The sequence below is a fragment of the Alcaligenes sp. YSL9 genome, from assembly GCF_030515105.1.
GTDB lineage: Bacteria > Pseudomonadota > Gammaproteobacteria > Burkholderiales > Burkholderiaceae_B > Alcaligenes > Alcaligenes phenolicus.
The window spans coordinates 622,732-680,402 of sequence record NZ_JALXJU010000001.1; the positions used below are offsets into that span (position 1 = coordinate 622,732).

Annotated in this window: 54 protein-coding genes and 1 pseudogene (2 of these 55 only partly in view); 47 read left to right on the forward strand and 8 right to left on the reverse strand. The window is 55.0% G+C overall.

Annotated features, from left to right (window positions below; translation table 11 throughout):
- The 4 genes from M2Q46_RS02915 to M2Q46_RS02930 form a co-directional block, all read right to left on the reverse strand.
- Positions 1-112, reverse strand: the start of a protein-coding gene (locus M2Q46_RS02915; RefSeq protein WP_035267713.1) for a sulfite exporter TauE/SafE family protein. Its footprint begins 593 nt before the window's first position; 112 of the gene's 705 nt are visible here — the first part of the coding sequence; its start codon is at positions 110-112; its stop codon lies off the left edge, out of view.
- Positions 109-1,527: an amidohydrolase family protein gene (locus M2Q46_RS02920; protein WP_035268685.1), complete on the reverse strand. Its 1,419-nt coding sequence runs from the start codon at positions 1,525-1,527 to the stop codon at positions 109-111. Before M2Q46_RS02920 ends, M2Q46_RS02915 begins: the two co-directional genes overlap by 4 nt.
- Positions 1,528-1,538: 11 nt before the next feature.
- Positions 1,539-2,876, reverse strand: coding sequence for a uracil-xanthine permease family protein (locus M2Q46_RS02925; protein ID WP_060185800.1), 1,338 nt, complete (start codon positions 2,874-2,876; stop codon positions 1,539-1,541).
- Positions 2,877-3,402: 526 nt separating this feature from the next.
- Positions 3,403-3,732: a DHCW motif cupin fold protein gene (locus M2Q46_RS02930; protein ID WP_026482692.1), complete on the reverse strand. Its 330-nt coding sequence runs from the start codon at positions 3,730-3,732 to the stop codon at positions 3,403-3,405.
- A 196-nt stretch (positions 3,733-3,928) separates the two neighbouring features.
- On the opposite strand from M2Q46_RS02930, the gene M2Q46_RS02935 reads away from it, so the two are divergent.
- The 7 genes from M2Q46_RS02935 (at position 3,929) to M2Q46_RS02965 (ending at position 8,745) form a co-directional block, all read left to right on the forward strand.
- A complete protein-coding gene (locus tag M2Q46_RS02935; RefSeq protein WP_060185798.1) occupies positions 3,929-4,723 on the forward strand; it encodes a hypothetical protein in 795 nt (264 codons plus the stop codon).
- Positions 4,724-4,869: 146 nt separating this feature from the next.
- Positions 4,870-5,475 (forward strand): hypothetical protein, encoded by a 606-nt coding sequence (locus M2Q46_RS02940; protein WP_060185797.1) that lies wholly within the window; start codon positions 4,870-4,872, stop codon positions 5,473-5,475.
- 223 nt (positions 5,476-5,698) lie between these two features.
- Positions 5,699-6,625 (forward strand): SPFH domain-containing protein, encoded by a 927-nt coding sequence (locus M2Q46_RS02945; RefSeq protein ID WP_009454414.1) that lies wholly within the window; start codon positions 5,699-5,701, stop codon positions 6,623-6,625.
- A gap of 14 nt (positions 6,626-6,639) precedes the next feature.
- On the forward strand, positions 6,640-7,092 hold the full coding sequence (locus tag M2Q46_RS02950; protein ID WP_302356748.1) for an NfeD family protein: 453 nt from the start codon (positions 6,640-6,642) through the stop codon (positions 7,090-7,092).
- Between the two features lie 23 nt (positions 7,093-7,115).
- Entirely contained in the window at positions 7,116-7,874 is a 759-nt protein-coding gene (locus tag M2Q46_RS02955; RefSeq protein WP_083053597.1) for a class I SAM-dependent methyltransferase, read from the forward strand.
- 73 nt (positions 7,875-7,947) lie between these two features.
- The gene (locus M2Q46_RS02960) at positions 7,948-8,460 is read left to right on the forward strand and encodes a WG repeat-containing protein (RefSeq protein WP_269528147.1); all 513 of its coding nucleotides are present in this window, start codon (positions 7,948-7,950) and stop codon (positions 8,458-8,460) included.
- Between the two features lie 45 nt (positions 8,461-8,505).
- Entirely contained in the window at positions 8,506-8,745 is a 240-nt protein-coding gene (locus tag M2Q46_RS02965) for a DUF333 domain-containing protein (protein WP_026482686.1), read from the forward strand.
- A 39-nt stretch (positions 8,746-8,784) separates the two neighbouring features.
- On the opposite strand, the gene M2Q46_RS02970 is transcribed toward M2Q46_RS02965, so the two are convergent.
- On the reverse strand, positions 8,785-9,078 hold the full coding sequence (locus M2Q46_RS02970; RefSeq protein WP_003800394.1) for a hypothetical protein: 294 nt from the start codon (positions 9,076-9,078) through the stop codon (positions 8,785-8,787).
- A gap of 258 nt (positions 9,079-9,336) precedes the next feature.
- Between M2Q46_RS02970 and M2Q46_RS02975 the strand changes: the two genes are divergently transcribed.
- The 20 genes from M2Q46_RS02975 to M2Q46_RS03070 all read left to right on the forward strand — a co-directional run bounded on the left by M2Q46_RS02975 (position 9,337) and on the right by M2Q46_RS03070 (position 28,852).
- Complete coding sequence (locus tag M2Q46_RS02975; RefSeq protein WP_266108521.1) at positions 9,337-10,275, forward strand: carbohydrate kinase family protein; 939 nt, start codon at positions 9,337-9,339, stop codon at positions 10,273-10,275.
- 804 nt (positions 10,276-11,079) lie between these two features.
- Positions 11,080-11,325: a DUF333 domain-containing protein gene (locus M2Q46_RS02980; RefSeq protein ID WP_060185794.1), complete on the forward strand. Its 246-nt coding sequence runs from the start codon at positions 11,080-11,082 to the stop codon at positions 11,323-11,325.
- 231 nt (positions 11,326-11,556) lie between these two features.
- Entirely contained in the window at positions 11,557-13,479 is a 1,923-nt protein-coding gene (gene thrS / locus M2Q46_RS02985) for a threonine--tRNA ligase (protein ID WP_009454405.1), read from the forward strand.
- 46 nt (positions 13,480-13,525) lie between these two features.
- Positions 13,526-14,050, forward strand: coding sequence for a translation initiation factor IF-3 (infC, locus tag M2Q46_RS02990; RefSeq protein ID WP_080584954.1), 525 nt, complete (start codon positions 13,526-13,528; stop codon positions 14,048-14,050).
- 128 nt (positions 14,051-14,178) lie between these two features.
- A complete protein-coding gene (gshB, locus tag M2Q46_RS02995) occupies positions 14,179-15,141 on the forward strand; it encodes a glutathione synthase (protein ID WP_060185793.1) in 963 nt (320 codons plus the stop codon).
- Positions 15,138-15,545 (forward strand): PTS sugar transporter subunit IIA, encoded by a 408-nt coding sequence (locus M2Q46_RS03000; RefSeq protein WP_009454402.1) that lies wholly within the window; start codon positions 15,138-15,140, stop codon positions 15,543-15,545. The genes gshB and M2Q46_RS03000 overlap by 4 nt, the downstream gene beginning before the upstream one ends.
- A gap of 35 nt (positions 15,546-15,580) precedes the next feature.
- Entirely contained in the window at positions 15,581-15,850 is a 270-nt protein-coding gene (locus M2Q46_RS03005) for an HPr family phosphocarrier protein (protein ID WP_003800381.1), read from the forward strand.
- A 60-nt stretch (positions 15,851-15,910) separates the two neighbouring features.
- The gene (gene ptsP / locus M2Q46_RS03010) at positions 15,911-17,623 is read left to right on the forward strand and encodes a phosphoenolpyruvate--protein phosphotransferase (RefSeq protein WP_170978612.1); all 1,713 of its coding nucleotides are present in this window, start codon (positions 15,911-15,913) and stop codon (positions 17,621-17,623) included.
- A 318-nt stretch (positions 17,624-17,941) separates the two neighbouring features.
- A complete protein-coding gene (locus M2Q46_RS03015) occupies positions 17,942-18,427 on the forward strand; it encodes a hypothetical protein (protein WP_026482678.1) in 486 nt (161 codons plus the stop codon).
- Between the two features lie 106 nt (positions 18,428-18,533).
- Positions 18,534-18,821 carry an accessory factor UbiK family protein gene (locus M2Q46_RS03020; RefSeq protein ID WP_009454398.1) on the forward strand — a complete coding sequence of 96 codons (288 nt, stop codon included), beginning with the start codon at positions 18,534-18,536 and terminating at the stop codon, positions 18,819-18,821.
- A gap of 87 nt (positions 18,822-18,908) precedes the next feature.
- The gene (locus M2Q46_RS03025) at positions 18,909-20,063 is read left to right on the forward strand and encodes a CynX/NimT family MFS transporter (RefSeq protein ID WP_266108686.1); all 1,155 of its coding nucleotides are present in this window, start codon (positions 18,909-18,911) and stop codon (positions 20,061-20,063) included.
- 92 nt (positions 20,064-20,155) lie between these two features.
- Complete coding sequence (locus M2Q46_RS03030; RefSeq protein WP_257113501.1) at positions 20,156-20,833, forward strand: pentapeptide repeat-containing protein; 678 nt, start codon at positions 20,156-20,158, stop codon at positions 20,831-20,833.
- A gap of 107 nt (positions 20,834-20,940) precedes the next feature.
- A complete protein-coding gene (locus tag M2Q46_RS03035) occupies positions 20,941-22,464 on the forward strand; it encodes a YifB family Mg chelatase-like AAA ATPase (RefSeq protein ID WP_115633592.1) in 1,524 nt (507 codons plus the stop codon).
- 542 nt (positions 22,465-23,006) lie between these two features.
- Positions 23,007-23,204, forward strand: coding sequence for a 50S ribosomal protein L35 (gene rpmI / locus M2Q46_RS03040; RefSeq protein WP_003800367.1), 198 nt, complete (start codon positions 23,007-23,009; stop codon positions 23,202-23,204).
- A gap of 16 nt (positions 23,205-23,220) precedes the next feature.
- Positions 23,221-23,580, forward strand: coding sequence for a 50S ribosomal protein L20 (gene rplT, locus M2Q46_RS03045; RefSeq protein ID WP_009454390.1), 360 nt, complete (start codon positions 23,221-23,223; stop codon positions 23,578-23,580).
- Between the two features lie 70 nt (positions 23,581-23,650).
- Complete coding sequence (gene pheS / locus M2Q46_RS03050) at positions 23,651-24,673, forward strand: phenylalanine--tRNA ligase subunit alpha (RefSeq protein ID WP_009454388.1); 1,023 nt, start codon at positions 23,651-23,653, stop codon at positions 24,671-24,673.
- 77 nt (positions 24,674-24,750) lie between these two features.
- Positions 24,751-27,156 (forward strand): phenylalanine--tRNA ligase subunit beta, encoded by a 2,406-nt coding sequence (gene pheT, locus M2Q46_RS03055; RefSeq protein WP_302356761.1) that lies wholly within the window; start codon positions 24,751-24,753, stop codon positions 27,154-27,156.
- A 9-nt stretch (positions 27,157-27,165) separates the two neighbouring features.
- On the forward strand, positions 27,166-27,489 hold the full coding sequence (locus M2Q46_RS03060) for an integration host factor subunit alpha (RefSeq protein ID WP_009454385.1): 324 nt from the start codon (positions 27,166-27,168) through the stop codon (positions 27,487-27,489).
- A gap of 77 nt (positions 27,490-27,566) precedes the next feature.
- Positions 27,567-27,971 (forward strand): MerR family transcriptional regulator, encoded by a 405-nt coding sequence (locus tag M2Q46_RS03065; protein WP_003800357.1) that lies wholly within the window; start codon positions 27,567-27,569, stop codon positions 27,969-27,971.
- Positions 27,972-28,039: 68 nt separating this feature from the next.
- On the forward strand, positions 28,040-28,852 hold the full coding sequence (locus M2Q46_RS03070; protein ID WP_302356764.1) for a ferritin-like domain-containing protein: 813 nt from the start codon (positions 28,040-28,042) through the stop codon (positions 28,850-28,852).
- On the opposite strand, the gene M2Q46_RS03075 is transcribed toward M2Q46_RS03070, so the two are convergent.
- Positions 28,827-30,539, reverse strand: coding sequence for an anti-sigma factor (locus M2Q46_RS03075; protein ID WP_302356766.1), 1,713 nt, complete (start codon positions 30,537-30,539; stop codon positions 28,827-28,829). The two genes, M2Q46_RS03070 and M2Q46_RS03075, sit on opposite strands and share 26 nt — an antisense overlap.
- 69 nt (positions 30,540-30,608) lie before the next feature.
- Here M2Q46_RS03075 and M2Q46_RS03080 point away from each other — a divergent pair, with 69 nt between their 5' ends.
- The 9 genes from M2Q46_RS03080 (at position 30,609) to sufT (ending at position 39,175) form a co-directional block, all read left to right on the forward strand.
- Positions 30,609-30,851, forward strand: a complete 243-nt coding sequence (locus tag M2Q46_RS03080) for a hypothetical protein (RefSeq protein ID WP_302356767.1) — start codon at positions 30,609-30,611, stop codon at positions 30,849-30,851.
- Between the two features lie 163 nt (positions 30,852-31,014).
- Complete coding sequence (locus tag M2Q46_RS03085; RefSeq protein ID WP_302356770.1) at positions 31,015-32,805, forward strand: ABC transporter ATP-binding protein/permease; 1,791 nt, start codon at positions 31,015-31,017, stop codon at positions 32,803-32,805.
- Between the two features lie 60 nt (positions 32,806-32,865).
- On the forward strand, positions 32,866-33,360 hold the full coding sequence (locus M2Q46_RS03090) for an SUF system Fe-S cluster assembly regulator (RefSeq protein WP_003800349.1): 495 nt from the start codon (positions 32,866-32,868) through the stop codon (positions 33,358-33,360).
- On the forward strand, positions 33,357-34,805 hold the full coding sequence (gene sufB, locus M2Q46_RS03095) for a Fe-S cluster assembly protein SufB (RefSeq protein WP_009454374.1): 1,449 nt from the start codon (positions 33,357-33,359) through the stop codon (positions 34,803-34,805). Before M2Q46_RS03090 ends, sufB begins: the two co-directional genes overlap by 4 nt.
- A 13-nt stretch (positions 34,806-34,818) precedes the next feature.
- A complete protein-coding gene (gene sufC, locus M2Q46_RS03100) occupies positions 34,819-35,598 on the forward strand; it encodes a Fe-S cluster assembly ATPase SufC (RefSeq protein WP_009454372.1) in 780 nt (259 codons plus the stop codon).
- Positions 35,595-36,902, forward strand: a complete 1,308-nt coding sequence (sufD, locus tag M2Q46_RS03105) for a Fe-S cluster assembly protein SufD (RefSeq protein WP_302356772.1) — start codon at positions 35,595-35,597, stop codon at positions 36,900-36,902. The genes sufC and sufD overlap by 4 nt, the downstream gene beginning before the upstream one ends.
- Positions 36,899-38,146, forward strand: coding sequence for a cysteine desulfurase (locus M2Q46_RS03110; RefSeq protein ID WP_035267652.1), 1,248 nt, complete (start codon positions 36,899-36,901; stop codon positions 38,144-38,146). The genes sufD and M2Q46_RS03110 overlap by 4 nt, the downstream gene beginning before the upstream one ends.
- Positions 38,147-38,599 (forward strand): Fe-S cluster assembly sulfur transfer protein SufU, encoded by a 453-nt coding sequence (gene sufU, locus M2Q46_RS03115; protein ID WP_009454366.1) that lies wholly within the window; start codon positions 38,147-38,149, stop codon positions 38,597-38,599.
- 15 nt (positions 38,600-38,614) lie between these two features.
- The gene (gene sufT, locus M2Q46_RS03120) at positions 38,615-39,175 is read left to right on the forward strand and encodes a putative Fe-S cluster assembly protein SufT (RefSeq protein ID WP_026482664.1); all 561 of its coding nucleotides are present in this window, start codon (positions 38,615-38,617) and stop codon (positions 39,173-39,175) included.
- Positions 39,176-39,840: 665 nt separating this feature from the next.
- Here sufT and M2Q46_RS03125 read toward each other — a convergent pair.
- A complete protein-coding gene (locus tag M2Q46_RS03125) occupies positions 39,841-40,332 on the reverse strand; it encodes a helix-turn-helix transcriptional regulator (protein ID WP_302356773.1) in 492 nt (163 codons plus the stop codon).
- Between the two features lie 450 nt (positions 40,333-40,782).
- Here M2Q46_RS03125 and M2Q46_RS03130 point away from each other — a divergent pair, with 450 nt between their 5' ends.
- Positions 40,783-41,514 carry a winged helix-turn-helix domain-containing protein gene (locus M2Q46_RS03130; protein ID WP_302356774.1) on the forward strand — a complete coding sequence of 244 codons (732 nt, stop codon included), beginning with the start codon at positions 40,783-40,785 and terminating at the stop codon, positions 41,512-41,514.
- Between the two features lie 171 nt (positions 41,515-41,685).
- Here M2Q46_RS03130 and M2Q46_RS03135 read toward each other — a convergent pair whose 3' ends face one another.
- A complete protein-coding gene (locus tag M2Q46_RS03135) occupies positions 41,686-42,117 on the reverse strand; it encodes a helix-turn-helix domain-containing protein (RefSeq protein ID WP_080747924.1) in 432 nt (143 codons plus the stop codon).
- A gap of 547 nt (positions 42,118-42,664) precedes the next feature.
- On the opposite strand from M2Q46_RS03135, the gene M2Q46_RS03140 reads away from it, so the two are divergent.
- From M2Q46_RS03140 to M2Q46_RS03185, 10 genes and pseudogenes are all read left to right on the forward strand, one after another.
- Positions 42,665-43,933, forward strand: a complete 1,269-nt coding sequence (locus tag M2Q46_RS03140; RefSeq protein ID WP_170978542.1) for a TolC family protein — start codon at positions 42,665-42,667, stop codon at positions 43,931-43,933.
- Positions 43,934-43,994: 61 nt separating this feature from the next.
- Positions 43,995-44,129 (forward strand): annotated as a pseudogene (locus M2Q46_RS18745) (hypothetical protein); the annotation flags it as partial.
- Positions 44,130-44,469: 340 nt separating this feature from the next.
- Complete coding sequence (locus M2Q46_RS03150) at positions 44,470-45,933, forward strand: hypothetical protein (RefSeq protein ID WP_302356775.1); 1,464 nt, start codon at positions 44,470-44,472, stop codon at positions 45,931-45,933.
- Positions 45,885-47,627, forward strand: coding sequence for an Ig-like domain-containing protein (locus M2Q46_RS03155; RefSeq protein ID WP_302356776.1), 1,743 nt, complete (start codon positions 45,885-45,887; stop codon positions 47,625-47,627). The genes M2Q46_RS03150 and M2Q46_RS03155 overlap by 49 nt, the downstream gene beginning before the upstream one ends.
- A 151-nt stretch (positions 47,628-47,778) precedes the next feature.
- On the forward strand, positions 47,779-49,968 hold the full coding sequence (locus M2Q46_RS03160; RefSeq protein ID WP_302356777.1) for a type I secretion system permease/ATPase: 2,190 nt from the start codon (positions 47,779-47,781) through the stop codon (positions 49,966-49,968).
- Positions 49,958-51,217 carry an HlyD family type I secretion periplasmic adaptor subunit gene (locus M2Q46_RS03165; RefSeq protein ID WP_137430468.1) on the forward strand — a complete coding sequence of 420 codons (1,260 nt, stop codon included), beginning with the start codon at positions 49,958-49,960 and terminating at the stop codon, positions 51,215-51,217. Before M2Q46_RS03160 ends, M2Q46_RS03165 begins: the two co-directional genes overlap by 11 nt.
- A 119-nt stretch (positions 51,218-51,336) precedes the next feature.
- Positions 51,337-53,046, forward strand: coding sequence for a Mur ligase (locus tag M2Q46_RS03170; RefSeq protein ID WP_302356778.1), 1,710 nt, complete (start codon positions 51,337-51,339; stop codon positions 53,044-53,046).
- Between the two features lie 2 nt (positions 53,047-53,048).
- Positions 53,049-53,936: a S9 family peptidase gene (locus M2Q46_RS03175; RefSeq protein ID WP_137430466.1), complete on the forward strand. Its 888-nt coding sequence runs from the start codon at positions 53,049-53,051 to the stop codon at positions 53,934-53,936.
- Complete coding sequence (locus tag M2Q46_RS03180) at positions 53,933-55,756, forward strand: hypothetical protein (protein WP_203144715.1); 1,824 nt, start codon at positions 53,933-53,935, stop codon at positions 55,754-55,756. The genes M2Q46_RS03175 and M2Q46_RS03180 overlap by 4 nt, the downstream gene beginning before the upstream one ends.
- Positions 55,753-57,671: the 5' portion of a CapA family protein gene (locus M2Q46_RS03185; RefSeq protein ID WP_302356779.1), read on the forward strand. 1,153 nt of this gene lie beyond the right edge of the window; only the first 1,919 of its 3,072 coding nucleotides appear in the window; its start codon is at positions 55,753-55,755; the stop codon falls past the right edge of the window. Before M2Q46_RS03180 ends, M2Q46_RS03185 begins: the two co-directional genes overlap by 4 nt.

The window sequence follows — 57,671 nt, forward strand, 5'->3', positions numbered from 1 at the left end:
GAACCAAAGCCAGTACCGGGACTACGATCAGGGCAAAACCCATCCCGCTGGCACCCTGAATAAAGGCACCCGCCAGCACGGCGGCAAAAGCAATCAGCAAACCCACTGTCATGCCAAGGCCTTTTCCTGCTCGGCGTGACGCGCCAGGTGTTCGGTGGATGGGGCGTGCAGCTTGCGGATATCCGATTGCGCGACCGCATGGCGAGCCAGCTCACGGACCTCTTCCAGCAAGGGCAGGGGATCCCAATCCACAGGCTGGCCTTCCCACAGACGCAGCTTGCCTTGGACAACGACAGCCCGAATCTGATCGCGAGCAGCAATCCGAACCAGTTCCCAAGGCAGATCCCAGGAGGGTGTCATCTCGGGCACTTGCAGATCGACCACGAGGAAGTCGGCTTGGGCGCCCACCCGAATCTGCCCGGTTTGAGCTCCCAGGCCTATGACTTCGGCCCCCCCTCGGGTCGCCATATCCAGCCAGGTCCAACCCGCACCGCAAGAGGAGTCGCCCACCATCATGCCGAAGGCAAAGCGTTGCGCCGCCTCGCCATAATCCATCATGCGAAAGGCATCGCTGCGAGTGCCGTCCGTCCCCATGCCCAAACGTATGCCTTGAACGCGCATGGCTTCGGCAGGAGCGACGGCATTGCCTTTCCAGGCGCTGGCAACCGGGTTGTAGGAAACGGCAGCGTTCAAATCAGCCAGCAGCCGGATTTCGCTGGGGGTAACCAAGGTGGCATGGGCTAGCAAGGAAGCCGAACCCAGGGCACCAATATGGGCAAGATGCTCGATCGGGCGACGACCATGGGCATTCAAGGAGCGCTCCACCGCGACCAAATGCTCGTTGGCATGGGTCTGGAACACACGGCCCGCTTCTTCGCTCATGGAATAGATACGATGCAACATTGCATCACTGGCGGCTTCGGGAATAGAGATAGCCAGTGAAGGGCTGATCAAAGCATGGTGCTCCCATTGCTGAAGGTGGGCCTGGGCGCGAGCCACAATAGGCTCGGCGTCCAATAGTACCGCGCTGTGCTTGTCGTTGCAGATCAGGCCCAGAACACAGCGTATACCTACGTCTGTGGTGGCTTGCACAATCGCGTCCAGATCCTCGGACGATCGCGTGCCAGCGTCGCAAACCGTCGTGAAACCGCCCCGCAAGGCTTCCAGTGCAGAAAGCTTGCTGGAGGCATACAGATGGCGTGCATTCAAGGTGCTTTCCAGCGGCACCCAGACCCGGCGGAAAATTTCCGAAGGTTCGCCATATACCAACGACTTTCCATATGACTGGGTGACGTGATGATGTGCATCGACAAAACCGGGCATCAGCAAATGGCCGGGCAAGCTCAGACGTGGCAGTCCAGGGTGACGGGCGGCTATCTCTTCTACCGTGCCAATATCGCTGAAGCGACCTTCTTCAATCAGGACAGCGTGTCCGCTGACAGGTCCTTGGGGCAGCAAGAGGTGTTCGGGTTCCAGAATGCGGGCCTGAGCCAGGTCGTGGGATTGGAATAAAGAAGCGTGATTCATGGCACAGCTCATCAAGAATGTTGAAGGGGGGCGGTTTTGGGCGAGCGCTGGCCGAGGTGAATGAACAGGTAGTTCAAAACAGCCGCCGTCAGCGCACCCATAGCAACGCCGTTGGACAAGAGCAATCGCACTTGGGAGGGAAGTTGGTCGTAAATGCCGGGAACGACGATGGGCAGCAAACCGACCGCCAGGGCCGTGGCAACCACATACATGGCGGCATGGCCGCGCAGGTCTACCTTGCGCAACATGTCTATGCCCATGGTGCCGACGATGGCAAAGACCACCAGCCCGGTTGCTCCAATGACAGAGGCAGGAATGACGCTGATCAGCGCGGATAGCGGCGAGAACACGCCAAACAGAATCAGGAACAGCCCACCGACGGCCGTGACATAGCGGGAGCGCACTTGGGTCGCGCGAATGATGCCGATGTTTTCACCACTGGTAATGATCAGCGAGGTCCCGAAAATACCGCCCAGCAAAGAAGCCAGCCCGTCGCCACGGATCGTATTGGGGACTTGTGCCTGTTGTTCGGCCTCGTTTTCCTTGCCCAGGACCTCATTCAAGGCAATGGTCTGGCCAGTGGCTTCCACCATGGAAATCAAGGTGAACAGCAGCAGCGGCAAAGCGGCGATCAGATCAAAGTTGGGCGGGCCAAAGGGGAAAGGCGATGGCAGGGCCAGCAGTGGGCCACTGCCCACGCCGCTCAAGCTGATGTCGCCCATCAAGGCAGCGGACAAGGCACCCACAATCAAGCCCAGCAAGATAGCCAACTGGCGGCACATGCCTTTGAGCAAACGGGCAAACAGCACCGTAGATGCAATGGTGATCAGGGCCAGCAGCAAATTGTCGGTATTACCGAAATTGGCCGAGCCGGGTGTGCCGGCAATTAATTTGCCGGATATCTGCGCCAGGTTGATGGCAACCAGCAAGAGCATGATGCCGATGACCAGCGAAGGGAAGTAACGCAAAAAGCGTTTGAAGATGGGGACGATCAGAAAGTACAGCAGGGCGGACAGAATCACCGCCCCGGAGGCGGTGGGCAGATCGGTTTGTTGCGCGATCAGAATGAACAAAATAATGGGTGCGCCACCGGGCAACATCACAAAAGGTAGTTTGGCGCCTATACCGGCTGGGCCGAAGGATTGGATCAAGGTGCCTATGCCACAGACCAGAAAGGTGGCGCTCAATAGCTGAGTGGTCAGGGCAGCATCAAAGCCCAGGGCTTTGCTCATCAAGAACACGGCGGCGATAGGGGAGGCGGCCATGACCAGTACGTGTTGTAGCCCGAAGGCAATCATGCGCTGAGGGGAATACAGCTCATCCACTTGCGCAGTGGGGGTGTCTTTCATCAGTGTCTCCTGTGCTGCATTGTCAGGTGCTAAAGAGCCTGCTGCAGTCCTTTAAGTTTTTATCGAATTTATGAGTAAAACGATTTGGTTTTGATTTTATGCTCAACCAAAACGTTTTGGTAGTGTATTTATGCTTGGCTGAAAAGTCGATGCGCAAATCAAATAAGGATTATTTCTGCAGGCTGAACTAGCCTGTTGGAGGCAGAGGCAGAGGCAGAGGCAGAGGCAGAGGCAGAGGCAGAGGCAGAGGCAGAGGCAGAGGCAGAGGCAGAGGCAGAGGCAGAGGCAGAGGCAGAGGCAGAGGCAGATCGGGGCATTGGGCAGCCTGCCTGGCGATCTTATGCAGATGCAGGACGCGGCATGGTGAGGGCCGCCGTTACGGGGAGTGAGGCGATCGCTGGTTTAAAAAGCGGGAGGGACAAACTATGAGGCGTAGATGACAAAAATGAACGTCAGCACAGAGGGATTGTTTACCCTTTAGATAGCCAGTTCCGACCATCTAAAGGGTGTTTTTACGTAACAGGCTTTAATCCACGATGTAGAGTTTGGCGCCCGTCTGGGTGGAAGAACGGTGCGGCTCGGCATTGTCAGCCACATGGTAAGACTGTCCCGGTTCCAGGGTGAAGCGGCGGCCGTCTTCCAGTTCAGTATCCAGCCGGCCTTCCAGACACAGCAACATATGGCCCTTTACGCACCAGTGGTCGGCCAGATAGCCGGGGCTGTATTCCACCATGCGTACGCGAATGGGGCCAAATTGCTGGGTGCGCCACAGGGCCATGCCTGTTTCGCCTTTGTGTTCTGTAGGAGTAATGTCTGACCAGTTAACGGTGCAAAAGGGTAGGTTCTGAATATCCATGCTTGCGGCTCGTGAGGAGGAATGACGTTTATAGTAGGCCTCTTTGTGAGGCTTGGTTCGTTGCCATACTAATTTCTCCTGATACAGGCAATTTCAATTTAGAAATTTGCTGACGTCACAAACGCAGAGAGATCAGGAATACTCGCGCTCAACAGGGGCTTGTCATGGCACTTGTACTGACAAAAAGGGGAAGCGCATGAGTCTGTCTCAATCAACATTATTCGCACGGCACCGTGGACGGTGGAGCGTGCTGGCCGCTGCCTTGTTGCTATCAGCTTGCAGCAGTGTGCCTCAACAATCGGCACAGCGTGAGGCGGTCTCAGCGGCAGCCCCACAAACGGCCTCGACTTTGGGGACGCAATGGGGAGAAGGGCGTGAGTCACGGGCCTATTCGGTCCAGGCTCAGCGCGTCGAGCCTCTGCGTGATGAGCTGCAATTAGCCTATTCCGATGAACGCAGTATTCGCCAGGCTTTGGGTCAAAACCTGGATGCCCAGCGCAGTATTTTGCTGGATCAAGGCAAGGTGGAATTGTCTGTGCATGATGGGCGCGACGCGCCTTTGACAATTTTCAGCAGCATCGGGCAGAAAAACTATCAGCTGGCGGGCAAAGCAGGGGAACGTTACGTTCTGGTCTATACCAATCGCAGCGCTACGCCTTATGAAATCATCACCACGGTAGATGGTCTGGATGTCTTGTCGGGCAAACCGGGCAGCCGCAGCTATAACGGCTATCTCTTGCAGGCCGGGGCCGTCTTGCGTATCGAGGGCTTTCGTAAAAGTGCTGATGAAGTGGCCGCTTTCCGTTTCTCGGGCAAGGACCGGGCTTACGCGGCGAACACTCTGGCGGGTGACAAACGCAATATCGGTGTGATCGGTACGGTGCTTTACGAAGTACGCCCGGTGACTCCGGCTCAAACTACCGTGCCGTCGCCCAATCCTTTTCCTGCTGACAAAGGCAATGGGCAATACGCGCCTGCGCCGCGTTATTAAGACTTGACCGCTCTCTTTGGCTAAAGAGTAGATGGATTTTGACGAAGGGACGAAAGATATTCACGCAAATATCAGGGCTCTTAGCGGGAAATTACGCGCTTGGAGCCCTGCAATGACTCTGTTAAGGTGTGCCAGGATTAGCCACTTTGCAAGGACAGCGCGTGCCGCCAGAGTTGATCCATCCAGAGCATTTTGTCCACGTACGCATCATCATTGGCATGGTGCTGGGTATCAGCATTTCCAGACTGATCGTAGGCGTCTCTGAATTCATCCAACACCCCAAAGCCAAGCGTGTCTATCCCATTCACTTGGGGTGGGTGCTGTATCTGTTCCTGACGATTATCCATTTTTGGTGGTATGAGTTCAGTCTGGTGAAAGTGCAGGTCTGGTCCTTTCAGCTGTATTTTTTCCTGATTTTGTATACCTGTGTGTTTGCCATCATGGCGTCCTTGCTGTTTCCGTCCAATATGGAGGAATACCGCGGTTTCGAGGATTATTTCCAGACCCGGCGGCGCTCGCTTTACGGCTTTTTTGTGCTGATTCAGCTTATGGACCTGGTCGATACAGCCATTAAAGGAAAAGAGTATTTCTTGTTGCTGGGTATGGAATACCCCTTGCAGCAAGCCGTGTTCATTGTCATGGGCCTGATCGCCATGGTGGTGCCCAGCAAGCGCTATCAGGCGGCCTTGGTGGTGCTGACGATAGTCTATAAAGGGCTGTGGATTTTCCGTTTGTACGATATTTTGAATTGAGTCAGCCGCTCGTTCTTTTGGATCCTGTCTGTCCTTAAAGGCGCAACGGTTTTCTCCGGCTGCGCCCCTTTCGTCTAGCTTGTCCGCATTTCTCTTTAGCTCCTGCCCGGTCAAATGGGGCATGGATAGGCTATAGGGCGGTCAAACATCCGCTTTAGCAGATCTGTCATTAAGGCTGGGCTAGAATCGCTTTTTTAGTTGTGTTCTTGGAGATGGTGACGACATGAGTGGCTCCTTTACTTTTGTGGTGATGTTGGCGTTCTTGGCTGTGGTCGTGGTGATGGCTGGGGTCAAAGTTGTGCCTCAGGGCCAGCAATGGACGGTCGAGCGCTTTGGCCGCTACACCCGCACCCTGACGCCGGGCTTGTCCTTGCTGGTCCCTTTTATGGACCGCGTGGGCCGCAAGCTCAAAATGATGGAATCCGTGCTGGATGTTCCCTCGCAAAATGTGATTTCCCGCGACAACGTGGCCGTGACGGCTGACGGTGTCGTGTTTTATCGCATCGACAATGCTGCCCAGGCTGCCTATGAGATTGATCACCTGGAAATGGCGATTGTGAACCTGACCACCACCAACTTGCGTTCGGTCCTGGGTTCGATGGAACTGGATCACATGCTGTCCAATCGCGAAGTGATTAACGATCGCCTGCTGGCAGCGGTGGATGCAGCGACGACACCTTGGGGGGTGAAAGTTACCCGCGTGGAAATCCGTGATTTGAATATGGCTCCCGAGTTGCAGGAAGCCATGAACCTGCAGATGACGGCTGAGCGTCATCGTCGTGCTGCCGTGACCAAGGCCAGCGGCCAGAAAGAAGCCGAAGTGCTGCAAGCCGAAGGGGAGAAGCAAGCGGCTGTGTTGCGTGCGGAGGGTGAAAAGCAATCCGCTATCTTGCGTGCTGAAGCGCGTGAGCGTGAAGCCGAGGCTGAAGCCCGTGCAACCCGCGAAGTGTCCGAAGCCATCAAGAGCGGTGATGTACAAGCCCTGCAATACTTTGTGGGCCTGAAGTATGTGGAAGCCTTGCGTGATGTGGGCACGGGCCCCAATAGCAAGCTGGTGCTGATGCCTTTGGAGGCCAGCGGCATTACCGGTGCGGTGGCAGGTGTGACCGAGCTGCTCAAGACCACCGGCAGCAAGTTGGGACAAGGCTAAGCGGATAGCTGGAGGTGCTGATCTTGTCATTCATTTTTGATTCCTTTTGGTACTGGCTGGTGTCTGGCGTCGTGCTGATCGCTGCCGAGGTCGTCATCTCTGGCGTCTATCTGCTGTGGCTGGGTTTGGGGGCTTTGACGGTGGGCTTGTTTGCCGCCGCCTGGCCGGATGCTCCCTCCTGGTTGCAATGGCTGATTCTGGCCGTGGCCATGTTGGGGTGGGTGGTCGTTGGTGTACGTTGGCAACGACGCAGCCGGGCCAATCAGCCTGATATTTTGAATACCGGCTTGAGCGCCTATGTGGGGGCTCGCGCGCAGGTCAGCGGAAGCTTTGTGAACGGCCGTGGACGTATTCGGCTCAACGATAGTTATTACAGTGCCACAGCGGCCCAAAATCTGGAGCAGGGCGCTGCGGTTGTGGTCTTGGCGGTGGAAGGCGCCGAAATGCGTGTTCAGGCTGTTGAGTAAGACAAATAGCAGGATGTAGAACAATGATGAACAATCGCTACGGCAAGCTGGCTTCTTTGGTATATCACCTGGACAAGCCGGTAGGACGCTCTTTCGGGGATGTGGAGTACTACCTGGAGCGCTTGCAAGGCACAAGCGGACCCATTCTGGAACCCGCAGTAGGCACAGGGCGCATTCTGATTCCCTTGTTGCAGGCGGGGCTGGATATCAGCGGCTTCGATCTGTCGCAGGAAATGCTGGATTATTGCCACCGTGAATTGGAACTGCGTTCTTTGACGACACAGCTTCAACTGGCCGGTTTTACGGATTTCACAGCAGACCGCTCCTTGGAGGCGATTGTGGTGCCGGCTGGCTCTTTTCAGCTTCTGGATTCGTTTGAGCAAGGCATGGCCGCGCTAAGCCGTTTTCATGCCAGCCTGAAGTCAGGTGGGCGACTGTTGCTGGATCTGGACCCGGTGGCGGCGATTTTGAGTGTGCATCCAGGCATGCGGACTTGGTCGGCCGCTCCGCATGGGCTTATTACTCTCAATGCCACCGCCTTGGACAAGGACTATTGCGCTCAGGTAAGCCGTGAAATGCATCGCTACGAGTTGTGGGAGCATGGTGTCTTGCTGGAAACCCAGCTGGAACAGTTCTCGCTGCGTTGGTGGGGTGTTCAGGAACTGCGCATGGCGCTGGAGCAAGTGGGTTTTGGCGAGATTGTTATCTCCGGCGGGTATCAGTACGGCAAGACACCGCAGGACACTGACGGAATTATTTCGTTTGAAGCGCGCAAGCTGTAAGACTGGGACTGGGACTGGGCTTGGTGCCAGTAATCGTATTAGTGTGGTGGCTAAGGTGGAAACTGTACGCGCTATGAGCAATGGCATGGGTTCGTACATGGATACTGGTGCGGCAACAGCAACAGCAACAGCAACAGCAACGGTAATTGCAGGGTTGCAAGCTGCTGGACTGGGATCCGGGCGTCGGGTTGTTTCAACCCTGTTCGCTTTGATGTTGGCGCTACTGCCTGTATTTGTCCCCGTCGCTCAAGGGCAAAGCCTGATACAGGATGAACAAGGCTGGGTTTATGTGAATGAAAGGGGCGAAGCAGTTCTGCGTCCCTTTATTTACGACAACGGCCCTGATTATTTTGAAGAGGGTCTGGCTCGTTTCGTCGCCAAAGGGAAAATGGGCTTTCACGATCAATCATTGAAAATCTGGATTCCGGCCCGTTACGATTTTGCCTTTCCTTTTGTGGATGGCAAAGCCAAGGTCGGCATGGATTGCAAGCTCATTCCACACGGTGAACATCATTCAGTTCACTGCCAGCACTGGGAAAATATTTCCAATCCTTTGACAGCACCAAAAAATCAACCTGAAAACTAGTCCGTGCACAGTACACTGCAGTACAGAGTTTATCCGGAGAACACGATGAAGAAATGGGGAATCCTGGGACTGGTCGGCGTCTTGTCTGCTTGCGCCAATCAAGCCTCGACACAGCCACCCGTAGGTATTGCCAATCCGGCCTCGGCTTATTGCGTGGAGAAGGGCGGGCGTTTGGATATCGTCAACACACCAACAGGGCAAGTGGGCATGTGCACCTTGCCGGATGGCACGGTGATCGAGGAGTGGGAGCTGATGCGCCGTGACCACCCTTCGGCAAAGTCCTGATGCCAGATCATAAAAGCCAGCTATTTGCTGGCTTTTATATTAGCGTTCGATACGGACCTCAAAGTACGCTTCGGACTCGCCCAGATCACGAAAGCCATCACTCATGGCGCGTGTGGCGGCGGCAATCCATTTTTTGGCCAGGGCAATGTCTTCCCCGGACAATTCCGTCTCTGCCGTTTCTTCGGCCAGTTGCCACGCTCGATAGGCCTGGACCACGGCCTCCGGGCCTTGCATGACTTTTTCTAAGCTGCGGCGAAAACGCTCCTCAGCCTCGCGGCGGCCGCGTTCGGTGATATCGGAAGGAGCGTCGTGCAAAGTGATGGTATAGGACATGATGCTTCTTTTTGCTGTATGGATGAACAGTAATTTAGCATGTCTTTTTATCTTGGGCCAGATTTTTGTGATGTCTGTTGCATCAACTATTAGTCGGCTTCTTCTGCGCCCCCAAACAGGCTGCAAAGATGTGTGCGCTTGTTCGACTTTGCACGACTGGCCCAGCCCTGATTTTCCACCATAGACTATCTGCTTGCGCCCGTGGGTATACTGCTCCAAGCAGATTCATGCTCTCTTTTTTCATGGCCGAGGTTCAGGGTGCAGCTTGTAGCGATTGGCAGTATTACCGTTGATATTGTGGTCTCAGGCATGCCAGCCGAGCTGGCGCGTGGCGACAAGCAGGAAGTGGGCTCGATCGACTTGTATCCAGGTGGTGGGGCGCTTAATGCGACAGCCAGCTTCATGGAGCAAGGCGAGTCGGTTCGGCTACTGGGGGCGCTGGGTCGAGACGGCTTGGGTGAGCGTTTGCGTTCACATATCGAGCAGTTGGGAGTGGACGTCAGCAGTATGCAGATCTGTCCTGATCAGCCCACCGGTAAAGCCATCGTCCTGGTCGAGCCGTCCGGCAGTGCTTCGGTGCTGGCACGACGTGGGGCAAATGCCTGCCTGCGTGTCCAGGCTCAAGACTTGCAAGCAGACCTGATTTATGTGGCTCCCTTGGCCTTGCAGCCTATGGAAAGCGTGGCGCAGGCCTTGGCGGAAAGAAGGGAGACCTCGGCCTGCCTGGTGGTAAATCCCAGTGTGGCGTGTTTGCAGCATCAAGGCCAGGGATTCAAGCAGGTCTACGCACGCGCAGATGTGCTGGGCTTGAATGCGGTGGAGGCCCAAATGCTGGCAGGCGTTCAGGACGCCGATATTCAGCTGGAATTATCGATTCAGGAAGCGTGCGAACTGGCTGCGCGTCTGCAGCATCACCCTCAACAAGCCTTGTTGATCACCTTGGGTGTGCAGGGGGCGGTGTTGGCTTTTAATGGTCAGCAGTATGTGGAGCCTGCGTGCAAGGTGGCGGTGTGCTCAACGGTGGGGGCAGGGGATGCCTTTCTATCCAGCTTTGCCCTGGCCTGGAAACGGGGTTTGGAACCGACAGAAGCCTTGAAGCTGGCCAGCCAGGCAGCGGCGGCACGATTAGGACAGTGGGCGGCCAATACCTTTCCACCCATGTTCGGACAAGACGCAGCGCAAGCCCTGACTTTGTAAATACCAAAAGCACAGCAAAACAAATCACAAAGGGGAGAGGATATGGCAGCCACTATCATTATTATTGGCTTGTATCTGCTGGTGACAGTCCTGCTGGGAGTCACACTCTGTTATACCCGTCCCAAGACGTGGAAGCGAGATACGGCTTTATTAATGATTACCCCCTTGGCTGTTCCTGTGGTTTACGCCATTTTTACAATGCTCAATGGATAGGGAGCAGGCGCAAAACGTCTTTTCCTGGCCTTTTGTTGCGTGTTATGCACTTTTGCGAAGATTTTTGCCGCAAAAGTAAGCTTGTGTAGCCTAATACTAGTCTTTGTGTTGTCTCTGTGTCGGATCTTGACAATCGTTGACTTCATGTTCTGAAGGTGGCCCGCTACCATACTCTCAAGCTTGTTTTAGTTGGGACTTTGGGATGTACGCCATGATTAATGCCTCGAATCTGATCGATTATGTACCTATGGTATTAATGCTGGCTGGCTGCGGTATTTTGGGCTTTATTTTGTTGTCTTTTTGGCTGCATCGCTCTTGATCTACACCCAGCCTTGTCGTGCTTTGCAATAAAGCACCGATATTTACGCTTGATTTCAGCAGCTTCTTTTACCTGACGTGTTGCTTTTGCTGCACGCTTGCCCTCGCACACTTTTCATATCAAACAAGTGTAGTAAGCTACTTCCACGATCTGTTTCGCGACCAGCGCTTGAGGGTTTTAACCCTGCGCTAACAGCAGACGCGGCCTGGACAGTCTTCATCTCGAATGATTTGTCAGGCATCAGCAAACATCAGGTCAAGGAGAAGGAAATCATGTTTTTCCGCTTAGTTTCTGCCTGTGCAGGTTCTTTGATGTTGTCGGCATGCGCCAGCTCCCCCCAAACGGCCACCAAACCAGTCGGGCAGGCCAATCTGGCTTCCACTTTTTGTCAGCGCATGGGCGGGCAAACCATTGTTCATGAAAGTGGACGTGGTGCCTACGGAACCTGCTTGATGAAAGACGGTTCGGAATCCGAAGAATGGGCCTTTTACCGTAGCTGGTATCCCCGTATGGACTGAATTCTTTGCCAAATGTGGTTTTTGTGGCGATACAACGCCGCGATAGCGGGCGAAGGTGATAAACTTATCCAATCAAATGTGTTATTTGGGAAGCAGAATCTTATGAACTCAACGCGAACTACCCGTCGGCAAATCTAGCCGTGGCCGCGTAGCGTTTCGTTTGCTTTCCAAGAACGTTCAATTCAAAAGCGCGGCTTTTTCAAGGCCGCGTTTTTTATTTCAGGAAGTGTTATGGTCCGAATCACACTGCCCGATGGCTCCCAGCGAGAGTTTCAGGGCCCGGTTTCCGTCAGCGAAGTGGCGAACTCGATTGGTACTGGCTTGGGCCGCGCCGCCCTGGCTGGCCGTGTCGGCACGCCCGGCACCGAGTCGCGTCTGGTGGACACCTCGTATGTGATCGACCAGGACAGCAATTTGGCCATCATTACCGCCAAAGACGCTGACGGTCTGGATTTGATTCGTCACTCCACCGCTCACTTGCTGGCTTACGCGGTCAAGAGCTTGTTTCCGGATGCCCAAGTTACCATCGGCCCGGTGATTGACAACGGCTTTTATTACGACTTTTCCTACAAGCGTGCCTTTACGCCCGAGGATCTGGAAGCCATTGAAAAGAAAATGGCGGAACTGGCCAAGAAAGACGAAGTGGTTACCCGCGAAGAGTGGTTGCGCGACGATGCCGTCGAGTTCTTCAAGAGCATTGGCGAGGACTACAAGGCAGAGATCATTGCCTCCATTCCGTCCAACGAGCCGATCAGCCTGTACCGCGAAGGCGATTTCATTGACTTGTGCCGTGGCCCTCACGTGCCATCTACTGGCAAGCTGAAAGTATTCAAGCTGATGAAAGTAGCCGGGGCTTACTGGCGTGGCGATAGCAATAACGAAATGCTGCAACGCATTTACGGGACTGCCTGGGCGACCAAGGAAGATCAACAAGCTTATCTGACCATGCTGGAAGAGGCCGAGCGACGCGACCACCGCAAACTGGGCCGTGAACTGGATCTGTTCCACTTCCAGGAAGAGGCCCCCGGTCTGATTTTCTGGCACCCCAAAGGTTGGGTGATCTGGCAACAGGTCGAACAATACATTCGCCGTGTCTATCAGGACAATGGCTACCAGGAAGTGAAAGCACCGCAAATTCTGGATTTGTCGCTGTGGAAGAAAACGGGTCACTGGGACAACTACGCTGAAAACATGTTCACGACTGAGTCGGAGAATCGTGTTTACGGCTTGAAGCCCATGAACTGCCCCGGTCACGTGCAAATCTTCAATTCCGGTCTGCATTCCTACCGTGAACTGCCTATCCGCTACGGCGAGTTCGGTCAGTGCCATCGCAACGAACCCTCGGGTGCCTTGCACGGCATGATGCGCGTACGCGGCTTTACCCAAGACGACGGCCACATTTTCTGTACCGAAGACCAACTGCAAGACGAGTGCGCTGCCTTTACCGCTCAGTTGCAAGCCGTCTACGCGGACTTTGGCTTTACCGAAATTCTGTACAAAGTGGCTACTCGCCCGGAAAAGCGTATCGGTGACGATGCGGTCTGGGACAAGGCTGAACAAGCCCTGATCGAAAGCTTGCGCCGTACTGGCTGCGAGTTCGAGATCTCGGAAGGCGAGGGCGCTTTCTACGGTCCGAAGATTGAGTACACGCTGAAAGACGCCATTGGTCGTCATTGGCAGTGTGGCACCATCCAGGTGGACTTCTCCATGCCGGCCCGTTTGGGTGCCGAGTATGTGGATGCCCAGGATCAGCGCCGTGTGCCTGTCATGTTGCATCGTGCTATTTTGGGTTCCTTCGAGCGCTTTATCGGCATGCTGATTGAAAACCACGCCGGTGCCTTGCCTGCCTGGTTGGCTCCTGAGCATGTGGTGGTATGCTGCATTTCCGAAAGTTCAGCCGATTATGCTCAATCCGTGGCGCAAAACCTGAAGAAAATGGGATTCCGTGCCTCCTCTGATTTGCGTGGTGAAAAAATCACTCGTAAAATCCGTGAGCACAGTATGCAAAAAGTGCCCTATATTCTGGTCGTGGGTGAAAAAGAGCGTGAAAACGGCGCAGTCGCCGTGCGTGCGCGTGGTGGCGTGGACTTGGGCGTCATGCCAATAGCCGATTTTTCAGCACGATTGAAGCAAGAGATCGATAGCCGTCAGTAAAACAGGAACGCTATCGTTTTTATCGACATTTTTAGGAGTTTTCGACATCGCAACCGAGAAAAAACATCGCATCAATGGTGAAATTCGTATTCCAGAGGTGCGACTCATTGGAGTCGAGGGTGAGCAGCTAGGTATCGTCAAGGTGCCTGACGCCTTGGCAATGGCAGAACAGCATGATGTGGATCTGGTGGAAATCGCCCCTGCGGCTGTACCACCGGTGTGCCGTTTGATGGATTACGGCAAATTCCGCTATCAGGAACAGAAACGCCAACAAGAAGCCAAGGCCAAGCAAAAAATCATTCAGATCAAGGAAGTCAAATTCCGTCCCGGTACGGACGAAGGCGACTACCAGGTCAAGCTGCGTAATGTGAAGCGTTTTATTGATGATGGCGACAAGGTAAAAGTGACCTTGCGTTTCCGTGGTCGTGAAATGGCTCACCAGGAACTGGGTATGCGCGTACTGGAACGGATTCGCGACGAAGTCAGCGAAATCTGTCAGGTTGAAGCCATGCCCAAGCTGGAAGGCCGTCAAATGGTCATGGTCTTGGCGCCTCGCAAGAAAGCGTCCTGATACTCTTGCACGATACTGCCTGGATCCGCCCAGGAGCATTATGCGTCGCTCGACTCGCTCCCAAGTAGCGGGTCGGGCACAATCGCCTTTGCAGCCCGGCTGCAAAGGCGTTTTTCTCTAGGTGTCATATGCACGTTTTATTCATCATTGATCCCTTGCCCAGCCTGTCGGCTTACAAGGATTCCTCCGTTGCCATGATGCGTGCATTTCTGGCGCGTGGTCATCGCGTCAGCGTGACCTTGCAGTCTGATTTGTACATTTCCCAAAGTCGGGTTCGTACGCGCAGTCAGGCTGTCAGTATTGCTGCAGATGCCGATTTGCGTGCGCCTTCGTGGTGGACACATCCCGAGCCTGCCACCGAGCAGGAATTGAATGTCTTTGATGCAGTCATCATGCGCAAAGACCCACCTTTCGATATGGAATACTCCTATTCCACGCACTTGCTCAGCTTTGCGCAGGAGCAGGGGGCCAAGGTATTCAATTCAGGCGCGGCCATTCGCAATCACCCTGAAAAACTCGCTATTACCGAATTTCCGGAATTTACCCCACCCACCTTGGTCACCCGGGACATGGCCCGCTTGCGCGCCTTTCACCAGGAACACAAGGATGTGATCGTCAAGCCGTTGGATGGCATGGGCGGCATGGGTATTTTCCGTCTGCAAGATCCCGAACCCAACCTGGGTGCGATTCTGGAAACGCTGACAGCCAATGGTACGCAAACCATTATGGCGCAGCGCTACATCCCTGAAATCGTCAAGGGTGACAAGCGCATCCTGATCATTGACGGCGAACCTGTACCTTACGCCCTGGCTCGCATTCCCTTGGCGGGCGAGACACGCGGCAATCTGGCCGCAGGTGGCCGCGGGGTTGCCCAGCCATTGTCCGAACACGACTGGCACATTGCCCGTACGCTGGGCCCTGTGCTGGCCGCACGTGGCTTGCTGCTGATTGGTTTGGATGTGATTGGTGACTACGTCACGGAAATCAATGTGACCAGCCCAACCTGTTTCGTTGAAATTACTGAACAGACTGGCTTTGATGTTGCGCAGCGTTTTGCCGAGGCCGTCGAAAAAGCGACGGGACGCGCGTGATTCGCCTTGCCTTGATCATGCACGAGCCCCTGGCCAGTGCGTTTGCCAGCTGTGCCGAGCACGTCCTGGGCGAAAAGCCCGATCTGTTTGTCTTTGACATTCAGGCCGACGAATGCACGGATACGGCGGTGGACCGCTTGCTGGGGCAGTTGCAAACGCAAGCGCCGGACTCGCCCGCCACACTGATACTGTGTGACCTTTACGGTGCCACCCCCTTTAATGTGGCACGTCGAGTCCAGCAAGCTTTGCAAGATCAAGGGCAGGGCGCTTATTTATTGACCGGCACCAATATGTGCATGGTGTTGAAAGCCTTGACCGAGCGACGTGACAATCCCGAGCAGTTCGCTCAGGATGTCATGGCAGGCGCATTGCGTGGCATTGTTCACGCCGACTGCCATTGCTAATTTGAATTTTCACTTTCATTTTTCCAGTTGCCCTTATGCCTAGCGTATCCATCACGATCAGTAATAAATTAGGTCTTCATGCACGGGCAGCAGCCAAGCTTACCCAGTTGGCCGGCCGTTATAGCAGTGAGATTTTTATCGCGCGTGGCTCTCAGCGCGTGAATGCAAAAAGTATTATGGGTGTCATGATGCTGGCCGCCGGAATGGGGGTCACTGTGGTTGTCGACGCCCAGGGTGACGATGCCGATCAGGCCCTCAATGATATTCAGGCGTTGTTTGACGCCAAGTTTGGTGAAAACGAATAAGGAAGAAATCTGGTCATGAATAGTGCTGCAGCTCGAACCCCGGCGTCTGATTTGTCCGCGATGTTTACCGCTCAAGGCCAAGCAGTCGGTAAGGGGTACGCCATTGCCAAGGCCGTGGTAATGAGCGCAGCAGCACTGGAAGTCCCTCATTACCGGATTGCCGCCGAAGACGTCGATTCTGAAAGCCAGCGCTTGTTAAGCGCCATGGCTAGCACTCGCGATGAACTTCGAGCCATGGTTGATCAGTTGCCTGTGGATGCGCCACGCGAGCTAGCTCCTATCCTGACGGTGCACAGCCTGCTGCTGGACGATCCCATGCTGACGCAGCAAACCTGCGCCATCATTGCCGAGCGTCACTACAACGCGGAGTGGGCACTGACCTCGCAAGGTCAGATGCTGGTCGAGCAGTTCTCCCAAATGGAAGACGAATACCTGCGCGAGCGTGGTGCTGATGTGCGCCAGGTTATCGAGCGCGTATTGCGCGTTCTGGCAGGCAAGCCTGCTTTGCTGCCTGGTTTTTCAGCCGCTCAGGAAGAGCCGCTGATTGTGGTAGCACGCGATATTTCCCCGGCAGATATGCTGCGCTTGCGCGGTGGTCATTTCGCCGGTTTTCTGACGGATTTGGGTGGGCCCACCTCGCATACAGCGATTGTGGCTCGCAGCTTGAGTGTTCCTGCTGTCGTGGGTTTGGGCAGCTTCCGCAGTCTGATACGCGATGGCGACTTTCTGATTGTGGACGGCTTCTCGGGTGCGGTAATTGTGAATCCGTCCGAGCAAGTGTTGGCCGAATACCGGGAGCGTCAGGAAGCCTATCGTCGCGAACGGGCCGAACTGGAAGAGTTGCTGGATGCGCCAGCGATGACGCTGGATGGGATTAACGTCCGCCTGGAAGCCAATATCGAGCTTCCCGAGGAGGCGGAGCTGGCTTTGAAAGCTGGCGCCGATGGCATTGGCTTGTTCCGCAGCGAGTTTTTGTTCATGGGACGCACGGATTTGCCTTCCGAGCAGGAACAGTACGAAGCGTACTCCCGGGTGGTAAAAGCCATGAAGGGCAAGGTCGTCACTATCCGTACACTGGATATTGGGGCCGATAAAACCCTGGATGGAGATGCTACGGTAGCGACTAACCCGGCCTTGGGCTTGCGTGCAATTCGCTACTGTCTGGACAAGCCCGAGATGTTTGCCACCCAGCTACGCGCCTTGTTGCGTGCCAGCTTGCATGGACAAATCCGTATTTTGATCCCCATGATTTCCTCCATGAACGAGGTGCATGCCAGTCGTCAGGCTATTGAGTCGGCAGCTCGGGAACTGGAAAAATCCGGTACCCCATTCGCACGCAACTATTTGTTGGGGGCCATGGTGGAAGTGCCCGCCATAGCCATCGCCATTGAGCCCTTTGTACAGGAACTGGATTTTCTGTCCATCGGCACCAATGACTTGATTCAATATGTTCTGGCTGTAGACCGGGGCGATGCCGAGGTTGCCAGCCTGTACGACCCCATGCACCCAGCCGTCTTGCGTTTGATTGCACACACGATCAATGCGGCTGATCGTGCTGGCAAACCGGTGGCGGTCTGTGGGGAAATGGCGGGGGATGCGTCGGTGACTCGCATGTTGCTGGGGCTGGGCCTGAAAGAATTCTCCATGCATCCGCAGCAACTGCTGGATGTGAAAAAAGAAGTGCGTCTATCGCATTCCAATGCCTTGCGCGTGAAAGTGGCCAGTGCCTTGAACCGTGCCGAGCGCATCGATCTGGCCACCTTAGCCGCCTAAGTAATTGAAAACAGGCCAATTTAGTTGGCAAATATGTAACAAAGCCCGGCTGTAGTCCTATGAGGGATTCCATTTGTAACAACGTATCGGAACCTGGTTGCTCGCTAGGTGCTTGTTGTTAAAGGGTTTGTCATGAAGCTTGAGCTATATCGTCAGAATAATTGAAATCAGGATTTACACTAATAGATTGGTCTGCGTGCTCAGCACCGATAGAATGGCTTTTAGGGGAGTTGTAACAGACCCAAGGCCGAGCCGGAAGTCGCACCAGGCATCGGCCCATTCTATCTAGCGACCTTGGAATAGTAGGAAGGAAATCTTATGAAACTGACTCGTGCTCATTTTGCTGTCATGGCCGCTGCTGCTTCGATGACTCTTTTGGCTGCGTGTTCCAAAGAGGACGACAAAGCCGCTACGAGCGCGCCACCTGCTCCTGTCGCTGCTCCACAATCGACAGCACCTGCCACTCCACCCGCACCCGAGGCTGACAAGTCCCTGGAGCAAAAAACGGAAGAACTGAAGCAGGACGCCGCTAAAGTTGCTGACGACGTCAAAAAAGAAGCAGAGGAACAGAAAGAAAACGCCAAGGAAAATACCAACTCCTTGAAGGAAGATGCCAAGGCTGCTGGCGATAAAGTCGCTGAAAAAGCTGGTGAAGCCAAGGATGCAGTAGCCGATGCTGCCAGCCGTACGGGCGATGCCATTAAAGACGGCGCTGCCAAGGCTGACAAAGCCATCCAGGACAAGCTGGGTAATGGTGTTGATTCCTCGCCATCTTCCGTGCCTTCGGAACAAGCCAAACCTTAAGGCTTGAATAATTCGGCTGATTGTCTGGCCAAATGCAAAAAGCGGGTGCCTTTGGCACCCGCTTTTTCTATACTGCTGGTAGTGTCAATATTTTCAGGAGAGGACCATGATTAATCGAAGCGAATGGCTGGAAGATCTGCAAAAAAACGTCTCGGAGCTGATCGCCAAAAGTCCGGCTGCCGATATTGAGCGCAATGTAAAAGCCTTTATGGGTCAGGCCTTCAACCGTATGGACCTGGTTACTCGTGAAGAGTTTGATACCTACAAGCTGATGCTGGAACGCGCACTGGCTCGTGTGGCGGCTCTGGAAACACGTTTGCAAGCTTTGGAAGGGCGGCAAACTCCTGTTCCTCAAGATGGTGACACCTCTGCTCAAGAGGGCAGCCAAGGCTGATCACTTCATTTGAATACGGTCACCAGGCCTGGGGGCAAACAATCGGCCAGCCCCTTTTTTATTGCTGTCTTTCTTGTCTTGACCGGGGTGTGCGCCGCACTGCATGTGTGGAAAGTACCCCCGGCTTTGCCTTTTATGCAGCGCGAACTGGGCATGGACCTGGTGCAGTCAGGTTTTCTGCTTGCCAGTGTGCAAATGGCCGGGATGTTGCTGGGGCTATGCATAGGCCTGATTTCCGAGAAAATCGGCCTGCGTCGCTGCATTTTGACGGGGCTGGGTATTTTGAGTCTGGCCTCGTTAATCGGCTCCTTGTTTGAACATAGCACGCTGGTGTTGCTGGGCCGCATGATAGAAGGCTGTGGCTTTCTGATGGTGGTGCTGCCCATTCCGGCCTTGATCAAACGCATTACCGATACGGCACGGTTGAGCCGAGTCATGGGTTTATGGGGCTGTTATATGCCCGCCGGGGCGGTCTTGATGCTGTGGGCTGGTGCTGCCTGGTTGGCAGTCGGCTCCTGGCGTACCTTGTGGGTGGTTCTGGGTATCTTGACGGCCATCTTCATGATTTTGACCTTCCTTCTGGTGCCACCGGATTCTCAGACTCAAACCAGGAGTGCGGCGCAGCATACCTCTGCTCACCGTTGGTCCAGTCTGCTACGCACGACTTTACGCTCCGGCCGGGTTTGGTTGCTGGCTTTGGCCTTTGGTGTGTACGCGGCACAATGGGCGGCAGTCGTGGGCTTCATGCCCACTATTTACAATCAGGCGCAGATAGCAGTCGGCACTGCCGGTTTGCTGACAGCCTTGATTGCTGCTGGGAATGTCGTAGGTAATCTGGGGGCAGGGCGCTGTTTGCATGCCGGTATCCCACCTCATAGGCTGCTGCAGGCAGGCTACTTGGGCATGATCGCATGTGCGGTCCTTGCGTTTGGGCTGACACAAAGCTTGGTGGTTCAATTTGTCGCCATCCTGCTGTTTTCGATTGTGGGCGGCTTGATTCCAGCTACCTTGTTCTTCCTGTCGGTCACGGCAGCACCTTCGCCGGAGACCACCTCGACCTCGGTGGGCTGGGTACAGCAATGTTCTTCACTAGGCCAGTTTGTGGGCCCCCCTGTTGTGGCGTCGGTTGTACATGCGTTGGGTGGATGGCAGTGGGCTTGGGTCGCGACGGTTAGTTTTGCCGTTTTGGGTTTGATCATTGCCTGGCGCTTGTCGCATTTGGGTCTGCCCAATGGTCGTTAGGCCTTGCTCAGATCAGTACCGGATTAGATGAAACAGATCATGAAAGAGCCAGCTCAATAAAGCTGGCTCAGTTTTTTGGAAGGGAAAGTCGCATGCTCGTCAGTAATGTCCAGATCACAAGAGATGAGTTGGTTGATCTTTTGGCCGCCTCCCATGAGTCTTTGAGTTTCGAGAACTGCAGTTTTGATGATGAGGATCTGTCGGGTCTGGAGCTGGATGGTTCGCAGTTTTCGGGCTGCAGCTTTTTGAATACCCGATTGATACGGGCACATGCTCAAGACACGATCTGGCAGCGTTGCAAATTGGGTCAAGCAGATTTCAGCTTGGCAGATCTCAGTTCGGCGCGTTTTAGTGCTTGTGATCTGCACTTGAGCAAGTGGGTGCGCACTCACATTGCTTCCTTGCAGATCGAGGATTCCAAGTTGAGCGGGGCAATCTTCAATGAAACCCGTGGTTTGGACCTGAGCCTGCGTGAGTGCAAGTTGGTCGGTGCCACCTTGCGCGCCATTAATTTCCGCAAGCAAAATCTGGTGCAACTGGATTTCTCCGATGCGGACTTGGGCGGCTGCAATTTTCAGGATGCCGTATTTGACGGCGGCAGCTTGAGGGGTGCCAGCTTGCGAGGGGTGAACTTCAAAGGGGCGGACCTGCGCAGTGTGGAGTTGGGCAGCATTACCTTGTACGACTTGAGTAACTCTTTCCAAGGAGCTTGCCTGTCCGTGGAGCAGGCAGTTCAACTGGTCAGCTCCATGGGGGTGCAGGTTCAGTAAAACCCTGGGACCGTACAAGTACGCAGTGATGTTTTAAGGCAGGCATCTGGAGCTTATTTCTCCCGACGGGCAGACTGAATGTTTGCCTTGGAAAGGGGGAAGGGCATATGTCCTTGGCCGTGTTGAACAGTTGTGCCTTGTCGGGCCTGGATTTTATCGACGTGCGTGTTGAGGCGCACGTGGCTCCTGGATTACCAGCCTTTCATATTGTTGGTTTGCCCGATGCTGGTATTCGTGAAAGCCGGGAGCGCATACGGGCTGCCTTGCAGGCCAGTGGCTTTGATTTTCCCGCTGCCCGACTGACCATCAATCTGGCTCCTGCCGATTTGCCCAAGGATTCGGGACGCTTTGACTTACCCGTGGCTTTGGCAATTTTGCTGGCAAGCGGCCAACTCAGTCGTCCAGACGACAAGCAACGTGAGCAGGCCATCACAGGTCTGGATCGCTATGTCATGGCCGGAGAGTTGTCTTTGACCGGGGCAGTGGTGCCGGTTCAAAGCGCCTTGACGATAGCCTTGGGTATGGCGCGTCGGCATCCGGAGCTTTGTTTGCTTTTGCCTGCGCAGAGTGCAGAAATGGCGGCCCATGTTCCTGACTTGCAGGTCTACGGGGTTACCAGTTTGGCAGAGGCGGCGGGGTATCTGCGAGGGGACAAGGAGCTAGAACCCGCATTGGCCAGGCCGTGGCCAGAAGAGTGGAGTGATGGCCCACAACTTTGCTTGTCGGACGTGCTGGGGCAGCCTTTGGCTTGCCGTGCTTTGGAGGTGGCCGCTGCGGGTGGCCATAGCCTTTTGTTGAATGGCTCGCCGGGTGTGGGCAAGACCATGCTGGCTCAACGTCTGCCGGGTCTATTGCCAGACCTGGAGCGATACGCTCAGCTGGAAGTAGCCGCCTTGTATTCCTTTGTGCAAGAACAAGACTTTTTCAGCAGGCGCCCCCCCTTTCGTGCTCCACATCATAGTGTGTCTACTCCTGCCTTGATTGGCGGTGGTAGCCGCCCAAGACCGGGGGAGGTTTCGCTGGCTCATCATGGCGTACTGTTTCTGGATGAGTTGCCTGAGTTCAGTCGGCGTTCATTGGAGGCGCTGCGCGAACCGCTGGAGCAGGGCTGCGTGCATATTTCTCGTGCCCAGAAGCAAGCGGTGTTTCCGGCGCAGTTTCAGTTTGTGGCTGCCATGAACCCATGTCCCTGTGGCTGGGCGGCGAGCCGTCATCGGGCGTGTCGGTGTTCTCCTGCTCAACGGGAGCTGTATCGGCAGCGCCTATCGGGGCCGATGCTGGACAGGATTGATCTTTTGGTGACCTTAAGCGAGTCCGAACCGGAGCGTGATCAAGCAGCGCAGGCATCCAGTCAGGTCAGGCTGCGGGTACAGGAGGCGATTGAGAGGCAGTTGGCACGTCAGGCGGTACGAAATGCTCGTCTGTCAGTGGCTGGTTTGAAAGAACATGGGTGCTTGTCTGCGGAGGCCTTGCAGCTACTGGCCAGTGCACGCAAGCGCTGGCATTGGTCAGAGCGAGTGCAGGGTAGGGTCTTGCGGGTAGCGCGGACAATTGCTGACCTGGCCGGAGTAGAGCAGATTGCCAGACCTCATATCGCGGAAGCATTGCAGTTCCGGCCTGAATTGCCGTGAATCGAGGTAAGAAGAAGGCGGGTGTCGCTACTAGGTGTGGCAGGATTGGGCTGGCTGCAGGCTGAGGGCGACAGGCGCCATGACTTTCATGGTGGGCCTGTGTGTCGTTCGCCTGGACTGTCAGCCTACGTATGAAATTGCGCGCCTTCGCCTGATAGGGGGGGGGGGCGAGTATTTTGGGGTTATCGGCTACCAGCAAGATAGGGTGCCGATGTTTTCACCCATCCTATTGATAATTTGCTGCCTGATCTTGACATGGCTAGGCTCGAAGATTGACCAGATCATACGCGCTGGAGGGTATCCAAACGGGGCCACGGTTTCTTGTTTTCCTGATTGGTCGGCGGACAACGCCATAACTATAAAAAATCCCTTTGATATCTGGACAATCCTTCAGGAATCACCTTATAATCAAGAGCTTTTCCCCTGTTTGGATCTGTTCTGGCAGCGGGCAAAGAAAAAAATAAGTGCCTGTTTTGGGTCATACAAGTGTCCGCCAGCTTCCTAGGCGACCACCCGCAGACACAAATTAGTCGAGTAATTTCATGCCTAAAATGAAAACCAAAAAAAGCGCTTCCAAGCGCTTTGTGGTTCGTGGTAGCGGTTCCATCAAGCGGGGCCAAGCGTTCAAGCGTCACATTCTGACCAAGAAGACGACCAAGAACAAACGTCAGTTGCGCGGTGCCGTCGAGGTTCATAAAGCCGACGTCGCTTCCGTAAAAGCAATGATGCCTTTCGCTTGATTAGGGAGAATCGAACATGTCACGAGTAAAACGCGGTGTTAACGCACGCGCACGCCACAAGAAAGTAATTGCCCAGGCCAAAGGTTTTCGCGGCCGTCGCGGTAATGTATTCCGTATAGCCAAACAGGCTGTCATGAAGGCAGGTCAGTACGCCTACCGTGACCGCCGTAACAAGAAACGTGTATTCCGCTCGCTGTGGATTACCCGTATCAACGCAGCTTGCCGCGAACTGGATATGAGCTACAGCCAGTTTATCGCCGGCCTGAACAAAGCCTCCATCGCTTTGGACCGTAAGGTTCTGGCTGACTTGGCTGTTAAAGACAAGGCAGGTTTTGCTGCTGTTGTTGCACAGGCTAAGAACGCTCTGGCTGCTTAAGCGGTATCTGACTGTATAGTTCACAAACGGGGCCTTTGGGGCTCCGTTTGTTTTTGGAAAGTAACACGCCATGACTTCCTCCCACGACGATCTGATTGCCCAGGCTCGGGCCTTATTTGAGCAGTCTCAGGACGCCGCTTCGCTGGAAAACGCTAAAGCTCGATTTTTGGGCAAACAAGGTGCCATCACTGCCTTGATGAAAGGCCTTGCCCAGATGGAGCCGGAGCAGAAAAAAGCAGCCGGTGCCAGCATCAACGTGCTCAAGCGCGAAATTGAAGATCTGCTGAACGATCGTCGTGCTGCCCTGGCGGCAGAACAATTGAACCAGCGACTGGCTCAAGAACAAATTGATGTGACGTTGCCCGGCCGTGGTCGTGGCACCGGTGGTATCCACCCGGTGATCCAGACCTGGCAGCGTGTTGAAGCCATTTTCCGCTCTATCGGTTTCGATGTGGCTGACGGCCCTGAAATCGAAAATGACTGGACAAATTTTACCGCTCTGAACAATCCAGAGAATCATCCGGCTCGTTCGATGCAAGACACGTTCTATATCGATATGAACGACGAGCAGGGTTTGCCCTATTTGCTGCGCACGCACACCAGTCCCATGCAGGTGCGTTATGCACGCATGAACAAGGCCCCTATCAAGGTTATTGCTCCCGGCCGCACCTATCGTGTCGATAGTGATGCCACCCACTCGCCCATGTTCCACCAGGTGGAAGGGCTGTGGATTGCCGAGGATATTTCCTTTGCCGATCTGAAAGGCGTTTACACGAACTTTCTGCGCGCCTTCTTTGAAAGCGACGATCTGGTCGTGCGCTTTCGACCTTCTTTCTTCCCCTTTACCGAGCCATCCGCCGAGATTGACATGATGTTCTCCTCCGGCCCCAACAAGGGCCGTTGGCTGGAGATCTCCGGCTCCGGGCAGGTTCACCCGCAAGTGGTGCGCAATTTCGGTTTGGACCCAGAGCGTTACATCGGTTTCGCCTTTGGTTCCGGACTGGAGCGCCTGACTATGTTGCGCTATGGTGTTAACGATTTGCGCCAGTTCTTTGAAGGCGATCTGCGCTTTCTGAAGCAGTTCAATCGTTGATTCCTACTTCGCGCCGCTGGGCCTTTTAGGCCCGGTCGGTTCCGGTATACGCCGTTTTACGTCTCCATCTTTGCATCATGTTATTTTCCGAATCGTGGCTGCGCCGCTTTGTGAATCCCAAACTGGGAACTGAAGAACTGGGTCATCAACTGACGATGGCTGGCCTGGAGGTTGAAGAAATTCAAGCTGCTGCGCCTGCTTTTGAGCATGTTGTCGTTGGCTTCATCGCTGAAATTGCCCCCCATCCCGACGCTGACCGCCTGCGCGTTTGCCAGGTCGATGACGGCTCGGGCAAGCTGCTGCAGATTGTGTGCGGTGCGCCCAATGCGGCTCAAGGCATCAAGATCCCGGTCGCCCGTGTTGGTGCAGAGCTGCCCGGTGGCATGAAAATCGGCCCGGTCAAAATGCGTGGCGTGGAGTCCGCCGGCATGTTGTGCTCGGGTCGCGAGTTGGGTCTGTCGCAAGATCACGATGGTTTGCTGGTGCTGGATGCTGATGCACCCGTGGGCCAGAGCCTGCGCGAACTGCTGGATCTGGACGACCAGATTATCGAATTGAAATTGACGCCTAACCGGGCGGACTGCCTGTCCGTGCTGGGCGTGGCACGCGAAGTAGCCGCCCTGACTGGCGAACCACTGACACTGCCAGACTTCACACCTGTTCCTGTCACGATTGAAGATCGCGTTTCCGTTACCGTGAAAGACGCTGATCTGTGCGGCCGTTTTGCCGGCCGTGTGATTCGTGGCGTCAATGCGCGTGCAAAAACCCCGGACTGGATGAAAACCCGTCTGGAGCGCAGCGGCCAGCGTTCGATCTCTGCTTTGGTGGACATCTCCAATTACGTCATGCTGGAACTGGGCCGTCCTACGCACGTGTTCGATTTGCAGCACGTACAGTCTGGTCTGGAAGTGCGTTGGGCACGTAAAGGCGAGACGCTGGAGCTGCTGAGCGGTTTGAATGTCGAGCTGGATACCGATGTGGGTGTGATTGCGGTTAACGATGTGCCGCAAAGCATGGCCGGTATCATGGGCGGCGAACAAAGCGCTGTCACACTGGATACGACGGATGTGTATCTGGAAGGCGCTTTCTGGTGGCCAGAAGCCATCATGGGCCGTGCCCGTCGCTACAAGTTTTCTTCCGACGCCAGCCACCGTTTCGAGCGTGGCGTGGACTTCGACTCCATTACCCAGCATCTGGAACGCACCACAGCGCTGATCCTGGAAATCTGCGGCGGCCAAGCGGGTCCTATGGATGACCAGGTTGTGGCCTTGCCCGAGCGCAAGCCCGTTGCCATGCGCCTGGATCGTTGCCGCCGTGTTCTGGGTATTCCTCTGGATCAAAAGCAGGTGGAGAGCATCTTCACCTTGCTGGGCCTGGACTTCTCGGTGGCTGACGAAGTCTTTACGGTCAATCCTCCCAGCTTCCGTTTCGATTTGACGATTGAAGAAGACCTGATCGAGGAAGTTGCCCGTATCTACGGTTTTGAAAATATTCCTGATCTGCCTCCGGTCGCTGCTGCACAAATGCGTGTGCCAGTCGAGTCCTTGCGTGGCCCGCACGCCTTGCGTGCTGTATTGGCCGCCCAGGACTATCAGGAGGTGATCAATTTCTCCTTTGTGCAAGAGTCCTGGGAAAAAGACATCAACGGACAGGCTGACCCTATCCGTTTGCTGAACCCCATTGCCAGCCAGTTGGCGGTGATGCGTACCAGCCTGATTCCTGGTCTGCTGGCCAATATTGAACGCAACGCCAACCGCCGTCAGTCGCGCGTGCGTGTGTTCGAGTTTGGCCGCGTCTTCATGCGCGATGCCTCTCAAGAAAATGGTCCGTTGACCGTGGCCGGTATCCATCAGCCCAACCGCATTGCGGCCGCAGCCTGGGGCCCTGTTGTGACTGAGCAGTGGGGACAGCCCGATCGTCTTGTCGACTTCTTTGACGTCAAGCGCGATCTGGAAACCTTGCTGGGCCAACGTGCTGCTCAAGTCCGTTTCGAGCCTGAATCTCACCCGGCCTTGCACCCAGGCCGTAGCGCCAGTGTGAAACTGGATGGTAAAACCATAGGCTGGATCGGTGAAGTCCATCCTCAGTGGTTGAGCGAATTTGGCTTGAATCAAGCGCCGGTCGTTTTTGAGGTGGACGTTGATGCCATCTCTCACGACGAAGTCGTACACGCTCAGGAAGTATCCAAGCAACCCGTTGTGCAACGAGATCTAGCGGTTTGGCTGGATAAGGACGTATCCTATCAAGCTGTGCTGGATACACTGAACCAGGTGCGTAGCACGGCAGCGCAAGCGGCTATCGTCAAAGATATTCAGTTGTTTGACGTCTGGCGCGACAAGAACGATGCATCGGAAAAGAGTCTGGCGATTCGATTCTGGCTGCAAGACAGCGCAAGCACGCTGGACGATGAACGCGTCGAGCAATGCCTGGAAGCATTGTTGGCGGCACTGGTGTCTGCGCATGGCGCACGGGCACGAGCATAAGGAGACACAATGAACGTAGAGCGTACTCTGACCAAGGCAGATCTGGCTGAACTCTTGTTTGAACGTGTTGGCTTGAATAAACGCGAAGCCAAAGATATTGTGGATACTTTCTTTGCAGAGATCCGCGATTCCCTGGCCGATGGTGTCGAGGTCAAGTTGTCCGGTTTTGGTAATTTCCAGGTTCGGGACAAACCCCCGCGTCCTGGTCGCAACCCCAAAACGGGCGAAGTCATCCCGATTTCGGCGCGACGCGTGGTGACATTCCACGCCAGTCAGAAGCTCAAAAGTGTAGTCGAAGGGGCGCCAGTGGCGCCCGAGGATGACCAGGACTGAAGCCTGGTACGTTTGCGTACAGTTTTGCCTGACTGAACGTGTAAAATCACTCCTATTGTCGATGAGCATCAGTGGCCATGAGCACAAACGAAAAGACGGCGACCTTGCCACCTATCCCTGCCAAGCGGTATTTCACCATCGGTGAAGTCAGTGAGCTTTGCTTGGTCAAGCCCCACGTCCTGCGTTATTGGGAGCAGGAGTTTACGCAGTTAAAGCCCGTCAAGCGACGCGGTAACCGACGTTATTACCAGCACCATGAGGTGCTGCTGATACGCCGGATTCGCGGTTTGCTGTACGACGAAGGCTTTACGATCAGTGGTGCGCGCAATCGTCTGGGCGATGGTCCGGATATGCCTTTTGACCAGGAAGCCGCTGTGCGTCTGACCGGTCAGGAGATGCAGGCCTTGCGCACCAACTTGGGTCAGATCCAGGCAATGCTGGATCAAGCCTTGGCAATGACGGATCCTGGCTCGGCTCAGTAATCCGGGGTTGCTAAGCAGGAACGAAGGTCGGCCTTGGTGCCGGCCTTTTTTCATGGAAGGGATTAGCAGTGAACTTACGTAGTCAGGCTCTACAGGCCTTGTTAGTACAAGAGCCGGCTGCCAAGCTGGCAGCAGTACGAGCAATTGCCCATGGCTTGCCCGTAGGGGCAGATGAACATTTGGAAGAGCCGCCCGGCGTACCGGGACGGCCCGAGGGTTTGCGTTTTGTGAGCCCTCAGCATGTGCCCAAGCGGTCCGTGCGTACGCCCCAGGGGCGAGCAGCCTTATTGCATTCCTTGGCTCATATTGAGTTCAATGCCATCAATCTGGCCTTGGATGTGTTGTGGCGTTATCCCGGTTTGCCCGACGCATTCTATGCAGGCTGGTTACAGGTGGCGGTGGAGGAGGCTTTGCACTTTGAGCTGCTGAGCGATCATCTTCAAACGCTGGGTGTCCGCTATGGGGATTTGCCTGTCCATGACGGCTTGTGGGAGATGGCAGAGCGAACACGCTTTGATCTGCTGGCGCGTATGGCTTTGGTGCCGCGTACTCTGGAAGCACGGGGGCTGGATGCCTGCCCCCTGGTGCATAAGAAGTTGCTGGATGCTGGTGATGAAAAAGCCGCCGCGATTATTGCCATCATCTTGCGCGATGAGGTCGGGCATGTAGCGTTGGGAAATTACTGGTATCGCAAAGTCTGCCAGGAACAAGGCTTGCCTGATTTTGCTACGTATGGCGAGTTGGCGCTGCGCTATCGCGCACCGCGTTTGCGTGGCCCCTTTAATCGCGAAGCCCGCCTGGAGGCGGGCTTCACTGCCGAGGAAATCGACGAGCTGGAGCGGCTGGATGCCGCTTTTAAGAGCGGGTTGCCGACGAGCTAGCTTCCGTGTTGGGCTTGGGCAGGTTATCCAGCTGCCCAAAGCTCACAATGCGACCAATGTACAGAACGGGGCCTTCCGGTGCACCACTATTGGAGCCGCCTTCGGTTTCCAGCGTCATCTCAAATATCTGCTCATCTTCCACGGTGCCGATCAAAGCCGCGGGTACGGTGATGGGGCGATTAGGATCAATCAAACCCAATGAACGAATTTGCGTGCCGCGTGGTGTGTGTGTCCACAGCTGTACTGACTGCGTTGCTTTGACTTCGGTACTGACCTTGGGCACCAGCAGTACATTGCCTTGTGGGTCTACCGTCGCAATCCAGGCCGGAGTAGAGGATTGGCCAGGGGCCTGCAGGATGGCTGCCTGACGTGGCTTCATCTCAATGACGTTGACAGGTGGTTCCGAGTTCATGTTCATGAGCAGGGCAATCACCAGGCCCAGAATCACGACCGCAGCCAAGCCGCCCCACAAAACAGGCATGGGCATGGCAAAGCCACGGGACTTGCGTTCGCTATCGACAGGTTCGGGTTTGCGTTTTTTCTCTACCGGGACTGACTCAGGCTCGCTTTTGATGGGCTTTTTCTTGTCGGCGACCTTGGCTGGTGCTGTGGGCGCTGCTTCGGCTGTGACAGCAGCTGCTTTGGTGGCTGGGTCGGACTCTGCACGCAGCAAGGTGGGGAAGGGCGGTGTGTGATCGTCAGCCTTGTCGTTCGAACTGTTGACGGACCAGCGAGGCTCAGTGCGAGTGGCAGCTTCCGCTTTAGTGTCTTGGTCTGCCGAAGTACTGGTCTTGATACTGGGTTCCTGGCGCTCCGCTTTGTTAACTGGAGCGCTTGTGCTGGCGTTGCCAGTGCTTGCCGATTTGGGGGCTTCAGCAGCCGGACTGCTTGTGTTCCCAGCCTGACGACGTGCAGCTGGCGGAGGCAAGCCCAGGGTATGGTGAATATGAGCCAGGCTGGTGGGGGCAGGCACTGTTGGGGTCAGGCAGTCCACCAGCTCCAGCCACGCTTGCTCCCAAGCCAATGCCAGACGCGCTGCCTGATCATTTTGCTGCATCAGGGTGTGGGCTTGGACCAGTTCATGCTGGCTGAGTAGCCCCAAGGTATATTCGCCAATCATCACTGCATGGCGTGGATCGTTGGCGTTGCCTTCATTGATCAGGGGAGTGAGCTGTTGCAAGCCATGTTGGACCACAGCGCGCAATTGTGCGGGGGAGCGGTTCAGCTGAGGGCCCAACTGTTCGTAACTATTGCCGTGCAGGTAGGCATGGATCATGGCGCGTTGGCTGGTGCCATCCAGCTTGCCCATGGCAGGGATGAAACGCTGGCCGGCTTGCGGCTTGATGGCAGGCAGGGCGTAATTGCTATCGCCGCTTTGCGCGCGTTGACGCAGGCGAGCCAGTAGCCTGAACCGCAGAATGCTGTAAATCCAGGCGCGCCCTTCGCCTAAATCGGGGTCATAGCCGGCAGCGTTCTTCCATAACAAAACAAAGCTATCGCGCAGAACCTCTTCGGCATCAATGCGGCGGCCCAATACGGCCTGGCCCAAAGCCAGCATCAAGGGGGCTTCCTGGTCGTACAGCACATCCAGCGCCTGGCTGTCCTGTGCGGCTAACTGGTCCAGGGAAGAAGAATACGAAAAAGAAGAAGACGGCATGGATGGATTTTGCACGGTAAAGGGATTCATGAGCCAGATGTCTGGTATCAGGCGCTATTTTTACTGTGTCTGCGCCAGTTTCAGACAAGCAGGTATTGTATGCCTTTCGTTGAAGGCTTGAAGGTAACAAAGTGCTGGATTGCCAGCATTTTCTTTGCAGTGACAAGCCGTGAATTTCCCGATTTTCAGCACTGGATACTTGCTGGTCAGGTCCCTTATTCGTGTGACTGTGGTTTGCAGGTCAATAATCTGCCAAACAAGCACGCCGACGGCAGGGTCTTGGCAGGGATAAGCAGCTCAAAAGGCTATACTTATTCGTTATGTACTGCCTGGCAGTTTTGATGATTTCCCAGGCGTAGAACCTCATTTCTGTATTCGCATCAAGGACATGGCAGGGCCTGCCTGCCAGTGGAAAGCATAGTCTGCTTGTCCTGCCTTGATTCCAGCGTTGTGCTGCAACTTATTTTTAAGCTGTCCGCGGTTTTTCGGCTTTGTGCTGTTGAACATGGACCTATTGCGTGTGCCTCCTCGTCCTGAAGTGCTTGATGGTGTCTCCGGTGGTCTGAGCACCCTGAAATCCTTATTTCCTTACGTTTGGCGATTCAAGACTCGCGTGGTCTTGGCTTTGTCCTGTTTGTTGCTGGCAAAAGTCGCCACCGTGATGATGCCGATCTACCTGAAGCAGGTAATCGATGCGTTGAGTCTGCCCGCTACGGCTTTGATGCTGCCGGTGGCCGCCTTGTTGGGATATGGAGCCGTACGTCTGGCCTCCAGCGCTTTTGGTGAAATACGGGATGCCCTGTTTGCGCGAGTCACGCAAGGGTCGGTGCGGCTGATTGCGAACCACGTCTTTCGGCACCTGCTGGATCTGTCCTTGCGCTTTCATACTGAACGCCAGACAGGTGGCTTGAGCCGGGATATTGAACGGGGCACCAAAGGCGTCAGCTTTCTGCTGAATTTCCTGGTCTTCAATATTTTGCCAACCTTGCTGGAAATAGCTCTGGTCTGTGGCATCTTGCTCTGGCGATACGACTGGGCCTTCGCGGCGGTGACCTTGGGGACGATTGCGGCCTATATTGTGTTCACCTTGCTGGTGACTGAGCGGCGCATGCGTTATCGGCGAGCCATGAACGACTTGGACAGTCGTGCCAACTCTCGCGCGATTGATGCCTTGCTCAATTACGAGACAGTCAAATACTTCGGTAACGAGGATTACGAGATCAATCGCTACGATCAGAATATGGGCCAGTGGGTCCAGGCTGCCGTGCGTAATCAGGTATCGCTGAACCTGCTCAATATTGGTCAGGCCTCGATTATCAGTGTTGGGGTGACGGCCTTGCTGTTCATGTCGGCGCAAGGTGTGCTGGCCGGAACCATGACGGTGGGTGACGTTGTGCTGGTGTCTGCCTTCCTGACTCAGCTTTATGCGCCTTTGAACTTTCTGGGTTTTGTTTACCGCGAAATCAAGAATTCACTGGCTGATATGGAGCGCCTGTTCTCCTTGTTGCGTCGCAAGCAAGAGGTGAAAGATGCGCCGGATGCCCAGGTCTTGTCCTGTGAGCAGGCGGGTGTGCGTTTCGAGAACGTCAGCTTTGCCTATGACAGCCGTCGCAAAGTCATTCAAAACCTGAGTTTCGAGATCCCCGCCGGCAAGACGGTAGCGGTGGTGGGTTCTTCGGGCGCAGGTAAATCCACCTTGTCGCGTCTTTTGTTTCGTTTCTACGATGTGACGGAAGGCCGCATCCTGTTCAATGAGCGCGAGCTGCGCGAATGGACGCAAGAGAGCTTGCGCCGTCATATCGGTATCGTTCCCCAGGATACGGTCCTGTTCAACGATACGATTTTGCACAATATTGCGTATGGCCGTCCTGAGGCCAGTAAAGAGCAGATCGTGGCAGCAGCACGGGCCGCCAGTATCCACGACTTCATCGAAAGCCTGCCCGATGGTTACGAGACCATCGTGGGTGAACGTGGCTTGAAGTTGTCCGGGGGCGAAAAGCAGCGCGTGGCCATTGCCCGCACCTTGCTGAAGAACCCACCGGTGCTGATTCTGGACGAAGCCACCAGTGCGCTGGACACGCGCACGGAACGGGCGATTCAGGCGGAGTTGAACGAGATTGCCCGCGACCGCACCACCTTGATCATTGCTCACCGTCTTTCCACGATTACGGACGCGGATTTGATTCTGGTTCTGGAGCGCGGACAGATCGTGGAGCAGGGCACGCACAGCGAGCTTTTAGCCCTGGATGGCGCCTATGCCCGGATGTGGAATATCCAGCAAAGTCTGGAGGGATAATTTGACCATATAGTACCAAAGCGGTACTATATGGCTCTACGACCTGTTCAGAGAGAAGGAATGCTGCGAATCAGTAAAATCATTGATTACGGCACTTTGGTGCTGACACACATGGCTGGCGATCCAGACCGTGTGTTCAGTGCGTCTGACTTGGCCGCCATCCTGGGTTTGGGCCAACCGACTGTCAGCAAGGTGCTTAAACTGCTGGGCCAGCACGAGCTGGTCATCAGCAGCCGAGGCGCACGCGGAGGGTATGTGTTGGGCCGCCCCGCCAAACAGATAAGTGTAGCGCAGATTATTGATGCACTGGAAGATCAGCCCTTTGGCTTGACTGAATGTGTAGCTACTCCTGGAGCCTGTTCCGTGGAGTCAGATTGCCATATACGCAGTAATTGGCAGCGTATCAACGATATTGTCCGACGCACCTTGGAAGAGGTCAGTGTTGCAGACATGATACGCGTGCCCGTTAACGAATTTCCCCTGACACACAAGCCGGGTCCCGAATTGAAAAACAGAAACAAGGCGAACACCTCCAACGTGGAGTTAACCGAATGAGTACCGTCAACGAACATCTGGACACCTTCCTCGATCGTGATTACGAGGCAGGCTTTGTCACCGACATCGAGTCTGAAACCATACCGAAAGGTCTGAACGAAGACGTCATCCGTTTCCTGTCCGCGAAAAAACGCGAACCGGAGTTCATGCTGGAATGGCGCCTGGCTGCTTACCGCCAGTGGCTGACCATGAAGTATCCCAAGTGGTCGATTGTGGAATATCCACCTATCGACTTCCAGGACATCAGCTACTACTCCGCGCCCAAGAGCAAGGCCGACGGCCCCAAGAGCCTGGACGAGGTGGATCCTGAATTGCTGCGCACCTATGAAAAACTGGGTGTGCCTTTGCACGAGCGCGCGCGTCTGGCCGGTGTGGCGGTTGACGCCGTGTTTGACTCGGTCTCGGTGGCCACCACCTTCCGCAAAGAGTTGGAAGAAGTGGGCGTGATCTTCTGTTCCTTTTCCGAGGCCGTGCGTGAATATCCGGAACTGGTGAAAAAGTATCTGGGTACGGTTGTCCCTCCTAGCGACAACTTCTACGCCGCCCTGAACTCGGCCGTGTTCTCCGATGGCTCCTTTGTGTTCATCCCCAAAGGCGTACGCTGTCCGATGGAGCTGTCCACCTACTTCCGCATCAATGCCCGCGACACAGGTCAGTTCGAGCGCACCTTGATTATTGCGGAAGAGGGCGCTTCGGTCAGCTATCTGGAAGGCTGTACGGCGCCGATGCGCGATGAAAACCAGTTGCACGCAGCGGTCGTGGAACTGGTCGCCTTGGACGACGCCAAGATCAAGTACTCCACCGTGCAAAACTGGTACCCCGGCGATAAAGACGGCGTAGGCGGTATTTACAACTTCGTCACCAAGCGTGGCGAATGCCGTGGCGCACGTTCGCACATCTCCTGGACGCAGGTTGAAACCGGCTCGGCCATCACCTGGAAATACCCCAGCGTGGTGCTGCGCGGCGATGATTCCCAAGGCGAGTTCTACTCGGTCGCCCTGAGCAACCACCGCCAGCAAGCCGATACCGGCACCAAAATGATTCATATGGGTCGCAATACCCGCAGCACGATTATCTCCAAGGGGATTTCGGCGGGCCAAGGTATCAATACCTATCGCGGCCTGGTTCGTATTACCCCCAAGGCAGAAAACGCCCGCAATTACACCCAGTGTGATTCGCTGCTGATCGGCAAGCGCTGTGCTGCACATACCTTCCCAACCATGGAAGTGCAGAACCCCAGCGCCAGTGTGGAACATGAAGCAACCGCTTCGCGCATTGGCGAGGACCAGCTCTTTTACGCCATGCAGCGCGGCCTGACTGCCGAAGATGCCGTCTCCATGATCGTGAACGGCTTTTGTAAAGAAGTGATTAAAGAATTGCCCATGGAGTTTGCGGTCGAAGCACAGAATTTGCTCGGCGTCAGCTTGGAAGGCAGTGTAGGTTAAGGAGAATAATGAAATGCTGACGATTAAAGATTTGCGCGCTTCGGTTGAAGATAAACCTATCCTTAAAGGTCTGAACCTGGAAATCAAACCCGGTGAAGTCCACGCCATCATGGGCCCGAACGGCTCGGGCAAGAGCACCTTGTCCCAGGTTCTGGCCGGTCGTGAAGACTACACCGTGGAAGGCGGTTCGGTTGACTGGCTGGGTCAAGATCTGCTGGAAATGAAGATTGAAGACCGCGCCCGTTCCGGTCTGTTCCTGGCATTCCAGTACCCCATCGAAATTCCCGGTGTGTCCAACGCCTACTTCCTGCGTGCTTCCGTGAACGCCGTGCGCCGTCATCAGGGCTTGCCTGAGCTGGACGCCATGGACTTCCTCAAGCGTGTCAAAGAGGAAATGAAGACGGTTGGCATGCGCGAAGAGTTTCTGTACCGCTCCGTGAACGAAGGCTTTTCTGGCGGCGAAAAGAAACGCAACGAAGTTCTGCAAATGAGCCTGCTGGAACCCAAGCTGGCCATTCTGGACGAAACCGACTCCGGTCTGGATATTGACGCTTTGCGTGTGGTGGCTGACGGCGTGAACCGTCTGCGTTCCCCCGAGCGTTCCCTGCTGGTGATTACTCACTACCAACGTCTGCTGGACTACATCGTGCCTGACTTTGTGCACGTATTGGCCGGCGGCAAGATCATTCGTTCCGGTGGCCGTGAATTGGCTCTGGAACTGGAAGAGCGTGGCTACGGTTGGGTGCTGGAACAAGCAGCTGCCGAACAAAAAGCCAAGGGAGCTGCGGTATGAGTCTGCCGGATTGGGTCAACAGCTTTGCCGCTCAGGCTGCACAAGCGCCTGGAGCCGGCCTGCCATGGCTAAGCGCCGTGCGTCAGCGCGCGCTGGATCGTTTCGCACAAGAAGGCTGGCCAACTACGCGTATTGAAGCCTGGCATCACACTTCCTTGGCTTTGCTGGAACAGCAAAGCTTTGCTCCTCAGAAATCGGCTTCGGCCGCGGAATTGGTGGCGTCAGTGCGCCAGCAAGAAGACGGCTATTTCCTGGTCTTTGTGGATGGTCACTACGATGCGGCCTTGTCGCACCTGAACGAGTTGCCAGCAGGCGTGCGTTTGGCCTCGCTCAGTACCTGTCTGGAGCAAGATGCAGACTGGCTGCAGCAGGCTTACGGGGATGAGTCCCTGGGTGCTTCGACGGCTGCCTTGAACCTGGCTTTGGCCCAGGATGGTGCTGCCTTGTATATTGCCGCTGGCAAGCATCTGGAACAGCCTGTTCATCTGGTTTTTGTACGCACTCAAGGTGGCAGTGCCAGTTTTACGCGCAACCTGATTTCTTTGGAATCCGGTGCCAGTGCAACGGTGGTTGAGCACTACGTGGGTCAGGAAGGAACGGATGCTTCCTTGAGCAGCGCCGTGACTCGCCTGAACGTGGCTCCTGATGCCAACCTGACACACATGAAGTTGCAGCAAGAAGCCTTGCAAGACTTCCACCTGGCCGCAATCGATGTGCAGCAAGGTCGTGGTTCGGTATTCAATTCGCACTCTCTGTCTTTCGGTGCTCGTATAGCCCGTAACGATATTGCTACTGTTTTCAACGGCGAGCGCTGCGAAACCTTGTTCAATGGTTTGTATTTTGTGGACGGCCGCCGTCACGTGGACCACAACACCATCATTGATCACGCTCAGCCTAACTGCCAAAGCCGTGAGTTCTACCGTGGCATTTTGGCCGACACCGCCCGCGGCGTGTTCAGTGGTCGCGTATTGGTAGGAAAGGGCGCGGATGGTACGGATTCGGTACAGCGTTCGGACAGCTTGCTCTTGTCCAAGATGGCACGTGCAGACTCCCGCCCTGAGTTGGAAATCTACGCCGACGACGTCAAGTGTGCACACGGTGCCACTGTAGGTCAGCTGGATGCCGACAGCCTGTTCTACCTGCGCTCGCGTGGAATGACCATGGAAGATGCACGCAATATGCTGATTTACGCATTTGCCGCTCAGTCTCTGGAGCGCATTGCGTCCGAGAGTCTTCGTAGCCGTGCCACAGTCGGTATTAATGCTTTGTTGCCTGGCGGTCTTGCCCTTGGAGATCTTGCATGAATGCGCCTATGCCCGTAACTGCTGCTGGTTTGCTGAATCACCGCGAGGATTTTCCTATCCTGGCTCGCCCCATCCGGGGCCAACGCCTGTCCTATCTGGACAATGGCGCGACGACGCAAAAGCCGCGCTCGGTCATTGAAGCCGAGGCGCGATTCTATGAGCAGTCCAATGCCAACATCCACCGTGGTGTGCATTGGCTGTCTCAGCATGCTACTGAGCTGTACGATCAGGCCAGAAGTACAGTGCGGGCATTTCTGAATGCCGCGCGCGACGAAGAAATTGTATTTACGCGTGGCACCACAGAATCCATTAATTTGGTGGCCTATAGCTGGGGCATGGACAACCTGAAAGCAGGCGACGAGATTCTGCTGACCGGCCTGGAGCATCACTCCAATATCGTGCCTTGGCAATTGGTTGCCCAGCGTACCGGTGCCATTATTCGCGTGGTGCCTGTGCTGGATAATGGCGAGCTGGATCAGGAAGCTTTCAAGCAACTGCTCAACGAGAAAACCCGCCTGCTGGCGGTGGGCCATGTGTCCAATGCCTTGGGCACGATCAACCCCATCGCTGAAATGACCCGTCAGGCGCATGCCGTCGGTGCCAAGGTGCTGGTGGATGGAGCTCAGTCCGTTCCCCACGGTGTGGTGGACGTACAGGCTCTGGATGCTGATTTCTACACTTTCTCAGCACACAAGCTGTACGGCCCCACAGGTATGGGTGCCTTGTACGTGCGCTACGAGATTCTGGACAGCATGTCGCCCTGGATGGGGGGCGGTGATATGATCACCACGGTCAGTTTCGAGCAAAGTAATTACGCCCCTGTGCCACAGCGCTTTGAGGCAGGTACGCCCAATATCGCTGGTGCCATTACCATGGCTGCCGCTATCGATTATTTGATGGGTATAGGCATGCAGCGTATTGCCGACCATGAAGCGCTGTTGCTGGACTACGCCACCGAAGCCTTGCTGGCCATGCCTGGCATTCGCATTATTGGTACGGCCGCACACAAGGCAGGCATTGTGTCCTTCCTGGTCGACGGTATTCACCCGCACGATCTGGGCACCATTCTGGACATGGACGGCGTTGCTGTGCGTGCCGGTCACCACTGTGCCATGCCCTTGATGACGCGCTTTGGCATTCCAGGTACGGCTCGTGCCTCCTTTGCCTTGTACAACGATTACGCTGATATTGATGCTTTGCTGGGCAGCCTGCGCAAAGCTCAAAAACTATTTGGAGTTGGCTAAATGAGCCAGGATTTCAACGGGCTGCGCGAGCTCTACCAAGAGGTCATTTTTGATCACAACCGTAGCCCGCGTAACTTTGAAGTAATAGAAAACGCCAGCCATTTTGCCAATGGCCATAACCCTCTGTGTGGGGATCAACTGGCTGTGTACGCCGTGGTTGAAGACGGCATTGTGCAAAAAGTCAGCTTTGTGGGGCATGGCTGCGCTATTTCCAAGGCTTCGGCATCCTTGATGACCGAAGCCGTAAAAGGCCTGAGTCTGGCCGAGTTTGAGTCTCTATTTCAAGATATGCACGCCATGTTGACAGAGGCCCATCCCGATCGAGATCTGGGCAAGCTGGAAGTGTTATCTGGTGTGCGTGAATTCCCCGCACGGGTTAAATGTGCCACTCTGGCCTGGCATACCCTGCATAACGCCATCAATCAGGCCAAAGAAACCGCGCAAACCGAATAAAGGCGCAAACAAGCCATGAGCTACTTTGAACGACATGATGTGCTGGTCAGCCGGGATTGTCCGGCTGTCAGTATCCCTTACGGTGCTCCCGTTACGATCGAGGCGGGTTGTACAGCAACGATTACCCAGAAGCTGGGTGGCAGCTATACCGTGATGGTAGAGGGCAACCTGTACCGGATTGAAGGTGTCGATGCCGATGCGCTGGGTTTTGAGTCCCAGGACAAGCCCGAGGTTTTTGTACCCGAGCTGCCCCTGAGCGAAAAAACCATTGAAGACGCCGCCTGGATTGTGCTGGCGAGCGTTTATGATCCGGAGATTCCGGTTGATATCGTTAATCTGGGCTTGGTGTACGCTTGTCATGTGAACCAGACTGGTCCGGAAGCGTTCTCCATCACCATGGAAATGACGCTGACGGCCCCTGGTTGCGGTATGGGCACCATGATTGCCGATGAGGCCCGCTACAAGCTGGAGACTATCCAGGGCGTAGAGAAGGCCGTAGTGGATTTGGTTTGGGATCCACCGTGGAGCCGGGAACGTATGAGTGAATCAGCCCGCTTGCAACTAGGGATGCTGTAATAGAAAAAGCCTGCAGAACATGCAGGCTTTTTTGTGCCTGAAGAGCGGGGCGCAGCTTGAAAGGCGGGCTCAGGGCAGACGGCAGTTTGTTTGTGATGTTGTTGGCTGCTGAATAGGCCCCCCCCGGTTAAGGGGGCCTATACGCTGCGGCTAAGTATGTTTGGAGAGAGGCCCTGGCAAGCTTAAAACGCTCAAAAAAATGGCTCGATATCTACCCGATAGCTATAAATAAAAATAATAGCGAAAGCGTTTAAGAGGCGGTTTCCGTTAAGCCTTGTTTGTTCTTTTTTTATGGGCCAAAACCTGCATTGAATAAGCTGTCTTATGTCTTTATCAAGCCAGAGATTACAACTTTTCCTAGGGTTTTGCCTATCTCCAGCCAGAGAGTTTTGTATGAATTTCGCTGAGGTTCTTATCTTCAGGCCTGATTTCTTGATTCATACTTGAATGGTTCAAACTTATATGGCCAAGGGTTTAGGCAAAGCAGGGGAGAATAATGTTAGTTACAAATAGAACATAAAGATCTTTTTTGAGACAGTGCTGTTGCTGGTCGAGCAGATTAAACGCTCGCCAGCACAGGGAAGCTTAAGGCGTGATTAATGGAAACAGAATAGCCCTAGCTTCATCCAATTTATGATCAGGTGCCTTGTTTTGTACGTATAGGTTTACTGAGGGGCAAGACGCTCAATCAAACTGTCCAGGCTGGCGTCATCCATTTGACGACCTTGATGCAGATAGAACTCGTATACCAGGCGAATCGCCTGAGCCTCGGCACGAGAGCGCAGGCTGAGCTTTTGCTGCACAAATAACTGCCTGATCTTCAGGATGATTTCTTCCAACGAGTCCATGTCAGCCATGTTGGGCTTTGATTGAGCAAGAACCCGTTTATCAAGCTTTTCTTCCCCGCAGGCTAACCATTGAATAGGCAGCTTGGAGGCCTTGGCCAGCTTGATCAAAGCAAGACGAGAGGGCTCGGTTTTGCCTGATTGCCAGCCTTGCAGAATCAATAGGGACACACCCACTTTTTCAGCCAGTTTTTGTGGTCCGCCGGCCTGTTCGATCGCCAGCTTGATTCGCTCCGGGAAGTGTTGGAAACCTTCCTCCACGGCATTTTGACCGGCTTGGCTTAATCGCTTTACTGAGTGTTTGAAATACATTGCCACCTCCAGGGATTGCATGTTCTTGTCGTTATTGGTTATTTGGTCAAGATTGTGCTTGATGGTGCTATATACTTGTCTTATTATTCAATTTGAACAGAAAACCAAGTTAACTACACAAGAATTTGCATAAAAAATGTAAATGATGTGGTTTTCTTACTTTTGTTTTAAGAACTTGACTGTTTATGCAAGATTTTGTGTTTATGCTGGATGGACGGCATCACAGGAAGGATGCCCATCGGGCCCTGGAAGGACCCAGGAGCAGAAAGACAGAGTGGCCTTGCTAACAGATCGGCTGTAGGCGCACCAAGTCTTGGGTGAGTAAGAAACACAATAAAGACGATAGTGAGCGCCAGGCAAAGCCGCTTGAACGCGTGCAGGCCTACAAGGCAATGATAGCCACGGTTTTGGGGAGAGGGAGGCTTGGTACTGTTGAGAACAGAGAGAATCGTGCTGTTGTTCGATAACGGCGATCTGATACAAAAGCTGATCGATGATTTGGCCCTGTGGGGTATACCGGTGCAAGTGCTTCAAGCACACAGCGCGGTGTCATTTACGCGGGACGAACAGGCCGAGGCGGGCGAGCTGATCATGATGCATTCCCCGAATGAGGATCTGTTGGGTGATGTAGGTCGCTTGCGGGCTCAGTCTGCGGCAATGGGTCTGGTGGTTTTGCGTTTTGAAGGAACACTAACCCCCGAACATGGCAGCTTGCTATTGCTGGCTGGTGCCGATATCTGTTTTGACGAACGAACTCACAGTATGGAAGTGCTGGCTAGTATCCAAGCTCTGCGCAGACGGGAGCTGGCCTTGCGAGCTAAATATGCGGATGGAAAGGACAAAGCTTTCCCAACTGCCCCTACGGAAATCCGCCTGAATGGTGAAACTCGGGAGCCCTTGTTTGGCTGGGATTTGCTGGAGGACGGTTGGCGCTTGATGACGCCGCAGCGACATGCCATCACGCTGACAGGGGCGGAGCGACGAGTATTGCGTGTGTTGCTGGCCGAGAGTCCTGAACCCGTAGCCCGCGAAAAGCTGTTTAGTGACAAGGAAGGGGATCAACCACCTAGTCGCTACATAGATGTGGTAATTAGCCGTTTGAAACGTAAGGTCGCACAGCACGGCGAGCGTTTGCCGATTCGTTCTGTGTGGGGCGTGGGCTATGTGTTCTCAGCTCATTAGTCCACGCTTGGGTTTGTGATTCGTTAACTGGTTCTTATTGTTTTCAATAGGGCTGAGATTAATAACAGGTTGAGTTATCGCCAGGGAAAGGGGCTGCCTATGACTTTTGCATTTAAGCGAGGTCACATTGGATACAGCGCCCTTTCCTGATTTGACTATTGCGAGTGGCTTTTATCGAAACGAAGCCAGTTCAATCAGATTGTTCAAACTGGCTTCGTCCATTTGCTGCCCTTGGCGTAAGTAGAACTCATAGACCAGGCGGATGATACGTGCCTCGGCCTCCGGCTTCAGATTCACGCTTTGACCTTGGAATAATTGTTGAGTCTTGGCAATGATTTCTTCCAGGATATCCAGATCAACCAAGGTTGAAGAGGGTTCGGAAGGTGAGGGGTTACCTTCTCCCGAGGCCAGCCAACTGACAGACAGGTTGGTGGCTTGGGCCATTTTAACTAGGCTGGAACGGGATGGGTCGGAGTTCCCTGAGCGCCAGCTTCGCAGCACCGAAGTGGACATTCCCATTTTGTCCGCCAAGTTCTTGGCTCCGCCTGCACGGGCGATGGCTAGATTTATCCGGTCCGAGAAGTCTTTAAATTCATTTTCCATATGCTTGTGGTCTGGTCTGCCCAAAAGTTGTGGTGGTAAGGGGCCCCAACGGTTTTAATTTACAATCCTGCGTCTTTTTCTTCATGTTCTTGTCAATTATTTTCAATTTCGCCAAGTAATCGCTTGATAGCGACAAGATCTTGTCGTAATATTCTTCCTGAACAGAAAACTAACCGGAAATACGCTTTTTTACACAAAAACGCTAATTTCATGCGATAGCTTATTCTTTTGTCACAAAATCGATTCTCTCGATAAGAACGTGTTGTGCTGCGTCTGCTTCTTTGTGTGAGGCGTGTCGGAGGTAGCGCGCAATCCAGGTAAATGACAGTTTTGCATTGCTTGCTTTTTGGATAGGCAGGTGGCTTTTTTGCGCCCTGCGTTCGGTGATTCTACCTCTTGAGAGTGTGTTTGTGTTGAATGTGCGGCTTTTTGTCCCTGCGCTGAGGATACAAAAAGTCACTTGCTTGGGTGCCTTATGACTAGAACAAAAACAGTGGGGATCGTGTTGGCTATGGCTGTTCTTGCCACATCGAGCAAGGCACAAACGATGCTTGAACGGCTTCAGGAAAATTCAGTTCTGGAACAAGCCGATCATGACGCACCCTTGAGTATTCAGTACGTTGTCGACCGCGTCCTTGCGCGTCACCCCGGGCGGGAAAGTGCCATGGGTTACGAGGCAAGCGCACGCGAGATGATTGATGTTGCCAAGGCTCATTACTACCCGCAAGTTAGCGGAGGTGTTTCAAGTAGCTATGAAAAGTACCGTTCCGGTCGCTACGACGAAAAGGCCCTGCAAAGCCTGGACTTGAACGTACAACAGCTACTTTACGACTTCGGCAAAACCGCCAATTCAGTCAAAAAAGCCGAGTTCGGGGAACTGAAAGCCCAAGCCAGAACGGATTTGGTTGTCGAGCAATTGGTTCGCGAAGCGTCCAACGCGGTACTGGAAGCGGTGCGTTATCAGGGTTTTCTGGATCTGGCCCAAGCGCACGTCCAGGAAGTAGAGCAGCTAACCCGCTTGGTCGAGCAGCGCCACGAGAAAGGTGCCAGCAACCTGTCCGACGTTTTACAAGCGCGCTCCCGCCTGGATTCGGTCCAGGCGCTGGTATTGAACGTCGATGCAGAATATCGCAAATGGTTGCAGGAAATTGCACTACTTGCACAACTTCCTGACGTTAGCGCCGTGTCCTTGGCGCAGTTCCCTCTCGAGCTCAATCAAAGCTGCACGATCTCCCGCATTAACTGGGCGCGTGTTCCAGAAGTGGTGATGGTGGATATGGCTGCCGAAGAAGCGGTGGCTGATGTCGATCTGGCCAGTTCTGAAGAATGGCCAACCCTCTCTTTGCAAGCCAATGCCTCCCGCGCTTTGAACGCGACCCCGCTCTATGGCAGTCGTGTCGAGACCGGCATACGCCTGAATTTCTCCATGCCCTTTTATCAAGGGGGAGGCTTGTCGGCGCGTAAACGCGCAGCCTCGGGCGCCTTGCGCGCTGCCAGCGCTGAAAAGTCTCAAGTCCGCCTGCAGGTGGAGCAGCGCCTGGCCGATCAAGTCAATCGTTATCAAGGGCTGGAGCGTCGCAAGGCGCTGCTGGCCAATCGTGTCGTGAACATTAGCGGCACGAAAGATTTGTACAGAAAACAGTATTTGGATTTAGGAACGCGTTCACTGGTCGACTTATTGAATGCCGAACAGGAATACCACCAGGCCCGTGTCGAGGTGTTGAACAGTGAGTTGGATTTGAAAGCTTCGCAGATTGAATGCGCTTACTCCCAGGGGTTGTTGAGCGCTGGATTCAATGTGCCTGCCTTGAATTAACCGTTGTGAAGAGGGGCCTTGTGGCCATTTTTATTATTAAAAGGTTGGGCTATTCATGAAAATGATCCTAGCAGAACGATCGGGAGCGGGAAAGCCAGTACTGGAGACGCAATTAGCGGATCAAGTGCTGGCCACCCCTCATCTCGTCAAATTGAACGCGAGTCCTGGCGATATTGTCAGTATTACCCGCCAAGGAAATAACCTTGTCCTGGTGATGGCCAATGGTCAACAGGTCACCTTGAAAGGTTTCTTCAACGAAAACCCAGACGGCGAACATAGCGAGCTGGTTCTGGAAGATTCAGCCTGCCAACTGTGGTGGCTCAACAGCAGCGGAGAGCTGGTAGAAATCTCCGCCCAGGATGCCGTATTTGCAAATACGGCTCCTGTTGTTTCCGAAACTGTGTGCGCTGCTGCCGCTGGCACTAGCACACCTCCACCGTGGGTCCTTGGCCTGCTGCTGGCTGGCTTGACAGGCGTTGCAATGGCATCCAGCCATTCCTCCGGTGGCTCGGGCGGTAAGGGGCCCGTAGATCCTGATGATGGCGACGGTGATGCAGACGCAGACGCCGATGCTGACGCAGACGCTGATGCGGATGCCGACGCTGATGCCGATGCTGACGCAGATGCAGATGCAGATGCAGATGCAGATGCTGACGCAGATGCAGATGCAGATGCTGACGCTGATGCAGATGCAGATGCTGACGCAGACGCAGACGCTGATGCGGATGCCGACGCTGACGCTGACGCTGATGCTGATGCCGATGCCGATGCTGATGCCGATGCTGACGCCGACGCTGATGCTGACGCTGACGCTGACGCTGACGCGGATGCCGATGCTGATGCGGACGCCGACGCGGATGCCGATGCTGATGCTGATGCGGATGCCGATGCTGATGCCGACGCGGATGCTGATGCCGACGCCGACGCGGATGCCGATGCTGACGCAGATGCCGATGCTGACGCAGATGCTGACGCAGATGCTGACGCAGATGCTGACGCAGATGCTGACGCAGATGCTGACGCAGATGCTGACGCAGATGCTGACGCAGATGCAGACGCAGATGCAGACGCCGATGCTGACGCAGATGCTGACGCAGATGCAGACGCCGATGCTGACGCAGATGCTGACGCCGATGCAGACGCAGACGCAGACGCTGACGCTGACGCGGATGCCGATGCTGATGCGGACGCCGACGCGGATGCCGATGCTGATGCTGACGCGGATGCTGACGCCGATGCCGACGCAGATGCAGACGCTGATGCCGACGCTGATGCCGACGCGGATGCTGACGCAGACGCTGATGCGGATGCCGACGCTGACGCGGATGCCGATGCCGATGCCGATGCTGATGCGGACGCCGACGCGGATGCCGATGCTGACGCGGACGCTGACGCTGACGCCGATGCCGATGCTGATGCCGACGCCGACGCCGACGCCGACGCCGACGCCGACGCCGACGCTGATGCTGACGCTGATGCTGACGCTGACGCTGACGCGGACGCTGATGCCGATGCTGATGCCGATGCTGATGCGGATGCCGATGCTGATGCTGATGCTGACGCCGACGCTGATGCCGATGCCGATGCTGACGCTGACGCGGATGCCGATGCCGATGCGGATGCTGATGCCGACGCTGACGCCGATGCCGATGCCGATGCCGACGCTGACGCTGACGCTGACGCCGATGCCGATGCAGACGCAGATGCTGACGCTGATGCCGATGCCGATGCAGATGCTGATGCCGATGCCGACGCGGATGCAGATGCAGACGCAGATGCTGATGCGGATGCGGATGCGGACGCCGATGCTGACGCCGATGCGGACGCCGACGCTGACGCCGATGCCGACGTCTCCGACGACTACTTCACGGCTAAGCTGGATATCGAACCTACCGAACTGGACACTAAGGTTCAGTCCGACAGCCGTCTGTCGATTATCGACATTGGTGGTTTGTGGGATGCCTTCTTTGATGGTGCTCCGCGCTTCAGCTTCACAGTAGGAGAGGGTGAGACTGCTACCAGCGAAATCAGCGTTTCTTCGGGTTCTGCGATTAGTGTGCTCGATAACGTCAAGGTTCAGCTGCGTGTCAAGGATGAGAACGGCGACTGGAAGGTGCTTGAGGAGTCGGGATCCGGAGGCTTGATCGACATCATTGGTATCTTCGGTGGCAAGGCCAAGTTCACCATCAATGACTTGCCTCCAGGCGAGTACCAGGTGATCGCGGCTGTGCGTGGCCTGAGCGTGTTGAGCACCACCAAGGTGGAAGGCTCGACAACGTTCTACGACCACACTGAGGCTGGCTCTTACACGTCCACTCCGGTAAGCGGCAATGTGCTCGATAACGACGCTGCTGGCGAAGGCGCCAAAGTGACCCATATCAATGGGGAACAAGTAGGTGCCAACAGTACGACGACGTTTGAAGGGGAGTACGGCACACTGACCATCGGTGCAGATGGCGAGTTTACTTACACGCCAAACAACACCGACGGCTCCGGTATTGGCCAGGTGGAAACCTTCGAGTACACGATCAAGGCCGCTGACGGTTCCATCAGCACCGCCAAGATCCACGTCCGTATCGACAGTGATGGCCAAGGCCTGATCTGGCCCGAAGATCCGTCCCAGCCAGCTGAAGTTGACTTGGTTGCCAACAGCAACACGGGCGAAGCTGTTATCGACAGTGACTACCGTGTGACCCAAGGTGGACCTAGCCAGAAAGCTCCTAGCCAAGATATTGGCGGAATTTTTGCTGGAGCGGTTACCAAGACCACATCGGTCAGCTTTACGGTTGATCCAAACAGCAAGGCTAACGTCAAGATCACGGCCTCTTCACCTGACGAGCTTCTCGTTACCGATAGCTTGAAGGTGACGGTGACCGGTCCTGGTGGATATTCCAAGACGTACACCGGGTCGGGCGGTCTGCTCAGCAACCTGAGTGTTCAGGAAATGCTGCAAGGGCTTGAGGCTGGAAACTACACCGTTACGGCAACGTATCAGCGTAGTGGTACAGGCACGGGCGGCAAGCTGGAGTTGGGTTACGAGACTCAGTCGGTCACGCATCTGGATGAATATGTCATCAAGAACATTCACGGCGCCAGCGGTAATGTTCTGGCTGACGATCATCTGGCCTCGACCTACACCAAGTTCCTGATCAAGGATGCCAACGGCAACTTTGTGGAAGTTATCAATGGAACCACGGTGGAAGGTCAGCATGGCACGCTGACGATCAACACCAACGGCAGCTACTCCTACCAGCCTAAACCTGGTCTGGAAGAGACTGGTAATGAGGATGTCTTTGAGTACCGTCTGGAGCATCCAAACGGCACTACGGCTGATGCCACCCTGACGGTGGGTGTTGAGCACGGTGACGGTCCTTATGTTCCTGAAGCGTCCGCCTTCAGCGCTGACTTTGACGAGGTGGGGGCAGATGAATCCGCCTTGTCCTTGGACAACGTTGAAGACCATACGCCAGAGACAACAGAAGAGCCTGCGGTTCTTGAAGAGAGCATTGAGCTTCAGGGTACCGAGGAAACGGACGTTGATCTGGGCGCATTGGAGGATGAACAGGAGCAGTCTGGCCAAGCCGCTGGCGAGCCAACCTCGTTTGAAGGTATCAGCGAAGAAGACGTGCTGGTACCGGAAGTCGAAGTTGACCCCGTCATTGACGAGCTGGATGAGCACAGCCTTGTAGGCTAATTCATCTCCGGGAGCACTGGGCTGTAAAGCCCAGTGCTTTTCTGTCTTCGCTGCCTTTGTAGCGATTGCCTATTTGCAGACCTCTTGTCACTGCCCTGTAGGCAGGTCAATGACAAGACGTTTGATCGTTGTATTTCACAAGGATGAATGCATGCCATTGCAGGAAGCCGTATCTGTTGACGCAGCCCTCGAGGCCAGGCCCCAGGATTTGTACAAACCCTGGATTGAAGCTGTTTTGTCCATTGCCAGACATTACCGCCTGGATGTCTCGCCCCAGAATCTGGAATTGACGGCCAACTGGTTGAAAGGAAAAGACATTGCTTACGTCCTGCGCCGTCTGGCAAAAGAAGCCGGCCTCTATGTAAAGCCGGTTACCTTAAGCGAGGGGGACTTGAATATCTGGCGCCTGCCTTTGCTGGTACAGCTGGAGAATGGCCAGGTCGGGGTGGTTGAACAGATCAATGAAGGCGGTTTGCTGGGTATCCGTTATAGCGGCGATGAAGGTTTGCTTAGCGAAGTGGCGGTTGCGGATCTGCTGAGCAATGTCCGGGCGGCGTTTGTGATGCGGCCCATTCATGCCGTGGCCGATGCCCGCGTGGATGATTACGTCAAACCTTTTGAAAAGCATTGGCTCAAGCAAATTGTCTTTAGTGAGTGGCGCCCGTATTCCCATTTGTTTGTGGCGTCTTTTCTGATCAATGTGTTGGGCTTGTCGGGGATTTTATTTACCCGGCAGGTCTATGACCGGGTGATTCCGGCCGAGTCCTATCCCACCTTGTATGTGCTGTTCAGCGGGGTGATGGTGGCCCTGGTCTTCGCTTTCATCTTCAGAATTGCCCGCAGCAAGGTTATTAACATGCTGGGCAAGCGAGCTGATTTACGAGTATCCGACCGGGTCTATGGCCGGGTGTTACGCATTCGCAATAGTGACAGGCCACAGTCCACGGGGAGTCTGATTGCCCAGGTTCGAGAGCTGGACAGCATCCGTGAAATGCTGACTTCTGCCACGATAACTTCCTTGGTGGATATTCCGTTCTTTGTGTTGTTCTGCGTCGTGTTCTGGTATCTGGCCGGCAGCCTGGTGTGGGTGCCTTTGATCGCCGTGGTCTTGATGGTTACTCCCAGCCTGCTGGCCCAGCCACGTTTGCGACAGTACGCCAGCCAGTCTGCTCGCGAGGCCAGCTTACGCAATGCCATTTTGGTGGAAGCGGTACAAGGCTATGAGGACATCAAAACCACGCAGTCGGAGCTGCGCTTTCAGAATCAGTGGAATAACTTCAACGCTGCCAGCGCGGATGTAGCCTTGAAGCTGCGTTCGTTAAACAGCTGGCTGAGCAGTTGGACCAGCACTGTGCAAGGTTCGGTGTTTGCTTTGATCGTGATGTTTGGCGCCTTCAAGGTCATTGACGGTGAACTCAGCACAGGCTCTGTCATTGCCGCTTCTATTTTGGGCACGCGTATGTTGGCTCCGATGGCCAAGTTGACAGCGGTTCTATCGCGCTGGCAGCAGACCAAAGTAGCCATTGGGGCGATCGACAAATTAATGGCCTTGCCTACTGATGATGACAGCGCAGAAGAAGGGCGCATTCATGTTGCCAATGTTCGTGGCAACTATGTGTTCAAGGATTGCCAGGTCAGCTACCGCGCCGACAATCCCACTGTGGCTTTGTCCATCAAAGATCTGCAGATTCGGGCGGGTGAAAAAATTGGCATTTTGGGACGTAACGGGGCGGGTAAATCGACCTTGCTGCAAGTGTTATCCGGTCTGCTGATCCCTTCTGAAGGCACCGCCACGATAGAGGGCGTCAGTCTGGCGCATATCGATACGGCAGATTTGCGGCGTGATATGGGCTTGCTCAGTCAGAGCGCATCGTTGTTCTACGGAACCATACGCGACAACATTACCTTGGGTGCGCCGCTGGCCAGCGATCAGGACATCCTGAAAGCTCTGACCATGACCGGTGCCATCGAGTTCATTCAACGTTTGCCTACCGGCCTTGATCATGTCTTGACCGAGGGTGGGAAAGGCCTGTCGGGCGGACAACGTCAGGCCTTGCTCCTGTCGCGCCTGATTCTGGCCAATCCGGATGTGGTGTTGCTGGACGAGCCTACTTCGGCCATGGATGACGCCAGCGAGCGGCACTTTATTCGCCACCTTCATCACTGGGCACAGGACAAGACCCTGGTTATGGCCACGCACAAGCTGCGCATGCTGGAGCTGGTGGACCGGATTCTGGTGGTCAGCAATGGCAAGATCGTGATGGATGACAAGAAACAAGTCGTGCTGGACAAGCTGGCTCAAGGCGCAAAGAAAAAGCAGGAGCCCGCCAATGACAACTAAGAACTCAAAAAATCCCAAAAGCTCGGATAAGTCGGATCAAAGTCTGGACGCGGTTTTGCTCTTTGACCCCAATCGGGATCAGCACCAGTATCAGGATGATGTAAGCGAAGCGCAGATTGTGCGCTCCAACCGCATTATCTGGTTCTTTGGTTTGCTTCTGGTGGTGTTGATTGTCTGGGCCTACTTTGCGGAATTGACAGAAGTTTCCTCTGGAACCGGCAAGATCATTCCCAATTCGCGTGAGCAAGTTATCCAGTCCCTGGAGGGTGGGATTATTTCCCATCTCTATGTGCGCGAGGGCGACATTGTGGAGCCGCAGCAGATCCTGGCGCAGTTGGATCTGACTAAAACAGAAGCGAACGTTGGTGAAAGTGCGGCCAAACACAGGGCGGCAGTAGCCAGCGTGGCACGACTGGAAGCCGAAGTGAACGGCACCAAGCTGAGCTTTCCGGAGTCCTTGAACGAGTTCCCCTCGTTGATTCAGGCCGAAACGCGCTTGTACAACACGCGCCAGGCTGGCTTGAATGAATCCATATCAGGCTTGAGGCAGTCCTTGGGCATTGTCAGCGAAGAATTGCGCTTGACCCAGTCGCTTGCTAAAGCCGGGGCTGCCAGCCATGTGGACGTACTCAAGCTGCAACGTCAGGTGTCGGAAATTCGTTTGAAGGTTACCGAGCGGCAGGCCGAATACATGGTGAAAGCGCGCGAAGAGTTGGCGCGTGCCAAGGCCGAGGCGGACTCTTTGGAAGAGGTCATCCGTGGACGCTCGGATTCGCTGTCCCGCCTGACTTTGCGCTCGCCCGTACGCGGTGTGGTGAAAGACATTGAAGTGACGACGCAAGGTGGGGTGATTCCACCCAATGGCCGCCTGATGGTGATTGTGCCTATGGAAGATCAGTTGCTGGTGGAAGCACGTATCTCGCCGCGTGACATTGCCTTTATCCGGCCCGGTCTGGAGGCCAAGGTCAAAGTCACAGCCTATGACTACTCCATTTATGGCGCCTTGAATGGCGAGGTGGTGACTGTGTCACCCGACACGATTCAGGACGAAATCAAACCCGAAGTTTTTTATTACCGCGCTTTTATCCGTACTACTGACGATGCTTTGGTGAACGAGGAGAGCGGCATTCGTTACCCCATTGTGCCGGGGATGATTGCCACGGTAGATATCAAAACGGGGGAGAAAACGGTTTTTGATTATTTGATGAAGCCGATTACTCGGGCGCAAGAAGCCATGCGGGAGCGCTGATATGAAGGAAGCCTGGAATAGATGCGTGCCTTCAGCCCTTAGCTTGGCAGCAGAGTGCGGCTGGCATTTTCACCATTTCAGTGCTGCGATTTCTCGCTTATCACGGACGAGTTTTAACAATGATGAAATATGACATGGATGTGCAGGACAACGCGGTAGCGGGTGCCGATTTGATCGCTTTTGAAACTCGGCTGGCAAGTCTAAAAGCGGCCCTGACGGGTAAGTTCAGCCTATTGGATGCGCCCTTTCCGGCTGTCACCCTGGTTTTTGCTGTATCTGATGGTACCGCTAGAGCCGTTACGGCGCAGGGAAGCGGCGCGGATTTGGATGCTGCCTGGGATCTTGCGACAGCGACGTTGAAAAAGATCATGGCTCGGCGCAAGCTGCGTGGACGCTTCCTGCGTGTTGATTGGGTCGAAAAAGCTGAAACATGGACTTGGGATCTGTTACGTAAGCGCTTGCGCGAGGTGAAGAGGAACTATTGCCGCAAGGGAATTGCGCTGGATCGTAGTTTTAGTCGGCTTTTCCTTGAGATGGAGATAAATGCTCAGGCCATGCTCTATGGCGGCAATCAGGTCAGTCATTGTGTTCTGAACGAAAATAACTTTCAGCTAGCCGCCCAGCAGAAATATGGTGTTGGCACCACCGTTGATTTCCAGGGAGATGGTGAAGTCTATATTCTGGAGACTGCGGGTCTGTTCTGCGGGGAAGATGGGATTGTCCATGAGCTCTATGGCAATGGTCGCAATGCAGGTCGTCGCAAGATCGAATCGCTTGATGATGAAACCCTGGCCGATATCATCAGGAATTCGTCAGATTTTCTCGCGCGTCAGGTCGATAAGGAGGGGCGCTTCGTCTATGGCTACCATCCTTGTTTTAACCGCCAAATCCCAGCCTACAACGCGTTGCGCCATGCCAGCACGACCTATTCGATGTTGGAGGCCTGGGAAAAGACGCGGCAGCCAGAGTTGCTAGCGGCGATTGAACGCGCACTTGATTATCTGACCACCCAGTTCATCCAAGACTGCGACGACAAGGCTTTTGTGGTCGATACCGGCAATGAGATCAAGCTGGGGGCCAATGCCACTGCCATCCTGGCAATGACGAAATACAGCGCCGTGCTTGGCTCGGACCGCTTTACTGCGTTGATGGAAAAGCTGGCTCTGGGAATCTTGCATATGCAGGCGCAGGACGGCTCGTTCACACATGTACTGACATGGCCCAGCCTTGAGGTGAAAGAGAAGTTTCGCATTGTTTATTACGAGGGAGAGGCTGCCTTTGCCCTGATGCGGCTTTACAGCTTGACGAAAGACGAGCGGTGGATCGGCGCGGTGGAGAGGGCATTTGGCCACTTCATCGAAAAGGACTACTGGAAACATCACGACCACTGGCTCAGTTATTGCACTAACGAGCTGACGCTCTACCGACCCGAGTTACGCTACTTCCGCTTCGGGATCCAGAATTTCGAGGGTTATCTCGACTTTGTCCTACAAAGGATTACGACGTTTCCGACCTTGCTGGAACTGATGATGGCTGGGCGCAAGATGCTTGACCGTCTGAAGGCTATGCCCAATGGAGCAGATATTCTGGCTGGGCTGGATGAGGCGCGGTTTGACCAGGCGTTGCACTTCCGTGCCGCTTATCTGCTGAACGGGCACTTCTGGCCTGAGTACGCGATGTTTTTCCGCAATCCAGACCAGATACTTGGTTCTTTTTTCATCCGCCATCATGCGTTCAGGGTGCGGATTGATGACGTGGAGCACTATCTTTCGGGGCTGGTGGCTTATGCAGGTTTGTTGGAGGCCAGGGCTTCGGGAGACGCAGTCTGATCATGAAACGCCTGATCATTTCTATTGCCCTGTTATTGCTTTCAGCGGCCCACGCCTGGGCAGAGCAGGCTTTGTCCTGGGGCGGGCAGCCCTCAAAAGATATTTGCGATTTATCTGCAGGCGGAGTCTGGACGGAATATGCGGGTGGTGTCGCGTGCCTGCGCTATTTCGTGGGGGGAGAGATCGACGGTGCTCCAGTGGTCATTGTTGTCTTGCGCGGTGATCGTGATACTTGGCTGAAGCGCGATCCGCAGGATATTCCCCAAAACACGGCCAGCGCTCAGACAGCGCTGGCGCGCTCGCTCTCTGAGGAGATGGGTTTTCCAGTTGTTGTGATCTCGCGTCCGGGGACATATGGTGCTAGCGGAGATCACCGCCGTCGGCGACAGGCCGAAGAATTTCTCGCGATTGACGGTGCGTTGGACAATATCCGGGCCGATCATCGGATAGGGCGCTTCGTGCTCTTGGGACATAGTGGGGGGGCAACGGCAGGTGCTGCGTTGCTGACGATGGGGCGCGACGATATTGCATGCGCAGTGCTGACTTCAGGGGCTTTCGGTCTGCTGGAACGCGCTGAGGTCTTGCGCCAGGCCGCCGGCAGGCCATCGCGTCCAGGGGCGGATACGACTGGATTGTCCGCCCCCTATGATCCGCTGGATCACCTGGACGGAGTGGTCGCAGATCAAACACGTCGTATTGTCATATTGGGCAACTCGCATGACCGGGTGACGCCTTTCTATCTGCAGAAACGTTTCTATGAGGGGCTACGGGCTGGGGGACACCGGGTGGAGTTGCGCGAGGTAGATGCCAGCGCTCCCGCTTATCACAATCTGACGGGCAAAGCGGGGCCGCGTGCGGCAGAGGAGTGTGCACGAGAGGTCACTCCGTGATTGCGGCACTGACCCAAAGGGCGAAGAGCCAGGTGTTGGCGGTGTGGCCGCCTTCTGTTTTGCACTGGCTATTTCGAATTGGACGGGTTGTACAGGCCGAACTGGCCTGGCCTTTGCCGGTTTACATCTTACTTTTCATCCTGTCAAAAATTACCCTGCTGCTTGCGCTGCTTTTGCCATGGAATATTCTCGCTACGCTCAGCCTGGGCCAGAGTTCCTTGCGACTTGAAATGATCTTCGGTCAGCTCGCTTCGGGTGTCGTTGTGGCAATTCTCATGGCGCTGGTTTTGGTCTGCTTTGGTGTGCATCTGGCCGCCGAGGCGCTAGGGGCAGAGATGTGTGAACGGGCCTCCGCGACCATTCTTGATCGGCATAGCAAGCTTGGCTTGTCCGAATCACTGCGTAGCAACGCAGCCAGTGATTATCGTCGGATACTCAGGCTGTTTGCCATGCTCGCCTACAGCACCATCGCAGTGGTTCTGATCGGGATCGGCTATCCAACCTTACTCATTATTTTGGTTGGCTATGTCATTCTGGGAGCCTTGGTGGTGGCTATGTTGCCGCCAGCATCCCCGCAGGGAGTTTCGTCAGAACTGCGGGGCAGGGCTTGGTGGGGGACAGGTTTCATTTGTCTGGTTGGCTGGGTCATCCATGACGCTTGGCGCGGCACTATGCCATCTTTTTGGTCCGTGTTCTTTTCGCTGCTACTCGCCCGCCAAACATTAATTTTCTTGATGATGTCTGCGTCTACTCTTGGTGTCTTATGGCGCCGTCGAGAGCGTGTCGAGGCCCTATTTGTGGCGGACCGTCCTTTCATGACACAGAGCCGTCAGGAGGCCGGGCTTACCGAATTGTTGACAGAGGATCGTCGAGATGCCTGGCTGTCGCCTTTACTTGCAGAAATGAGCCCGGAGCGTCTGTCACTTGATTTGGCGGCAACGCAATGGACTGAGCAGGGCAGGGTCGCCTACCTTGTCGCGCGTCCTGAAAATTCCGGTGATGACCATAGTCTGATGATCCGTCTTTTCCATCGCTCGGTGGTTGGGATGGGACACCATGAGGCTGAACTTCTGGCGCATGGTACCCAGAATTGGCCGGCTCCGACGTTAATTGGAAAGCGTGATGTCGCCGGTAATCTCGCACTGATATTTCGCTGTTGGGGGGAGTGCGAGTGGGCTCCTCCAATGATGAATCGCAACGACACGCTGGCTTTGCGTGGGCAAATTCTGGGATGTGAGGTCCCTGACGATCTTGCCATGCGCTATTTGAGATCCCGGTCGCGTCTTCCGGATAGGGCCACTGCGATTAACTGGCCGATGTTTTCGGGGATGGCGAGAACGGCCAGCGAGGTCGCTGATTGCACCAGGTTAGAGGCTGCTTGGCCGCAGTTGATGCAATGGTTGCGGCATCGGCCCTCGCAGATCGTACTGCCAAAGATGGCGGCGCGCCGTATGGCGCGTGGTTCTAACGGGGGACGGCTGATCTGCAACTGGACGCTCTGGCAATGGGAGCCTCTTGGATTTGACTGGCCATGGTGTGAGCGCCCGGAACAGGATTTGCGGCAATGTCTTGATGTGGCAGCGCAATTGCGTCCATCGTTAGCAGATTGCCTGGTCGAGGATGTTTTGCTGGTTGCAGTTGTGGCCAGCTTCACAGATCGCAGTGACATGGGCGCTTTCAGTGCAATGCTCGATATGCTTCTACCGCTTGTAAATGCGGTTGAGCGCTGTGGACTGCTGTATGTCGATGCTCGCGAACATGCGGGCGATGCTTACGCGCATGGGCCAACTAGGCCTCTAGCGCAGGAGGAAGGTAAGTGAAAAAAGCGCGTATGAGTAATAACAACAAATCTGAACGGACCGTTACGATTGCCTGGGGGGGGGATGTGAATATCGGTCGGCGGTTTCATTATCGGTTTGGGGCCGCCAATGCTCGGAATGCTCTCTCCCGAATTAAACCGTTGGTAGAAGCTGATCTCGGCATTGTGAATCTTGAATGTGTTGTCGCCACCAGCGGCACGGAATGTGTCGACAAGGGAGAGAGGTCTTCCTATTATTTCCGTGCTCGCCCCGAGATGATCGACACACTGATCCGTGGTGGCGTCGATATCGTAGCGACAGCCAACAATCACAGTGGTGATTACGGCCCTGACGCATTGGTAGAGCAAGGTGAGTGGCTTGATGCTGCCGGTATTGGTCACGCAGGGTCGGGGCGCACACGGGAAGAAGCGTTTCGACCCGTTTTCCGTCGCGCAGGGGGGCTGGATGTCGCTTTTTTCGCGCTGGATGCGACACAGAAAAGTTTTGCGGCGGGCGAGGATACGCCCGGCACCGCATGGCTCGACCCGAAGCGACCACAGGAGTGGACGGAAATCATGGCTCCGCTGATTATCGAGGCCCGGAAAAGGGCCGACATTGTCCTGGTTGCGATGCATTGGGGCGCGAACAACCTCCATCAGCCCGACACCGCCGAGATTGCAGGTGGACATGCCCTGATTGACGCTGGCGCAGATGCGGTGCTTGGCGCGTCGGCGCATCTGTTGCAGGGAATCGAGATCTATAAGAATCGTCCGATCCTACATGATGCCGGGGATTTACTCTTTGATGCGCTGACGCGACCCGACAAGGACAGTGGCATTTTTACGCTGGAAATGGACCATCGAGGCGTGACGGGAGTGCGCTTCCTGCCGCTCGAGGTAGGATTTTGCCGTACATTGCCGTTGGCGCCAGAGGCGGCGGCCGAGGCGCTGAGCAAGTTTTCAAAGAAATGCCTTGCGCTAGGCACAAAGTGTGAAAGCACACGAGAGGGAGAGGCTTATGTAATGCTTTCTCCTCCCAGGCGCGCGCGTCTCCCCGCTCGCCCGGCCCCTACATTGCCGACTGCAGGACCAATTTCGGCGCTTCGCAAAGCGCGCCCAGAATGGTTGGCCGACGAGGTGCCGGCGGATGCCCGTCTGGTAGAGCCGTTACGCATCGGACCGATGGAGCTTTTGGGCCTGCGCGTTTCACCTGAGCATCTGAATCGCATCGGGCTGATCTCTGTGGAATCCTGGTGGCGTGTCCCTGATGCCGTCGATTGCGACTGGCGCATCGACTTTCGTGCAGAGCCAGCCAAGCCCGGACCGGTCGGGGCCTGGGGGCTTGGGTGCTCGCATGATCCTTGTGATTGGATGTGGCCTGTCAGCCGTTGGGAGCCGGGCCAGATCTATCGTGATTTCTACACATTGCGGCCCTCCGCGGTCCGTAATTGGCTTGATGAGACGTTGACACTTTCGCTGGGGCTGGTGAGCTATCTCGGGAAAACTGAACGCATCCAATTGCCACACCAGGTGCGGTTCGAATTATCGCCCAAGGCAGGTTTTGCTGTGCTTCGTGCCTACCCTGCTCAATATGAAGTCCCCGCGCTTGAGACGATCAGCCCTACACCGGAAATTCTCTGGACGGCAGATCAAATTGAAGAAGTGACGGGGGGCACATGGCTGGTGCGCCCACCCGAAGGCTGGTTTGTGCGCTCGGTGACGCATAAGTCTCGTCAACTCGGGAACGAGGGTATAAAAGCGCCGACACTTCTTGCAGTTATTGATCAGCGCATGGCAATGCGGCATGAATTGTCGGATTTCACTGCTGGGAAATACTGGGATATCCGGGATCGCTTGCCGATGTTGCAACACAAGCTTGCCGGCGCGATGGTGGCACGTCCCGTCGAAGGACTGAAGCCGGATTTTCCTTTGCTACA

What these genes read in the sequence shown, in the direction of transcription:
- M2Q46_RS02925 (WP_060185800.1), bottom strand. Translation starts at nt 2,876, where the DNA reads ATGAAAGACACCCCCACTGCGCAAGTGGATGAGCTGTATTCCCCTCAG.
- sufT (WP_026482664.1), top strand. Translation starts at nt 38,615, where the DNA reads ATGAGCTACTTTGAACGACATGATGTGCTGGTCAGCCGGGATTGTCCG.
- M2Q46_RS03090 (WP_003800349.1), top strand. Translation starts at nt 32,866, where the DNA reads ATGCTGCGAATCAGTAAAATCATTGATTACGGCACTTTGGTGCTGACA.
- M2Q46_RS03165 (WP_137430468.1), top strand. Translation starts at nt 49,958, where the DNA reads ATGACAACTAAGAACTCAAAAAATCCCAAAAGCTCGGATAAGTCGGAT.
- ptsP (WP_170978612.1), top strand. Translation starts at nt 15,911, where the DNA reads ATGTTTACCGCTCAAGGCCAAGCAGTCGGTAAGGGGTACGCCATTGCC.
- rplT (WP_009454390.1), top strand. Translation starts at nt 23,221, where the DNA reads ATGTCACGAGTAAAACGCGGTGTTAACGCACGCGCACGCCACAAGAAA.
- M2Q46_RS02955 (WP_083053597.1), top strand. Translation starts at nt 7,116, where the DNA reads ATGATGAACAATCGCTACGGCAAGCTGGCTTCTTTGGTATATCACCTG.
- M2Q46_RS03175 (WP_137430466.1), top strand. Translation starts at nt 53,049, where the DNA reads ATGAAACGCCTGATCATTTCTATTGCCCTGTTATTGCTTTCAGCGGCC.
- M2Q46_RS03080 (WP_302356767.1), top strand. Translation starts at nt 30,609, where the DNA reads ATGCCTTTCGTTGAAGGCTTGAAGGTAACAAAGTGCTGGATTGCCAGC.
- sufB (WP_009454374.1), top strand. Translation starts at nt 33,357, where the DNA reads ATGAGTACCGTCAACGAACATCTGGACACCTTCCTCGATCGTGATTAC.
- M2Q46_RS03160 (WP_302356777.1), top strand. Translation starts at nt 47,779, where the DNA reads ATGCCATTGCAGGAAGCCGTATCTGTTGACGCAGCCCTCGAGGCCAGG.
- M2Q46_RS03085 (WP_302356770.1), top strand. Translation starts at nt 31,015, where the DNA reads ATGGACCTATTGCGTGTGCCTCCTCGTCCTGAAGTGCTTGATGGTGTC.
- M2Q46_RS02960 (WP_269528147.1), top strand. Translation starts at nt 7,948, where the DNA reads ATGAGCAATGGCATGGGTTCGTACATGGATACTGGTGCGGCAACAGCA.
- M2Q46_RS03075 (WP_302356766.1), bottom strand. Translation starts at nt 30,539, where the DNA reads ATGAATCCCTTTACCGTGCAAAATCCATCCATGCCGTCTTCTTCTTTT.
- M2Q46_RS03015 (WP_026482678.1), top strand. Translation starts at nt 17,942, where the DNA reads ATGAAACTGACTCGTGCTCATTTTGCTGTCATGGCCGCTGCTGCTTCG.
- pheS (WP_009454388.1), top strand. Translation starts at nt 23,651, where the DNA reads ATGACTTCCTCCCACGACGATCTGATTGCCCAGGCTCGGGCCTTATTT.
- M2Q46_RS02935 (WP_060185798.1), top strand. Translation starts at nt 3,929, where the DNA reads ATGAGTCTGTCTCAATCAACATTATTCGCACGGCACCGTGGACGGTGG.
- pheT (WP_302356761.1), top strand. Translation starts at nt 24,751, where the DNA reads ATGTTATTTTCCGAATCGTGGCTGCGCCGCTTTGTGAATCCCAAACTG.
- M2Q46_RS02945 (WP_009454414.1), top strand. Translation starts at nt 5,699, where the DNA reads ATGAGTGGCTCCTTTACTTTTGTGGTGATGTTGGCGTTCTTGGCTGTG.
- M2Q46_RS03020 (WP_009454398.1), top strand. Translation starts at nt 18,534, where the DNA reads ATGATTAATCGAAGCGAATGGCTGGAAGATCTGCAAAAAAACGTCTCG.
- M2Q46_RS02980 (WP_060185794.1), top strand. Translation starts at nt 11,080, where the DNA reads ATGTTTTTCCGCTTAGTTTCTGCCTGTGCAGGTTCTTTGATGTTGTCG.
- M2Q46_RS03125 (WP_302356773.1), bottom strand. Translation starts at nt 40,332, where the DNA reads ATGTATTTCAAACACTCAGTAAAGCGATTAAGCCAAGCCGGTCAAAAT.
- M2Q46_RS03110 (WP_035267652.1), top strand. Translation starts at nt 36,899, where the DNA reads ATGAATGCGCCTATGCCCGTAACTGCTGCTGGTTTGCTGAATCACCGC.
- M2Q46_RS03170 (WP_302356778.1), top strand. Translation starts at nt 51,337, where the DNA reads ATGATGAAATATGACATGGATGTGCAGGACAACGCGGTAGCGGGTGCC.
- rpmI (WP_003800367.1), top strand. Translation starts at nt 23,007, where the DNA reads ATGCCTAAAATGAAAACCAAAAAAAGCGCTTCCAAGCGCTTTGTGGTT.
- sufU (WP_009454366.1), top strand. Translation starts at nt 38,147, where the DNA reads ATGAGCCAGGATTTCAACGGGCTGCGCGAGCTCTACCAAGAGGTCATT.
- sufD (WP_302356772.1), top strand. Translation starts at nt 35,595, where the DNA reads ATGAGTCTGCCGGATTGGGTCAACAGCTTTGCCGCTCAGGCTGCACAA.
- M2Q46_RS02965 (WP_026482686.1), top strand. Translation starts at nt 8,506, where the DNA reads ATGAAGAAATGGGGAATCCTGGGACTGGTCGGCGTCTTGTCTGCTTGC.
- thrS (WP_009454405.1), top strand. Translation starts at nt 11,557, where the DNA reads ATGGTCCGAATCACACTGCCCGATGGCTCCCAGCGAGAGTTTCAGGGC.
- M2Q46_RS03030 (WP_257113501.1), top strand. Translation starts at nt 20,156, where the DNA reads ATGCTCGTCAGTAATGTCCAGATCACAAGAGATGAGTTGGTTGATCTT.
- M2Q46_RS02930 (WP_026482692.1), bottom strand. Translation starts at nt 3,732, where the DNA reads ATGGATATTCAGAACCTACCCTTTTGCACCGTTAACTGGTCAGACATT.
- M2Q46_RS03150 (WP_302356775.1), top strand. Translation starts at nt 44,470, where the DNA reads ATGATGGCGACGGTGATGCAGACGCAGACGCCGATGCTGACGCAGACG.
- gshB (WP_060185793.1), top strand. Translation starts at nt 14,179, where the DNA reads ATGCACGTTTTATTCATCATTGATCCCTTGCCCAGCCTGTCGGCTTAC.
- M2Q46_RS03060 (WP_009454385.1), top strand. Translation starts at nt 27,166, where the DNA reads ATGAACGTAGAGCGTACTCTGACCAAGGCAGATCTGGCTGAACTCTTG.
- M2Q46_RS03065 (WP_003800357.1), top strand. Translation starts at nt 27,567, where the DNA reads ATGAGCACAAACGAAAAGACGGCGACCTTGCCACCTATCCCTGCCAAG.
- sufC (WP_009454372.1), top strand. Translation starts at nt 34,819, where the DNA reads ATGCTGACGATTAAAGATTTGCGCGCTTCGGTTGAAGATAAACCTATC.
- M2Q46_RS03035 (WP_115633592.1), top strand. Translation starts at nt 20,941, where the DNA reads ATGTCCTTGGCCGTGTTGAACAGTTGTGCCTTGTCGGGCCTGGATTTT.
- M2Q46_RS02970 (WP_003800394.1), bottom strand. Translation starts at nt 9,078, where the DNA reads ATGTCCTATACCATCACTTTGCACGACGCTCCTTCCGATATCACCGAA.
- M2Q46_RS03140 (WP_170978542.1), top strand. Translation starts at nt 42,665, where the DNA reads ATGCTTGAACGGCTTCAGGAAAATTCAGTTCTGGAACAAGCCGATCAT.
- M2Q46_RS03005 (WP_003800381.1), top strand. Translation starts at nt 15,581, where the DNA reads ATGCCTAGCGTATCCATCACGATCAGTAATAAATTAGGTCTTCATGCA.
- M2Q46_RS03135 (WP_080747924.1), bottom strand. Translation starts at nt 42,117, where the DNA reads ATGGAAAATGAATTTAAAGACTTCTCGGACCGGATAAATCTAGCCATC.
- M2Q46_RS02920 (WP_035268685.1), bottom strand. Translation starts at nt 1,527, where the DNA reads ATGAATCACGCTTCTTTATTCCAATCCCACGACCTGGCTCAGGCCCGC.